This window comes from Nocardia abscessus, from assembly GCF_015477775.1.
Lineage (GTDB): Bacteria > Actinomycetota > Actinomycetes > Mycobacteriales > Mycobacteriaceae > Nocardia > Nocardia abscessus_A.
The window spans coordinates 1-57,671 of record NZ_JADLQO010000004.1; the positions used below are offsets into that span (position 1 = coordinate 1).

The following is a 57,671-nucleotide window of genomic DNA, read 5'->3' on the forward strand; positions in this document are numbered from 1 at the left end:
CGGTGTCGGCGGCTGCCCGGCGCGCGGCGGCGGCGGACTCGGCCGGGTCGGCGGGCACCGGATTGGCCGCGACCTCGCGGGCGATGGCGGCCACCGTGGCGCGGATGGCCGCGCCCAACTTCGAGCCTGGCAGCGGTGCGGCGTGCGGGTCGGGGCCCACGATGTCGAGCCAGCGTTGCCCGAGCTCGAGCATGGCGGCGGTGTCGGCGTCGGCGACGGTGTGGGCCTCGCGCCAGATCGCGCGCAGCTTGGCGAGGGTGTCGGTGCCGAGGATGGACTCGATCTCGAGCAGCAGCGCCGCGCATTCGGACTTTTCCAGCACCCCGGCGTCGACCCGGCCCAGCACGAGGGCGGCGTTGTGGGCGGTGGCGTAGATGGTGGGCGGTATCTGGGCTGCGGCGGTCTCGCCGCCGTTGTCGCCGATCACGATCTCGGTGGCGCTGGCGCGCAACCAATGCCGGTCGTCGGGGCGGCGGCGGAGCTGGGCGGCCTCGATGCGGGACTCCTCGAGCAACTTCGCCGCCGTGACGACCTCGGGGTGGGCCAGCAGCGGCGGCTGCCATACCGAGTGTTTGGCGTGCGCGCACTCGTGTACCAGCGCACCCCACACCGCCGGGTAGTTGTTGCGGTCGCTGTTGGTGGCCGGGTTGGCGTCGGCGGGGTCGATCTTGAGGCGGGAACCGTCGAGTTCGATGGCGGCGAGCCCCGGCACGAACACCGCCGGGTGCCCGAACGCGGCACCGGGGGCGATGCTCACGGTCAAATCGTCACGGTCGGCGATCGGCGGAACCTCGGCGGTCATGGCGGCGGACAGGGTGGCCCATCCCCCGGTGACGGGCACCGACGCCGGGGCGGGGATGGCAGGCGCGGCGGGGGCCACCCCGGCGGCGGCCGGGGCGGAAGCGGTACCGGTGCCCGGGGTAGCGGGCGCAGCGGGGATGGCGGGGGCGGGGGTGGTGATCACGTGGCCGGTCATGGCGGGCAATACCTTTCGTGTGCTCGCTGGAGTGGCGCGGGTTAGAGGCGGGGGCCGAGGGCGAGGGGGGTGTGGGTGGTGCCGCACACGGTCCGCACCACGGCGGCGACCACCTCGCGGTCCTCTTCCGGGGCGGCCCCGAGGAGGTTGGCCATGGCGGTGTCGGGGTCGGTGGCGGCGGCGATCTTGCGGAACGCCAACAGTTCGCGCAGCTGCGGGGCCCACCCGACCTCGCCCTTGGCCTGCCTGGCGGCCAGCTCGCGCGCCACCTTGACCGCGCGCCGTTCCACCCCGAGCTGGGTGGCCAGGTCGAGGTCGCTGACCACCCGCACCTGGAACGCGAACCGCGAACTCAGCGCGTCTGACAGGATGGCCCCGTGCACGCCGGGGTTGTGCCCGGCCACCACGAAGAACCCGGGCTCGGCCTTGACCACCTCGCCGGTAGCTTTGACCACCAGCTCTTTGCGCCCGTCCATCGCGGGATACACCGCCGCCAGCACGGTCGGGGAGATGAGGGTCGCGTCGTCGATGAACAGCACCCGGCCCTCTTTCATCGCCCGCACCAGCGGGCCGTCCATGAAAACGAAACGCCCGTCCGGGGTTTGGGTGTACTCGCCCACGAAATCGGCGACCGTGGTGTCCCCGTCGCCCTGCACCGTCAACAGGTCCCCGTAGGCGGCCTCGATGAGCGAGGTCTTGCCGGTGCCGGGCGGCCCGTACAGCAGCACCGGAACCTCGGCCGCCCGCATGGTCCGCAACACATCCACATCGGCACGCCCGGCGAGCTTGCGCACGTGGTAGTCCTGCCCGTTCGGCCGGGCCACCGTGTTACCCGTGCGCGCCGGAGCCCCCGGGGTGTTGGCAGGCGCGGCCGTGGCGGGGGTAGCGGCCGAGGTGGTGTTCTTCTTGGGGCGGCGGGCCGGTTTCGCCGCCTTACCGGCGGCCGGAGCTGCCGGGGTGGCAGGCGCGGCCGGTGCCGGGGCGGCAGCGGTCGGGGCGGCGGCGGTGGCCGTGGTGGCGGTGGCCCGGTAGCGGCGCGGGGCCGCCGAGGTGCGTTCGGCGTGCCCGGCGGCAGTCAGCGATTCCAGCGCATTGCCGACCGCGCCGGACGACCGGCCGAGCCCGTTGGCAATCTCACGCGGGGACTGTTCGCGGGCCGGGTCGGCGGCCAGCGCGGCGGCAACCATGCGGCGCAACTCCCCGTTAGGCAGACGACCGGCGGCCGGTGCAGCGCTAGCGGCGGTGGCGGTAGCGGGTGTGGTGGGCATTGCGACTCCTGCAATTCCGTTCCGAATTCGCGCCGGTTTCCGGCATACGTGCGGCGTGGCCGCCATTCGGATTTCTGCGAATTTCCCGGCGAATTCCGGGAACAGGGTCGACGCTAGCTCGACCTCGAACAGCCTCACAACCCCAATTCGCCGGAAATTCTCCAAATTTTCGGCGAAGCCAGCCTCGCCGACAAAACAAGCCGCGCATGAAATGCACACCACGCCACGAAATTTCGAACCAGCCCACCGCCGACCAGCCAAAAGAAAATGATTCAAAGAATAAGAACAGAGAGAAAAAGACGGGAACGGAAACACATTAAATGCGAGGCGAACCAGGGGGTCAGGTCAGCACGAGATGCGGCCATGACCGACGCCGCCGCATGTCTATACAGCTTTGTGTATAGACAATCCTGGATGACACCCGCCGACGGATGTGGCCATCTAGCTGGGCATATTCGAGGTAGCACCGGGGCCTTTTGAAGGCCCCCCACACAACCCCTCACGTTTCCCCCCACACTTCCCCACAGATTGCCAGCAATGAACTCGCAGGCCATCTGACGGCCGATCGAACCGAAAGCTCCACACCTTCAACGAATTGGTGAATGGCGGGGAGAAATTACCCAATGACAGCGGAAGCGTGCCGCATCGCCATGCAGATCGCCGAGTACACTGATTTCTAACAACGACTACAAATTCGTGTTGAATTCTATTTTACCAGCGGTTTCGGTTCGCGGCTTTCCGCCGGTTTTCGTCAGCTGCTGGGCGTGCCTGGATTGTGGTCTTCGCCCTGGCGGAGGTGTTCGAGGAGTTGGAGGGTTTCTCTGCTCGGGGTTTCGCCGATCTCGGCGAGTTTTCGGGTCAGGAGTGCGTAGGCGCGGTCGAGGGCCGGGTATTCACCCAGGCGTGCGTGCTGGCGCAGGATGTCGCGCCAGAGCGCTTCGTTGTAGGGGTCGGTTTGGGCGGTTGTCTCGAGGAGTTCGAGGGTGGCGCGGGGGTCGTGGTCGGCGTCGTGGGTGGCCAGCCAGCCCAGGGCGTTGTGGGTGTCGCGGCGCGCGGATTCGCGGATCGGTTCGGTCCAGGAGTCGGTGAGGTCAGGGGCGAGTTCTTCGGTGGCGATGGCGGTGATAGCCCGGCACGCGGCTGTCCGGTCGGTGTCGTTGCTGGCGCGGCGGCGTGCGGTGACTGCGGCGGTGAAGTCCCACCAGTCGACACTCACCGCGGTGCCGGAAAGCCGGTAGTGCACCCGGTCGTCGGCCAAGGGCTCATTGAACCGGCCGCCGGTCGCGGCACCGAGGGCGCTGCGTAGTCGGCTCAGGGTGTTGGTGAGCACGCCTGAGGCGCGATCGGCTGGGCGTTCTCCCCACAACAGCTCGGTCAGCTGACCTCGCGACAACCCGCCCGGATGCAGGGCCAGCACTGCCAGCAGCTCGCGCAAACGTGGTTGCAGCTGGCCTGTGATCTCCACGCTCTCCCCGGAATCGGGCACACGCCAGAAGACCCGGGTCGGCCCGAACACCCGCAACCGCAACGCCGGAACCTCCGCCGGTGCTGGGACAACCTCCGGTGCTGGATTCGGCGCGGAGTCGGCTGGCGCGGTGTGGGTGTCGAGGACGGGCTCGGGCGCCGCGGAGAGGTCGGTCTCGCGCGAGTGGCCGGCGGCCTCGCCGGTGTCGACGAGCGCAGACTCGCGGACCGGGGACGGCGTGCGTTCTGCGGCGTCCACCAGGACCGGCTCCGGCGGGATGGGTCGCGCAATAGGTGTCGGCACGGTGGCAGGGTCGATGCTGTAGATCCTGGGCCCGTCCTCGTCGCGGCGTCTGCGCCGGACTGGGCGGTCTTGGCGGGCAGGCTGCCCAGTGCGGGGTGGGTCGAACTGGCCGGAGCGTTCGTAGCGGCGCAGCTGGATCTCCACATCGATGATGGTGCCGCGAGCGGGCGGGATCAGGTTCTGGCGTGTGCGGCGGCCGGTCAGCAGGGCACGGGCACCGGCGCGGGAGGCAGGCAACTCTCCCACGACCGGAAAACCGATCGCGTCGATGTAGGCGCGGCTGCCGCCGATGACCACGATGCCCCGGGGGCGTCGACGCCGGGTGAGATCCAGGAGCCGCTCGGCGGCAGGCTCGGGATCGATGTGCTCGGCGCGCACCACGAACAGGGCGGCGTCGGCGGCGGCGATGACCGGATGCGCGGGCGAGCCCGGTTCGGGGACACCGCAATCGGCGAACACGGTCGCTCCGAGCCCGCGCCAGCCCCGGTTCGGATCGGTCAGCAGCGCAGCGGCCGGGACAGGACGGGCGGGGTCGTATTCGGGAGGCGCGGCCAGGAACGCCTCCCCGCCGGGCAGATGCTGCACGTGCTGGGCCAGCAGCTCAGGGGTGACGGGCAGGCCGAGGGCGCTTCGGCGGGCGAGGCTTGCCAAGCCGAGATGCGGGTCCGCGCCGACCATTTCGGCGAGCTGCCCGCCTGCGGGGTCGGCTTCCACGACGAGAGCTGTTTCGGGGCCGGGCCAGGTGTGGGCGAGCGCGACGGTGGTCGTGGTTGTCCCGGCTCGCGGGGTCAGTCCCGCGACGGCGATCAGATACGGCGCCTGCGGCCTCATCGATGGGTTCCTATCCCTGCTTCTGGACGTTGGAGATCACCAACGCGCCCCCGGTACCGGCGGGGCGGGTGTTGATCAGCTGGAGGTAGTCGATGCGCGTGCGGTCCGGGCGAATTTCGGCGATGTGGACGTTGGCGGTGGTCGGGGCGATCGGGGTGATCGCCACGCAGTGCCGGGTGCCGTGCGGGACGGAGGCGATGCCCGCGGCAAGGCCCTCGAAGGTGATCCCGCTCTCGGGCGCAAGCAACGGCATCGCCTTTCCGGCGTCGCGGTCGATGTAGTAGGCGGCCTCGAAGGAGGCGATCACCCCGGCCAGGGTGGCGGGGTCACCGGCACGCTCGGTCACCACCTCTCCGGCGAGCCCGGCGCACGGCCCCTGAGCCGTAGTGGTCGAGCTAGGTGGTGCTGCCATGGAGGACACCTGCGCGCCGGGGTCGCTGGTCTTGTCTGTCAGCACCAGCAGGAACCCGGCCAGGACAGCAATAATGGCCGCCAGCGCGGCCCACGCACCGCGCGGCAGCCGGTCCGCCAACACGGCCCCCCATCGGGGAACCCGGGCGGCGTCGGCCGCGCTGGGAGGCTTGCGTATCCGGTTGAACCAGAACTCCTCCGGCAGGATGGGCTTGTCGGGCTCGTCGAAGTCATGGCCGGAGCCGGTGTCGGCTACCAGCCGTAGGTCCGGAGGAGTCTGGGGCAGGTCGACCCATGCTTCGGCGTCGTCGTCTTCAGGTGGTTTACGCGGGTACCTCGCCATTCATCCCTCGCCTCGGTTCAGGTGTCTCCGGGGCCTGCCCGCACCCCGAGAGGGAAGGTGGGGGTCGCGGGGTGCGGGCAGGGTTCCCCCGGAGGGGTCAGGGGCGGCTCACGCGCTGGGCCGCACTTCGGCCTGGGTCTGTGCCGGGATCGGCTGGGACACGAGACCGTTGGCGATGTCCGCGGTGAGCCGGGCCAGGACATCGGAGACCGCCCAGTGCGCGGTGGAGCGGTGGTCGCCGTCGTATTCGCGCCAGTCCACCTTCGTGCCGCGCTGGCGGTAGGCGATCAGCGCCTTGCGTCCGAAGCGGACCGGCACGATCTGGTCGAGCTCGCCGTGGTAGAGATGCAGCGGCACATCGGATTTCACGTGCGCGAGTGACTCCAATGCGAGGACCCTTCTCCACCAGTGGTCGTTCCACGGGTCAGGCTCGCGGCACCAGTGCGCCAGCGGCTCGGGGAACCGTTGCAGCAGTTCGAGGACGGTGAGGTGGCGGGCCTCGGCGGCGGCGACGAGACCGTCCTCGTTGAGTACATGCCGCAGCGGGAGCTGGTGGTAGGCGTGGGACAGCCCGATCAGCCCGGCGAACGCCAGCCCGGCCAGGCCGGTGCGGGTGCCCCGACTGACCGGCGGAGCCAGGACCGCGAGGTCGGAGAAGACCGCTCCGGCGGCGACGCCGCGCAGGTCCATCTCGGGGGCGTACCAGGGCTGCAGCTCCCCCGCCACCGCCGCGACACGGCCACCGTCGGCATATCCCCACGCCACCACCGGCGCGACCGCGACCCCGAGGTCCGCGCCCCGATACACCGCTCGCGCGAGATCCAGCACGCTCCGGGCTCCGGCGCGGGCGGCGAGGAAAGTGTGCGGGCCGCCTCCGATGATGCCCAGGCCCTCCCCGTCCGGGATCGCCACCACCCAGCCTCGCGCGAGGGCGGCCTCGATACCGGTGGTGTCGGGTTCGGCACCGATCGCCAGCAGTTGCGACGGCGCGCACACTCCGCCCAGGCCGCGAAACTCCGGGCAGTACACCAGGATCGCGGTCGCGCCCGGGGCTGCGATGGTCTCGGGGATCAGCACGATCCCTGAGGCCGCTATGGTTTCGGAGCGGGCGTTGGCCGTGGCGTAGACGACCTGCCACGCCCCCCGCGCCTCGCTCAGCTGCGCGACGAACACCGGTCGTGTGCGCACGAGGTCTCCGGGGCGGTAGCCGTCGAGGGTCGTGACGTTGTAGAAGTCGTTGCTGCTGGTGGTCATGGGTGGCTCCCGGCGAGGTCGTGGGCGAGTGCGGTCAGCCACGCGATGCCGCTGGCGAGTTGCCCTGCGGCGGCGTAGCCGGTGTGGCGGCCGTGGATGTCGGCGTAGCGCAGCCACACCGCCGGATCGAGCAGGTCGGCGTTGTCGCCGACCAACTGCCCCCACGCAGCGGACAACTGCCCGGCCAGCTTCGGCAACTGCCCGACCGGGTCGGAGGCCACCACCCCGGTGATCTGCCCCCACCGCGCCGTCGCGGCAGCCGTCTCATCCGGACCGGGACGTGGAGTGCGGGGGTCGGAGGCGTCGGTGAGCCGGTCGGCCAGACTCGCCGCGGGGAGGTAATCGACGACGCCGGGCTCGATGCGGAAGTCGTTGTTCACCACGGTGGTCCAGGCGTCACCGAGCACGCCTGACAGCAGCGCCTGGATCGAGCCGAGCGCGGCCACCGGATCACGCAGATCCGCCTGGGCGGCGACCTGCGCGGCTACCCGCAACAGGGCGGCGCGATCGGGTGCCGAGCAACTCAAGTCACCGTCGACACAGATATCGGCCACGCGCCCGGTCAACGCCCCGTACTCGACACTCTCGCCGGTGGCGATGCCGCCGCCGGAGGCGGGCGCGGTGGTGATCGCCACTCCCGACACCGCGGCCCCCGTGGTGCCGGGGGCGGGGTCGGGGGTGAGTTGGCCGGGGCGGCCTGGGATCACCGGCGATCCCGGGGCGCGATCGGGATCGGAGTACAGGGCGATACCCGCCACCCGCTCGGCCGGGACGGGTCCCTCGCCCGCTCCGACACCGCGGGCGAATTCCGTCACCACTTGTGCGCCTTGGGAGTACCCGACCACGGCCAGGGCGGTGCCGGGGCAGTCGGCGGCGATACGGGCGGCAGTGGCCGTGAGCGCGGCCAAGCCCTCGTCCATCGAGGCCGCGTAGGAGTCGGTGCTGGCGCCGGTGCCCACCGCGCCACCAAACCCGGCGGGATACGGGATGTAGGTGCGCTGCACCAGATCCGGGACAGCGGCCACCACCGGGCCGAGCAAGAATCCGAGCATCCCGGTGTCGGCGGTCTCGGAAGCCCCCGGCGAGGACTCGCCGGTGCCCTGCACCCCGAGGACCCACAGCACGGGGCAGCCCGGCCCGCCGATCGCGGGTGGTTGCGCCGACCCGGAACCGGGCGTGCACAGCGCGCTCGTGCAGGCCGCCAGGACGGTGGCGGTGAGGAGACGGAGACCGGTCACGGCTGGCCCACCCCCACTCCGGCACCGAACCCCGCGCCTACCGTGCCACCGGCCAGCGCGCCGACCACGGCGGCGGGAACCCCGGCCACGATCGCGCCCGCGACAGCGCCCGCTGCCGCGCCCAGCGCGGTACCGGCCACACCGGAGGTGATCGTGCCGATGACCGGCACGGTCACCACGGTGCCCAGTGCGGCCCCGGCGATACCGCCGATCGTGCCCCCGGCAAGCCCGCCCGCGACCGCGCCCGCTGCCGCCGCCGGTGCACCCGCCAGTGCGCCTCCGATCGCACCACCGGCCCCCGCCCCGGCGATCGTGGCACCGGCCACCCGATCAGACCGTCCCGCCGGGATCCCGATCGAGTCCAGGAACGTCGCGGCCTGCGCCTCGGCATTCGCGGCGGTGGTGTTGACGCCGTCACGGACCTCCGGAGGAACCCAGTCCGGTGACGGCGTCTCCCACTGGCCGATTCGGATCGTGTTCGGCGGGGGCTGGATCGGCGCGACCGGAGGCACCGGTTCCGGTGAGTGCAGCTCGATCACCTGCACCGGTGGCGCGGGAGCGGGTGGAGGCGCCGGGCGCGGGACCGGGCCGTTGCGGACCTCGGGAGGCTGTTGCGGATACACAGCGGGTTCGGGCGGCGGCAGATCCGGCGGTGGGGGCGGGGCGGGGGCAGCGGTTCCGGGCTGGACTGGGGCGGTGACTCCGGGCTGGTCGGCGATCGGATCCAGCGTCACAGCACTGGCTTGCGGCGCGGCCAGCATCATCACCACTGGCACAGCGCCGACAGCCAACACACGGCCACCCCACAGCAGCCGACCCCCGTACGCGAGGGATGTATTCCCGTTTTCGGGCACGACAAATAACCCTTTCGATCGGATGAGAAAGGAGAGGAAAAGGATCAGAAAATGCGCGTGACAACGCGCGAGAAAGGCTGATACTCCCGGCTGCCCGACCACAGCCGGGAGACCTTCGGCGTATCCCTCGAATCAGAGGAATGGCCCGACGATCAGACGAACGACAGGACCAGGCTCAATGCCTGCGAGGCGACCGACAGGACATTCGAGACCAGCGAAGCGCCTGCGTCGAGCAGCGACAGGATGGTGTAAGGGTCCACAGTTATTCCTTTACCGGAGGAGGTGCAGTTGCCCCACCATCACAGCCCCGAAAACTCCTGCCGCGCCACCCCTTCGAGAGGTAAAGAATGTGCTACCACAACCATTACCCCTCCAGCCGCACATAGCGACCTGCGTCGATGCGAGAAAGGGGTAACGCGAGTATCAGTAGAGAAACTTCCCGAACGCGCGATCCCGGTGCGCGGGTACGGCAAATACGCCGCGCCCGTCGCGCGGCGGCCGAGGGCTATCTGTCGGCTAGCTCACGGAGAATAATATTTGCCGGGGATGATCTTTCTCTGGTAGGAACGAATCGAGTCGGGGGAAGTGAACCCTTCAACGTACCCCACGTGGAAGGAAGTACGAAAGACCGTAGTAGGAGGGGCTTTACGTGACCCGGACAACGAACCTGGCCCGCCATCCACGACGACGCCGCCAGCAGGACCGCACCTGCTCGTCTTGTTCGGAGATACCCGACCTCGGTGGCTGGGCACGCCGGATCCGCGAGCGCCACAAGCTCCCGCGCCCGCGCGCCGCCGACCGCCTCCACATCAGCGAACACATGCTCAAAAAGATCGAACACAACCAGGCGACGCCTTCGCCAGCGGTTTTGAGCCACCTCGTCACCGCCTACGACCTCGATCGCGCGCAGGAACGCTACATCCGCGACCTCGCCCGGCCCCCGGTCGCTCTGCCGCCGATCGCGGAACTACGCACCCGCACCGACACTCCCGAGCACCGGGCGACACTGATCAATCTCGACCGCCGCGAGGTTGCCGGCGCCTACCTCGATCCGCTGTGGAATGTGGTCCTCGCCAACGAACGGTTCACCGCGAGCTTGCCCGGCATCGAAGGATTCCGCGACAACGTCGCCTTGTGGTTCTTTCACCCCGGCTCCACCACGCCCACCGCCGAACCCGTCCTCGTGCACTGGGACAGCGCCGCCGCCTACCTGGTCGCGACCCTGCGAGGCGCCCTCGGACGCCACCGCGACACCCCGCACGCCCTCACCCTCATTCACGACCTTCGCGGCGCGGCCACCTTCCGCGAGAGGTGGGACACCAGCGACGCGGTCGCCTACGGCCGCCGCCCCGAGGAACCAATCCACCTGCGCGACCCCACCACCGGCGAGCCGTACTCCGCACACATTCACCTCGGCTACGCCTCGAGCTCCCACGACATCCGATTCTGCGTGTACTACCGCCAGCCCTACAGCGGACCAGCACTGCTCTGACCGACCACCGAACAGGAGTACCGAATGACAGGCAAACCCCCCACCCGCCACCACAACGCCGAGCAGGCACCTCGTCCTTCGCACGCCGGGGAAACCGCCCACGCGCTACCCCCGCACAGACGGGCAAGATGACATGCAGAAAGCCCCGGCACTCGACGGGATGCCCGACTTCCACGACTCACTGGAATGGCTGCGCCACCACCATCACCTCTCCCGCGAATCCACCGCCCGACACGCCGGTTTCAGCAGCTCCTACCTCAACCGACTCATCCAGCATCGGACCTACCCCGGCCCTGGTGTCTTCACCAAACTGGTCGACGCCTTCGACCTCGACCCCTCACAGCGACGACATCTGCGCGAACTGTGGCAACCCTCCCTCGAACTGCCACCCACCGAGCAGCTACGCCAGCACCTCACGGCCCTGGGCATCCACGCCCACCTCGACCACCTCGATACCCGCGACACCCTCGCCGTCTACCTCGATCCCCTCCGAACTGTGCTGCACGGCAACCGGATGTTTCACAGCATGGTCCCCGGCCTTGCCGAGTCCGACAACAACTACTTCCAGTGGATGTTCTCCCCCGCCGCCCGCGACCGCATTCACGACTGGGACAACGAAGCCCGCTACACCGTCACCATCCTGCGCGGAACACTCGGTCGATACCGCGACCTCCCCCGAGCACGAACCCTGTTCCGCAAACTGCGTGCCACCCCTGAATTCCCCCTGATGTGGGAATCCACCCCCATGCAAGTCACCTACGACCGCCCCCGCCCGAGACCAATCCATGTACGCACACCCGGCGCCGGCAAGCCCCTTCCACTCAGCCTTGAGATCAGCGACTACCCCGACTGCCCCCACGTCCTCCTCGCCTACGGCCTCTACGACACATCGGCCATCGCCCGCTAAGGCGGCCTCTTGCGACGGTGTGTCAACGACGCTCGCCGCCTGCTGCGATCGATTGAGTGGTCAGTCGGACTGTCGCCCCAGCAGGGCGCCCTGGCCGGGCGACGGACGAAATTTTCTCCAAGGCGGGTGTGGCCGGAAGCGAGGGGATTTGCCGGAGTTCACACGCTCGTCGGGGCGTTTGCAGACATCCGGCCGCCTATTCGGGCCACCCCGATTCGACGCCCGCCGTGGGTCGGAAAGGGACCGGGATGCGCGGTAGACAAAGCACGGCAGCCACTTCCGGCGCGCGAGCCCGAAAGCTCGTGTTCCGAATGACCTCGGTGTAGGTCCTGCACCTTTGAGCAAACTCGGACCGACTACTGTGGGCGATCGTTTGAGGTACGGGTCGATGTCTCCAGTTCGCGCTCATCGCTACGAACGACCGCGCCGTTCACGAGTTGAAGAATCGCGAACGAGCCAAAAGAGGCCGCCTCCAGGCGCTTCAGTTGAGCGCCGAGCTTGCCACTACGCCGGACAACCTCAACCGTGCGGGTGTCACGCCGCAACTCGCGCGCTGCCGAGAGTGCCTCGGCCACGGGGACGTCAGCTTCGACGAGGATCGCGAGGGCGTCGTGGCGAGCCTGCTGGCCGAGTAGGTTCACAATGCGTTCGAATCCGATGGAGAAGCCGCAGGCGGGTACGTCTTTACCGAGGGATCGGCCGATCAGCTGGTCGTAGCGTCCGCCACCAGCGACCGAGCTGGACGACTCGGGGTGGGCTATCTCGTAGATCTGGCCAGTGTAGTACCCCATGCCACGCACCAGGGTGGGGTCGAATTGCCAAACGAGCGAACGTTCTTCCGCGAGGAGGTCCAGGCTGGCGGTGGTGGCAGCGAAGTCGTCGAGGGACTCCTGGGGCACGCTTGGCAGCACGTCGGCTAACACGTCAAGGAGCTTGCCTATCGGGGTGTCCTGGAGCGCGGCTATCTTGTCCAGCGCTGCGGCCACGGCCTCTGCGGGCATCTCTGTCTTGGCGAGTTCGGCGCGGACGCCGTCCCAGCTGATCTTGTCGAGCTTATCCAAGACGATGAAGAACTTGTCCCAGCAGGCTTCGGGTAGGCCGGAGTCAGCGGCGACAGCGGTGAGGAATCGGCGGTCGGACAGCCGCACGGTCACGTTGTCGAGGCCAACGGCGGCCAGGGCGCTGGTGGTCGCTTCGATCAACTCGGCTTCGGCCAGCACACCGGGTTCGCCGATCATGTCGATGTCGCATTGGTAGAACTGGCGGTAGCGGCCCTTCTGGGGCCGTTCGGCGCGCCAGACGGGGCCGACCTGCAACGCGCGGAACGGGGTGGGCAGCTGAGCGTGATTGTTGCCGTAGAACCGGGTCAGCGGCACGGTGAGGTCGAACCGCAGCCCGAGGTCGACCAGATCGGCGACGATGCCGCGAGCTTCGACTTCGGGCGGCAGGCCGCGACGCAGGACCTGGTAGATCAGCTTCTCGTTCTCGCCGCCCTGGCCACCCTGCAAGCGGGTGATGTCCTCCAGGGCGGGAGTCTCGATGCGCTGATAGCCGTAGCTGCGGTAAACCCCGGTGATGGTCGACAGCACATGGTCCCGCATGGCGACCTCTGCGGGGAGCAGATCGCGCATTCCGCGGGCAGGACTGTTGTCGACTTTCACAGGGCATCCTTCGCTGCGTTGGGGCAGTAGCCCGGCTCACCAGAGTGGGGCCGGTGGCAGGTACATGGACAAGCAAGTACACGGACATGTTAGTCAGGCTGGGATCATGTCCGGTCGGCGACGTGTTCGGCGGCGGCATCGTGCTCAGGCACGCTGTTGGCCTGTGACTACGAGGTTGGCGCGGGAATCGCGCGCGGAACGGTCCGCCAGCCGTGACTAGAGGGTCTCGTAGGCATGGAGGCTTTGTTGTGCCTGGGAGAAGTCGACTCGGGCTTGGTCAGTAGCCGACCAGTCGTCGCCGTAGATCAGCTCCAGTTGATCGGGGATCGCGCCGTAGATGTCGCCGGGGCGGCTACGCGCCCCGAAATCGCCCAGTAGCCGACGTCGGCGTGGCGTTTGGCGGTCGAGGATATCGACGTCAGGAGTTATCCAGTAGTCGACGGGTCGGCAGAATAGTTGGCCGTAGCGCAGGACCACGCTGATGCGGGTGGTGTCGCTGGTGTTGGCTGCAACGCCATGACCGAGTGAGAGCGGGAACAACACCACGTCACCGGCATGCGCAAGGATCTGTCTGGTCTCAGCAACCTGTTCGAACGCGATCTTGCCTGGAAAGTTCGCGTGATGGGAGCCAGGAGCGACGGTGAAGTTGCCAGCGTCCGGTCTGGTGAGGTCGGTAAGAAAGAACTGGGCTTTGATCTGCACCTCCTTGACGCTCGGGGCGGCGTGGATGAGCGACGGGCCTTGGTCGGTATGGAAGGCCACGAGAGGCTCGGGCGCGGGATATCGAAAGAAGATCTCCGAGCCGAGCACCTGCACGTACGGGCCGATGAGCCCGAGAATCCGGCCGAACACCCCAGGGTGATCGAGCAGCAGATCTAGTTCCGGGCACCAGCGCAGCGCATTCGCGATGCTCAGGTCTCGATTGTTGCCAGCGTCGAAGACATCGGCAAAATCGACGGCAGCGTCACGGCTGTGCAGGTCGAGCAGCGCAGCGTGAAGCGTTTGTACTTCGGCAGGCGCGAGCGCGCCGCGGATGTGCAGATAGCCCTGTTCGGCCCATTGCCTGCGTTCGTCGTCGGTCATCAGCTGTTGGGTCATCGCTCGATGCCTCCATACAGCGTGGTGATCGAGATGCGGGATCCGCGTTGGACCGGCCGGACTGCATGCGCTCGTGTGGGTGCTAGCGGGAGAAGCAACGCGGAGTTGAATCGCGGTGCCAACTGCCGTGTTTCGGGTCGCAGGGTCCATTTCTTCAGGGAAAAGAACCAGTCCGAATCGTCGTATTCGACGACGTCTTCGACCAGACCGACGACGGTTTCCCCGCCGTCACCCGAAGTCCAGTCCGCCGTGAAATTGCACACGACCGAGAGCCGATACTCAGGTGCTGGACAATCATCGTGCGGGTCGACGTAGTCACCGACATCCATACGGTAGGGCGTCGTGGGCCGCAGCACCTCGAGAGGTTGCCCGAGCCATCGGCTCAGCTGGTCCAGCCACCACGGGCTGACGAACATGTCGAGGGCGTCAAGCGCAGTCATATCGGGCGCGGCGGCCGTTGCGATGGGACTGTCCGGCATGTCGCCCAGACGCCTTGCACGGCTTACACGTTTCGTGTCGCCGATTTCGTCGCGCTCGTAGTGGATTCCACAAGTCAGATGGTCGGCAAGGGAGGCAGCGTAGTCAGGGTCGAGCACGTCATCCACACGGATGGCGACAAGTTCATCGGCGATGACCACCGTGTCCTCGATGAAGCAGCGGCCTGCGGCGACCGGACGCGTCTCCAGTTCGAATTGCGGAATTCGCATTGTCTTTCTCCTCCGTTCAGCAGGCGCCGTTGAGCCGACCGAGGGCCTTCCCACGTGGCCGGATCCAACGTGAGGTGGATCGCTCCGCGTGGTCATAGGCGGCGGTCACGAGCACACTGATCTGCTCGACGTCACTCAGCCGGGAACCCATCGGCGGCTCACCTACTGCGATCCGGTGCAGGTCAGTGACCGGGCGCAGCATGGGCTCGGGTGCGATCATGGTCGGTGCTGGCGCGTCGAAAGTGCAGCCGCTCTCGTTCAGGAGGGCAGCTCCTTGGTCCGCTTCGAGGGCGATCTGCCAGTCTCCGCAGACAGCTCCTTCCTCCGCGTCGGCGAGCACCAGGCGCACCTCGACGGCCCCAGCACGAAAGCAGAGGTCGGCCTCGATATCTGCGCCACGGTCATTGCGGCCGAAGACCGCCGTGATCGTGTCGGACGTGGGGGCCGGATCATCGGCTGGCAGGAACATGGCAATGACATCCAATGCGTGGCTACCGTTGTCGATCAGTACACCGTGCCGGGGGCCGGCGGATGCCCTGTAGGTGGGTGCTGTGTGGGCGTACCTCGTTGCGTACGGTCCCGTCCAGCGTGCCTCGATTCGGCGCAGTGACCCGATAGCTCCCCGTGCGACCAGCTCGGCGCTCTCGCGGATGTGCGGCTGATAGCGTCGGTTGAACGGGGCGACCGAGCATGGGCGTGCGCTGGATAGATCTCGCAGCCGGGAGAGTTCGCCGGCGGTCGCAGCGACAGGCTTCTCGACAAGGCATGGCAGTGTGGCGGGAAGCGCCTCGAGTACATCGAACACCGCTCGCGGCGGCACCGCCACCACCGCGGCATCGAGCACGCCAGCGTGCACCATCGAATCGACATCGTGATACGCGGTGCTGCCGAAGTCCTCGGCTATTGCGGTCGCCGAACTGTAGCGAGCGGCGGCTACGCCAGCGAGGTCCATGGCTGGGTCGGTCACGATGTCGAGGGCATGCGAACGCGCCGCAAGTCCGGCACCGACGAGTCCGATTTTGAGGCTCATGCCGGTCTCCCGACGAGCGGAAGGTGTTTCTGCACCTGCTCAGCCGCCCGGTCCCATTGGCTGCGGATCGGTTCCAAGCGTCGCAGATTGGCGATATCGCGGAAGTCCGGGGAGCAGAACTCGTAGTAACAGCGGCTGACCCAGTCGCGAATGTCCCTGGCGGACATGGCGTCGTTGTGGCAGACGGGCATGTCGAGCCAACTGGTTGTTTCGTACCAGTACTTGTCGGGAATCGTGATGCCGTACCGTCCGGGGTTGGCGTACACGTCCGTGCCCGGGCGGGGCTCCATGACGTTGAACGTGGCGACCGTGGGATTCACGAGCCGGATGAAATCCATGGTAGCCGCGAGGGTTTCGGGGGTGTCCCCTGGCGCGCCGACAATGAATGAGGCGTGCAGCTCCAGCCCCGCCGCCACGATCCGCCCAGCCGTCTTGTACAGCCGCGCGGGCGAGGTTCCCTTTTTCACCAGTCGCAGCGTCTGCTCCTGAACGGACTCGAATCCGACGAACACCCGATATGCGCCCGCCTCGATCATCGCGTCGAGCACTTGCGGGCGCGCGTCCTGTGCCCGCATGTTGCTGGTCCACGGGATCGTCAGGCCACGCCGCGTGATCTCCTCGCAGATCTCAACTGCTCGGCGTGGGTCGCCGGAGAAGGTGTCGTCACCGAAGAAGATCGAGGAGAACCCCATCTCGGCGACGGTTTCCATCTCGTCTGCGACATGCGTCGGGCTGTTCCACCGGGCCGCGCGGCCAGCGATCGTCGTCGAGCAGAAGGTGCAGCGACTTGGGCATCCTCGTGCGGTCATGACGACGGTCTCGTAGTCGTAGTCGAGGTAGTTGCGCATGTCGAAGATGCCGCGGTCGGGTCGTCCGTATCGGTCGAGATCCATCTCTGGAGGCGCGGGCGCCGTCGTCCGGACGCCGGGTCCGTCTCGGAAGACCAGGCCCGGCACCTTCGCCAGCGCCGATGTGCTGCCGCCGGAACCAAGAGCGTCGGCGAGGTCGACGATGCTGTCCTCGGCGTCGAACAGCAGCACGAAGTCGACGCAGTCGTGGCGGGTGAGGCATTCGGTACCGATAAACGAGACATGGGGGCCACCGAACACAATCGGGGTCGTCGGCCGCCAGCTGCGGACAGCTCGCGCGATCTCGAGCGCGTGATAGTAGCTCTGGGCGACGGAGGTGACGCCGACCAGGTCCGGGTGGATGTCGTCGAGCCTTGCAATCAGCGCATCGGCGTTGTTGCCCTCGAACGGCAGGTCCACGTGCACCACCTCATGTCCGGCCCGGCGCAGCGAGCGCGCCATGTAGGCGTAGCCGAGAGGCGGATGCAGCAGCAACGTATGCGGGTCGTGTGTGTAGTGCGGATTGACGAACAGAATCCTCATCATTCGGCTCCTATACGTAGCCGAGGCAGGCCCACGAAAACCCCCGGCGCCCTTTGCGGGGCGGTCGCAGGGATGGTCTGCTGCGCGGTGTCGAGCCCGTGAGGGCCGGAATCAACGAATCGCTGTGCGCCGCAACGCTCGTCGTACTTGCCGTTGTAGTGGAACGCTTTGCAGCCGCCCATGCACGGCCCGAGCGCCGAGCAGGAGCCGCACGGCCCGGCCGGCGGTTCCCGACGGTCGGAGTAACGGTCGACCAGCCTTCGCCAGATGTCGGCGAACGGCTCGTCGCGCACGTTGCCGACGGCTTCTTCGATGAAGTTGCAGCCGGACACGTTGCCCACCGGGTCGATCGACACCATGCTTGTCCCTACATTGCACAGATTCGATCCGATGAACAATTCGCGGGCCGCCTGGTCGGTCAGCCGGTCGTCGATCAGCGTCAACATGAACGGGTCGTGCGTGTAGATGTCCAGCACGCCTTGGTGATCAAGGATCAACTGATACAACCGCTCGCACACTTGCTGGTAACGGGGCCACAGGGTGCGATCGAAGACGCTGTGCAGATTGTACCGGTTCTGCATGAAACTGATCGCGTCGACTCCGATGTCTAGTGCGAAGTCGACGATGCGGTCGACCTGCTCGTAGTTGTGGGAGTCGATGGTGGTCGAGAACCCTACCGTCGCCATGCCTTCCTGCTTGAGCATCCGCAGAGCCCGGACGGCGACGTCGAACGCCCCGGCTTTGCCGCGGACCCGATCGTGCACGGCGGGGTCGGTGCTGTCGATCGACACCATCGCGCGGCTGATCCCTGCTCCGATGAGCTTCTGCGCGTCCTCGGGCTGGCGGACGTAGAAGCCGTTGAGCATCAAGGTCTGGTAGAAATCCAGGTCTCGGAAGACCGCTGCCGCCTCGTGGAAATCCCGACGGATCATGTTTTCGCCGTGGGAGTACACCAAGCTTGCCGCGCCCTCGCTGTGCAGTTGCATTGCTAACCGGTCGATCTCGGCGAGCGTGAACTCATCCCGGTTGCGCCGGTACAGGGCGTAGCAGTGACTGCATTTCAGGTTGCATCGGTAGGTCAGACCCAGCTGGACCAGGATCGGGAGCGGATGCTCGGGAAGCTGGAAGTCGTCGGGCCTGACGAGCACGGCCTCATGCTGCATCGTCGCCCCGCTTCAGCAGCCCGGCATCGGTGAAGTCGGCGATGAAGGCGGTGACGTCGGCGGCGATCTCTTCGGGCGCCGCGTCGAATTCGAGGGTTAGCGCTTCGACGATTTCGCCGAATCCCTGGGGGCCTTCCGCCAGCAGACCGACGATGGCCGACGCGGATTCGTTCAGCTCGTACATCACGCCCTTGGCTCTGTCGAACAGCATTGTCAGGCCAGCGCTTGTCTTTCGCGCCACGGCGTGGGTGTGAAGAGAGATCTTGGTGCTTTCGAGTTTTGCGGACATGGCGGCCTCGCCTTCGAGCAGGAACAGCTTGTCTTTCTGGGTCGGTGCCCGCCTTCGACGACTCGGGCGGGCACCGACAGTCCGACCGGATCAGCAATGAGTCCGGACGTTGCGGGCGCGCCACTGCGGACGACGCCAGGGTCGCTTGACCTTGGCCATGGAGATCCTCCTTCCCCGCTGTTCAACTCGTTGTGACCGTTCGCCACAACGACTTTCAGGATCGCCACTTTCCATGTCCGACGTTGGCCGAATCGGGGCTGTCAGTGCGGACAAACATGCTTGTCCGCATGGCACCGGCCCCAGGGCTTCGATCTCGGTAGACACCTCGGAGGCACTTGAAGGAGACAAACGAGTAGCGGACACGCCGTCGCGATTGCGACAATCGACGTCGTGGGGCGGGCGCCGGATCATCTGCACGGACTATCCGCGAGCGGCGGTTTCGGAGCCGAGTTGCGACGACGACGGGAAGCCGGAGGCTATTCTCTCGCCAACCTGGGCCGACTCGTGCATGTCAGCGGCGACCTGATCGGCAAGATCGAGAAGGGGCAGCGGACGGCGAGCCATGACCTGATCCGGCGGCTGGATGACATCCTCGGCGCGGCGGGCGCTCTGGTTGAGTCAGTGCACCGCCCGCAGCCTCGGGCAGAAGATGTCGTGCTCACCACCAAATACGCTGCCGCAGCGATTCCATGGGCGCGAAAGACGCGACGTCCGTTGGGCCAGATCGCCATCGAAACCCCAGCTGGCCAACGCTTCACTGGTACATCCATCCCGGCCCTCGTTCTGCCTGCCGACAGTAAACAGGAGCGCATTCTTCTTGACGGCGGATCGCAGCGGGTTCGCGATCATGCCCGTATCCGGAGCGGGCTCGTGGTCGCTGCCGTGGAAACCAACGGGTCTTCGCGGTACTTCGGGCTCTCCGCCAGGGCCAGTCGACAACAGGAACTGGTGCTGCCGAGGGCATACGAGCTCGACGAGATCACGTTGGGAATGCTGTGGGCCGTCAGCAACCTCGATGAGGGCCTGCTCGACAACGATGCCGAACTCGCCGCGGCGGTTGCTGTACGTCATCTCTATGACGGCGCCACGGCTTCGGCGATCAGCCGGGACGACTCCCTTTCCCAGGTAGCTCAAATGTGGCTCGGTTCCGACTTCTGCGCCCGCCACATTCTCCGCCATGCCGACCGGCTCGGCCAGACACCGCTGTACTGGACGTCAGAACGAACCGGAGAAGAGGCAAGTGGCTGGCTGCTGTTCGCACACAAACTCGAATATCTCCAAGAGACAGCCGCGCGCCATGCAGCTGGCACTCCATCGATTCGCGCCTTCCACGTCTCGCCGGATCCATCCGGATCAATACTGCCGGAGCGGATTCTGCTGCTCCTTGCCGCAGCGTTGATGGAATCGTTCCGCATTCGCGTCGTGGTGTGCCCGCACCCTCTATTCGATGACACGCCCGGATTTGTCTTGGACCCTGGCGCGACAGCCATACTCGCCAACTGGGTGCGGAGCGACGACGTCTGGTTGGTGGACATCACCGACAAACGAACGACCGTCCGTCAGTTCGCCGACGTCATTGGGCACGCCACGGCGCACTCGGCGATCGACGCGCCGGAACCCCTTCAGCGCCTGCACCGCCTCGCCCAGTACCTCGATATCGACTGGAACTGGGTCACCCGCAGATGCCGCGGGCTGGCCGGTACAGGCATAGCCGGACTGGTCCGGCCGAGGAGTCGCCTACTGTCCCTGGCTGGACTCGAACGGGCCTGCGCCTTCCTGGGCATGGCGGCGGTAGCGGGCGGATAGTCTGGCTGGCGTGTCGAACCCTGAAAGCTTCAGCCGAGTCGTCGTGTTCGGACTCGGTGGAACGATCGCCATGACGCCGACCGGCTCGGGGGGAGTCGCGCCCAGCCTCACAGCCGAACAGCTCGTCGCCGCCGTGCCGGGCCTGAACGATGCTGGGGTGAAACTAGACGTAGTGCAGTTCCGGCAGATCCCCGGGGCCTCGCTGAACTTCGCCGACATCGCCGCGCTCCACGAGGCCGTCGCCGCAGAACTACCGCACGCCGCGGGCGTCGTCGTGACCCAGGGAACCGACACCATCGAGGAGACCAGCTACCTCCTCGACCTCCTGCACAATCGGCCTGAGCCCGTGGTCGTGACCGGCGCGATGCGCAACCCGAGCATGGCTGGAGCTGACGGTCCGGCCAACCTCCTCGCCGCAGTCCAGGTAGCCGCCTCCCCACAGGCGCGGAAACTGGGCTGTGTGGTCGTCTTCGCCGACGAAATCCACGCCGCACGCCGCGTCCGCAAAACCCACACCACCCGCTGCGCCGCATTCGAATCGCCGAACGGCGGGCCGCTCGGCTGGGTGTCAGAAGGTCACGTGCACTTGGCTAACCGCCTATCCTTCCGAACCTTTCTGCCCGCACCGCCGACCGACGATGTCCGCGTAGCCCTGGTGCCCACCCCGCTCGGCGACGACGGCACCGTCCTCGACGCTGTCGCCGACCATGTCGACGGGATCGTCGTGGCCGCCGTGGGAGCCGGACATGTACCTGCCCACCTTGCTCCGCGCCTCGGCGCGATCGCCGAACACAAACCGGTAATTCTCGCGTCCCGCACGTGCGGCGGAACGGTGCTGGCCGAGACCTACGGATTCCCAGGCTCCGAACGCGACCTGCTCGCTCGCGGCCTGATTTCCGCTGGGTTCCTCGACCCGGTCAAGGCCCGCCTGCTGCTGCAAACCCTGATCTGCAACCAAGCCGACCGCGACACCATCGCGTCGGCCTTCGCCGTAGCCAGCGGCCACGCCGATCCGGCCTTGTGGCCCTGGGCCGTACAGATGGTGGGTGCGGACAATGCGTAGCACCGAAGTCGCCATCGGCAGAACGTTTTTGGTCGTGTTCGACCACGGCGACGACTTCTTCCCTGCGCTGCAAGACTTCTGCCGCTCCAACAACGTCAAGCAGGGATTCATCCCATCCTTCATCGCCGGATTCTCCGAAGTCTCCATCGTCGGCACCTGCGAGAAACTCGAAAACCCCGCAGCCCCGGTCTGGTCCAAGGTCCAGCTTGCCAATGTCGAGGCGTACGGCGGCGGCACCCTCGCCTACGATCCGGACCACGACATCATCCGACCGCACATCCACGTTGCAGTCGGCCTCAAGGAGTACAGTGCCGCCGGCCACACCAGCCATCTCCTCGACGCCTCAGTCCAGTTCCTGACCGAAATGATGCTTATAGAAGTGACCTCCCCCGACCTGAGACGTATCCCACGCCCGGACCTATTCGACGTTCCGCTTCTCCGGTTCGATCGGCAAGCAGACCACGAGTGAACCTCCGTTGTCCCAGCCGCCCAGACAATTGGGCTGGCTTCAGCACCGACGAGTGTGACCTTCAGAAGATCCATTATTGATGGCCCCTGCAAGCCTCTGTCTCACGGCCGCAGAGATCCTTGAGATACCAGTCCCAGGGGACCGCGCTCATCGACGGCATAGTGACTGAAGTGGAATCCGCACCGGGACGCGGCGGCCGCGGGGCTCGGTTGCACGATCGCGCAGGCGACAGCGGCGTTCGCGGCTGGCCCCAACACCCAGGAACTGTTCTAGCGCTAGACTTTTGGTGTCCTCACCTGGACTCCGGATTAGCGGAGCCAGGCAGCGTTGACTACGCGGTCGGCGCATCGAGGCGTGCGGATCAGTGGGACATCAGGAATGGTCCCTAGCTGTTGCGGGGTCGTGACGTCGGTGACGCGGGAGATCCGGTTTTCGCCGCCAAGTGCCGCTCCACCGATGCCACCTTGCCGGTCAGAGCGTCGGTGACGCCCGGCCGAATATCACCCTTCAGCACGATGCTGCATCGGGGTGCGACAGCCATGACCGCGCCAATCGCCTGCTTGATCACCGCCATGACTTCGTCCCATTCCCCCTCGATCGTGGTGAAGAGGGCGTTCGTTTCGTTCGGCAGTCCGCTTGCTCGAATCACGCGGACAGCCTCGGCAACTCCTTCGCCGACGCTCTCGCCGGTCCCCATCGGCGTGACTGAGAAAGCGATGATCACGGCAGCTCCTATCGGTAAGGGCCTGAGGTCATGAGGCGTGGAGCAGATCGGCGATTTCGCGCCGAAGGTTCTGGGCGCCAGCGGAAGATGTCAGATGATCAGCGCTGGCGGCACGGTACACCAGCTTCAGGCCATCGAGGACGCGCGCCGAGCTAGTGCCGCCAGCGCTTTCGACCGCCTGGATTCCAAGCGCCAAGCCTTCATCGCCATCCCCGTGGCGCAACTCCAGGGCAGCCAGCCGGATCAGGCTGAGCTGACGTGACCGGGCATGCTCATCGGACAAGTGGAGCGCTGTCCGGAGCCTGGCGGTCGCGCTCCGCACTTCGGCATTTTGGTGGTACGCGAGGTCAAACAGTCCTTGCGCCGTGTCCCCCTGAAGCAGCGACTCGGTGTAGTAGGACTTGAAGCCTTCCTGGTCGGTATCCGGATGGTCCTGCGCCTGCGCTTCGGCAAAGAACTGCTCGGCCTGGTCGACAGCCCGCATACACTCGACCGCATTACCGAGCTTGCCGAATGCTCGTGCCTGCACCGCCGCGATGTCGGCGCGGCGCAGCAGCGACAGCCGGTCGGATCGAACCGATGCCAGCCCAAGCAGCGTCAGCGCGTTGTCGGCATTCCCGAGATAAATATCCTGACGGGCCAAGCATGTCAGGACTGCCGCGCGCAGCCACCACTCGTCAGCTTGCTCGGCGCAGTGCCACCCCGCGCGAAAGCTGGTGCGGGCTGCCTCATGGTCGCCGCGGTCGTACTGTGCCCAACCGACAACCCGAAAGAACGTCCCCACCGCGGTGTGCATGGCGCTGCGTACCGGCTCCGACATATCCGCCCGTAGGTAGTCCACTGCCACCCGGAGCTGCGCGACCATGCCGTCCCCCATGTGCAGGCCAGCGTCGTCCGCGGCACGGAACAAGGAGGCCCAGTCACGGACGCGGTTGACGTGATCCATACCCACGCGGGCGGGTGCGTGGTCGATTGAGCGGGTGGCCATCGCGACCACATCGTCGGTTACAGCCGTGGCAGATACGGCTACCAGACCGCGAAGAAACTCAGCGCGACGCACATCATCCACCTGATGTTGTGGGGGCCATGCCTCCCCATCATAGGGTGCGCGAACGGCAGGTCCGGCGAACGAACGGCGACCACGATTGTGCCGCTCACGCCACACCGCCTCCCCCTCAGCCACGATCTGCTCGAAGCGGTCACGGTCCTCAGGTGTCGCCCGCTGCTGGTAGGTCGTATCCAGGATGGCTTGGGTACCAGATCGCGGCGTGACCGCGCTCAGCCCGCTGCGCCAGTTCGTGATCGTGGTGGTCTCGACACCTAGCAGTGCGGCGAACTCACGGATCGACTTGCGCATGGCTTCTTGGAGTGCGGCGGCTTCGAAGCCGGTCCACTGTCGCGCTCGTACCATCGCCTTTGCCTATGTTTTCTGAGCCTGACCTGGGCAAATACCTACGCTACGCCCACACTACCCCATCACCGCGCGGTGACGTCCGAAACCGCCTGTGCGCCAGGGTCAAAAGCGGTACCCGGTACCGGGCCGACGCCGCAAACCCCTCACGCGGCGCACCGGCGGCCAGGGTGGCGGGCCGGTGGCGAAAGCCCCCGGTGCCGGGTACCACCCGAACTTTTGCCGCCTTGGACCCGGAAAGAAGCACTGCGCGATGCCCACCAGTTCCCTCGCTATCTATCAACTGATCGCCATGACCGGACAGGCGACGCATCAAGCGCCCCTAGTGCCGTTCACGATCTCGCAAACGCACACCGTAATGCGCTACCGCGCTGCCTGCCGGGCGAGGCGCTGCCCGCGCAAGGCCGCCGCCCTCGACACGCTCGTCCAAGCCGGCCGGGTGGTGCCCTCCGAGACGAAGCCGCGGTGAGCCACGATGACCACACTGCCCAGTAGCGGCTCCCCGGACGACCACCTGCCCGATATCAGCAGCAGTGATCCGGCTGGAGTGACGCCGGAATGGGCGCCGGTCGAGCCGCTGCCGTCGAGCGAGATGCTGCTGGCGGCACTCGCTGGACCGATGCCAGTTACAGCCACGGACAGCCTTGATCCGGCGAGCGACTTGGTGATCTGCCAGGAGCGAAATCGGTTGGCGATCAGCGTGTTGGCGAGTGGCGCCGTCGCGGGCGAACGGGTGCAATCTGTTGCGACGGCTCTGGATTCGGCGCGAGAAGAACTCGACCTACTAGTGACGATCGTCGACGACGTTGTGGGCAATCGACTACTGCGCCGTCGGCGGGATGGGAGGCACCTTGCGGGCACGGATGGGGATGCCCGGCCTGTGTCGGTACATACGGAGTCGATCGGGGAGATCGCGGCTCGGATGGCCGCGCTGTGGGTCGTGCGCTTCCTACCTGGTCGGACGCTGTCGCAGGAGCAAGCGCGAGCCGCGCTGCGAGTGGCAGGGGAGCTAGACGCGCTGCGGGGGTACGCGGCTGTGCTGGGTTTGACGGTGCTCGAACTCGTCGGGTTAGCCATGATGGACTGCTCCGGGCAACGGGCGGAATCGTACGGTGATGCCGCGCAGGCCCTCTCGCGATCGGGGCGAGCGCAGTGACCGGCGAGCAGGCCGCCGCCTCGGCTGCGGCGGTCGCGGCGTTCAGCGCGGGAGCCGCACGAGGCCATCAGGTCGCCGCCCTCGAACTGGCAGAACTCGATGCCGCTCTGGACGCGGCGGCATGGCGCGTGTTCGAGGTTCGGGCGGTAGTGCGGTGATGTTCGAGAGATGTCACAGCGCGCGGGAGGTCGCCGAGGTGTACCGGCGGCGCGGGTTCATCGTGTCGTGCGCGTTCGATCGCGTGTTCCTGGTCGCGTCGCTGAGGTTGGGCGCGGTGACGATGCCCGCGCCGCTGGGTAGGCGGGTGCGGAAGGCACTGCTCGACACGAACAAGTTCGAGTCGGTGCCGGTCCTGACCCATGCCCGCCCGGATCGGGAGTGGGTGTTCGTGGTCGGTCCGGCCTGGGGTGCCGGAATGTCGACGCCGACCGTGGCGAGCCTGGAGGCGCAGGGGGTGCGAGTCCTCGACGCTCGGCAACGGATCTGGTTGCCGATGACCGATCACCCGACCGGTTGGCATTGGATCTCCGAGCCGGTCGACGCCACATCGATCCCGTCGCGCACCACCGTGGCGTGCCGCGCCCGCGACCTCCTCAGCCCCACGCGGGCGTCCCGGGCGCGGAGGTGAGTGATGGCCTCCACCCCAGACGAGGTTGTGCGGATTCTGCCGTCGGGGGAATCGCTGCTCTCAGCTATCCGTGGCCATCACGCCGACGCGCACCGGCTGACACGGTTCGCCGCCGAGTTCGGGAGGCTGTACCAGCGCTCCTCGGCGTGGTTGGGGTGCGGGTGTCAGTGCGGCAGGGACGAACTCGTTCTCGCTGTTGATACGTGGGCGGCCATGCATCTGCCGGTTCCGCGTTCGGGTGCGCGGTTGCACACCGAGACTCTCGGCGCGGTCATCGACCGCCTCGCGCGTAGCCAGGTGCGCGCCTACCACCTGTTGATGACTGTGGATGATGTGGCAGATCCGCAGGTACACGCGGCCTGGTATCGGCTGGCGGAGCTGGTGGATGGCTACACCGATCTTGCCGACGCGCTGACTCAGCGGTCGGTGCGGTTGCCCGCGCTCGGAGACGGTGGCTGATGAGACCTGTGCTGCCGGGCAAGCACGAACTGCTGATGGCCTGCCGGGGCTTCCCGCTGCCCGCCGACGACCCGGTGCTGAGCGCGGCTGCCGAACTGGCCGTGCTGCATCAGCGGCGTGAACAGACAGCGTGGGAAGCCCTGGCGGTGATCGACGCGCACCGTTCCCGGTTGATGGACACCATCGACACCTGGGTTCAGGCGGTGATCCCGCAACCGGTCCCCGGCGCGCGGGTACACACCCAGACGATGGGCCAGGTCATCGACCGCCTCGCCCAGTTGACCGCCCACACCTACACCGCGCTGGCGGGCGCCTCCGAAGAGGTGTTCTGGCAATCAGCGGAAGTGGTAGACGACCTCGCCATCGCCTACACCGACCTGGTCGAAGAACTCCTCGCCGGTACCCGCCGCTTACCGACGACCACGACCTCGGCGTAGCCCGCCGCTCGGCTTCTCACCTTCCCCTTACCTGCACGCGGCTTCGGTTCCACGTCGCCCGTGCAGCTACCACCACTACCACCCATTTTGATGAAGGGAGCAACCCCGTGTCCGCGAATCCTGATCTTCGTGACCGCCCCGATCCGCTGCCGAGTATGGATCGGCTACTGCGGGTGTGGGACGGGGTGGAGAAATCGACGTCACCGCTGGAGCACGCCACCCGCGTGTTCCTTACGGTGTGGATTCTCCAGTTCGAGGGGATCGACCTGCGCACGGTCGAGGACTGGAGCTTCACCGACCATCAGGCGGCCGTGCGCGAGAAGGCCGTGGCGCTCGCGCGGGCCATCGATGACGAGGTGACCTGGCATCTGGGAAATCGCCCGGAGCTGGTCACGCTGGTCGATGACGATGCCGACGCGCCCACCGTGGGCGAGCTGCTCGGCCACATCACGATGTATGCGGCCCTGTTCGACAAATGGCCTCCCGGCCACGACCAGATCCCGTTCGCTCCCACGTTCATGATGCTCGGCCGCCTCTACGACGCGCTGGTCACGAACGTGGTGACCGGCAGCGCCCGCCAGCCTCGCCGCCGCTCCCACGGTGCGCCCCCGATCCCCGAACCCCGCCGCGTCGACCTGATCGCCGCGCCGCCGCATGGACGGTGGCGACCGTGATCCGGTTCCCGCTGGCCGGTGACCTGCGCCGCACCGTCACCATCCGGCCCTATGCGCCACCCCAGCCCTCACAGCACAACCTGTTTGACCCCGATGAAGGAGAGCCGAACATGCCCGACCATGTCCTCTCGACCGACCTGTGGACTACCCAACCCGAACCCGCGACTGGTGGACTGGTGATGCTGTCGACCGACATCGCCTATGACCCGGACGATTTCGTGGCGTTGGTGCTCGCGGCGCGGCTGGTGCCACCGAGCCAGCTGGTGGTGGTGACCGCGGACGAGGTCGGCGGCCTGCGCGCGCAGTTCGCCCGCCGCGTGCTGGACTCGCTCGACCGCAGCGAGGTACCCGTCGTCGAAGGTATCGACCTCGGCGGCAAGCGCCGGTTCCTGCCCGATCCCGGCCAACAGATCCCCACCTACAGACGCCCGACACCCGAGGAACGCGAGAACCGTCACCACGCGATGATCGATGCCGTCACCGACATGATCGCCTCGGCTGACGGCCCGGTGCGGTGGGTGGGGTGCGGTCCGATGGCCGAGTTGGCCGCTGTGCTCACCGCCGCACCGGAGTACGCCGAGCAAGTGGTCGTCACCCAGATGGGCGGGTGGCTCGACCACTACCGCGACCTCGAACGCGCTTCCCACAACTTCCACACCGACATGAGTTCGGCCGGCCTCGCCCTGCGAGTGCTGTCCCGCCCCAGACTGGTCATGTCCGAGCACACCAACCATCCCGCCATCCGGGTGACCGAGGACTGGACACTCATCGACGCCCTCAACGCCGATTCCGCCCCGGAATGGGCGCGATGGCTGTCCACACATTTCCACCGCTGGTCCGCTATCAAGGACGGCTCCTGGATGCACGACCCCCTCACCCTGTCCGCCGCCCTCGGCTATCCGTTCGTGACGTTCACCAGCGAACGGATCCGCATCGGCCACGACGCACGCCTGTACCGCAACCCGTACGGACGCCCCGTGCAGGTATCGGCCGAGGTCGACTACGAAGGGTTCCGGGACTGGATGCAGTCGGTGGTGACGTACTGGTGATGTCCCCCACCTGCGGCCAGACAACCCAACTGGCCTGTGACCCGGACACGATCCGGGCGCGTGAGCGCGCGGTCAACGCCGAGCTGTCGGGGCCGACACACGCTCGCGTCCTCGATGCTCTGCTACCCGCCGACCTCGACCGCCCTTACGACCCCGACCAGATATCCGGCAAGGACAACTTCGCCTGCGACCGCGACATGACCGCCCTGTTGGACCGTCGCGCGCCGGGATTCCGGGCCAGCGTCCACGCCGGGCACATGTTCTTACTGCGCGCGGTAGCGGAGCTGGCGCGGGCGGGGGTCTCACAGTTCGCTGTCATCGGGTGCGGGTTCCCGCGCAAACGCAACGTGCACACCGTTGCCCGCGAGATCAATCCGGCCGCCCACGTGCTCTACCTCGATGACAGCGCGTTAGTAGCGGCACACGGACGCGCCTTGCTCATGGCCGAATCCCGGTTCACCCGGGCCGATCCGGGTGACCCGGCCGCGATCCTGGACGCCATCGGCCACTCACACGGGCACACAGGCTGGCTGGACCCCCGCGAACCGATCGCGCTGGTTTTCGGGTCGCTGGTCCTGGAACAACTCGACGCACCCGGACAGGTAATCGCCGAGTTGGTCGCCGCACTGGCCAGCGGATACGTGGCAGTGACCCACATCTGCACCGACACCGACGTCGCCCGGCGCGCAGCCGCCGTCTACACCGCCCACAACCTCACACTGCGGCCCCGCACAACCCGCGACGTCACGACCATGCTGACAGGTGTGGAATTGCTCGGCCCCGGCCTGACGGTCGCCCAGGACTGGACCCCCGACCACACCGCCAGCCCCGGCACGAGCGAGGCGAGCTGGCGCTGCTGCTGGGCCGCACTCGGAACCTGGGGAGCGACCCGATGACACCCGAGGACCTACCGGGGCGCGGCGGCCGTGACGCAGCCCGGATCGCCCACCGCACCACAGTGCCCGCGATCCAGGACACCAACGTCGCCCACAGCGATTGCGCGGTCGATCCCGGCGACCTCAGTCCCGACGACGCGATACGCACCCTCAGCGTCCACCACCACTGCCCATCGCCCTGTCGCCCACGTGAACGGGTGCTGTCAGTACTGGGTACCGAATACAGTGCGGGCGCAACACCGGGCACGCGGCGGCCCGCGCGTGCACTGGACGAACTGGACCGACGGCTGGCCGAACTGATCCGCGAATACCTACGCCAAGTCGCAGAACGCGCCAACCAGTAGCCACAGCCAGGACAGAACGAGCCCGGACGGTACCACCGTCCGGGCTCGTCTCATCACTGCCCGCAGTCCACATGTCGAATCTCATCGCAAAGACCACCCCACCCACCTGCGGCCCGGTGCATAACCGGGGCACCAGCAGAAAAGACCAACACCCGCCACTAGAGGTGGTAATCCGCGCCGATCACCAACCGTCCGCCCGAAATCCGCAGGTCATCCCCCTTCCCATGTTCGACACGCCCCGCCCAAGGGAGATCTAAAACTGGGCGGTCTCATAGCACTGGACCGGGCCGCCGACGGACGCCATGCTAGGCAGCCCGACCGAGGCCCTCACCTACCTCAACCGCCCGACATGACGGCGTCGACTACCTCGCCAAGCTTCGAAGCAGATCCGGGGGCACAGGCACAGTGGCAGCGGGGGACATCTTTTGGTGATTCTGTCGGCTGGCTCGCCTATTGTCGCCAGTGTGGGAGGACATCGCGCTGCGCCTGACGTTGTGGCGCAACAGATTCAGTTCGCGTTGAGTAAAATGAGCGCCCGGAACGCACATCACGAGTTCGAGCAGTTATGTGAATACTTCGCACGCGAGCGGATAGATCAGAACGTCTTGCCTGCTACAGGACCGGTTTCGGCAGGTGGCGATCAGGGGCGCGACTTCGAGACCTTCCGAGGTGTCAGCGGTCGCCGGACCATGGTCGGCGCATGCACGCTGCAGAAGGCGAACCTTCCTCAGAAGATCAAGAGTGACGTCGCGGCGATCGTCGACGGACGTCCCGTCGACGACATCTATATCTTTTGCGCGGACGACCTTCCGGTTGCGCACCGACACACGTTGGAGCGATGGGCCCAGGAGACCCACAACGTTCACCTCGAGATCATCGATGGCCATGGGCTCTCAACCCAACTGGCAACGCCCGCACTATACGAGCATGCGAGGAAGTTCCTCCGCCTGCCCAGCTGGGAAATGCTCAGCGATACTGCTGTCCCTGAGGGGAAGCACTCGACCGAGTGCATGCCGAACGAGCCCCCACGCTTCCAACCTGCATTGCCGCAGCCGCTGCACCTAGCCCAGGTACGCGACGCCATTGTTCCCCGTAATGGACTGCGTGGACGCGAAAAAGAGTTGGCCGAGCTCGGCCAGTTCTGCCGTGGCGAGGAATCGTACCTCTGGCTTCAAGCCGACCCCTGGGCAGGCAAATCAGCGCTGCTGTCATCATTCGCGGTAGCTCCACCCGCAGATCTGACCGTGTTCTGCTGCTTCATCACTGGTAGCCTTCCCCAGCAGAATGACCACTTCGCCTTCACCGAGGCGGTTCTCGATCAGGTCGCAGCCTACCTGCCACACTATCGGCCGACAATCGATGCCACCACGACGAACCGCGATGGGCTTCGCCGCCAACTGCTCGATGCCGCGGCCGAAACAGCTGAGACCCAAGGCCGTAGATTGGTCCTGATCGTGGACGGGCTCGACGAAGATAACGGCGTACCACCTGTGAGCACATTGCTCCCGGCCAACCCTCACCCGAATCTGCGGATTATCGTGGCCAGCCGCTACGGCCCGCCACTTACCATCCCGCGTGGGCACCCACTCGAATCCTGCGAGCGTCGACGACTCGCCCCGTCCCCCCACGCGGAGAATCTCAAGCAGCAAGCGTTCAAGGAGTTGGACGAGGCCTTGCGATTCTCAGCCGCATCTTTGCATGTGCTCAGATTGATAACGGTCGCCAGAGGCTTGTCAACCGCGGAACTCGAAGAGCTAACGGAGCTGCCGCCATTCGAGATTCACCGAGTAACCTTCGAAATTGCAGGACGCAGCTTGCGTGCCAGTAAGACCTTGAACGACGACGCGGTATTTGCGCTCGCCCACGAGACGTTGCAGTGCGAGGCTGAACGCCACCTCGGCCGACGATTGCTGAAGGCCAGCCTCGAGGAACTGAACTGCTGGGCTGAGCGGTATCAAGAGAAGCACTGGCCGGAAGACACGCCAGATTTCCTGCTGGAGCGTTACTTCGCCGCGCTGTCCTCCTGCAAGGACTTGACACACATGACAGTCCTGGCCCTCGACACTACCCGCCACGATCGCCTGTTCACGACAACCGGCACGGACGCTGCGGCCGTGTACGAAATCCGGACTACTCAGCAGCACATCGTCGATAGCGGAAATGAGGATCTCCTCGCGATGGGTAGGTTGGCGATCCGTCGCGATCGTCTCAAACAACGAGCCAGCCGGATCCCTGACCAATTGCCTCTGGCGTGGGCTGCTATCGGCGAGTTCGACCGTGCCGAGACCCTCAGCCGCATGTTGGCCAACTCGTCAGACGAGGCCAGCGCACTGCTGCTGCTGGTTCCTATACTGATCGCCCAGGGCGAACACAATCGGAGCCGACGACTCATCGAAGCCGCCGAAGCAATGCCGGACTCTGGTGCATCGCCTGACGCCCGCTTGCGAACTCTGGTCAGCATTGCTGAGTTATGGGCAGCCGCAGGAGATCACGATCGCGCTATCCGAGCAGCACACAGCAGCGAGGTCTTCGCTATGGGAGACCCTCAGGATCTACGCATGGGTTCCTGTGGCGGAGCACGAACTCGGTCCCCAGGCAGCGAGTGATCACGGGACCTCCTTCCCCCTGGATCCTCGCCCGCACAGAGTTTTTGAGGAATCACAGATGATGACGATGCTCTGTCGACTCGTCAAAGTGCATGCGAGAGCGGGTAATCGCGCTCATGCCCGCGAGATCGCCTCGATGATTGCAAAACTCGCGGACGGAAGTAGAGGGTCAGAACACCTAATCGGACTTCTCAAACTCGCGCAAGCCTGCGTAGCCGTTGGCGACCCCACCCTCATTCGCCAGCTCATCGGCGAGGCGCAAGCACTGGCCGACACGATGGTCAACGACTATTCCGCTCATTTGGATGCCTTGGTTCGCCTCGCTGAAACCTGTGCAGTCGTTGGCGAACACGATCACGCTCGCAATCTCGTCGACCAGATCGAGTCGATTGCAAGCCTCGAAGACCTTCGAGTCGAAGCTCGCGATTCCGCATACGAACGTCTTGCACAAGCGTCGGTTTTACTGGGCACGTTCGATCATGCCGAAGATGTCGCCGGAAGGATCAGCGATCATCGCGTCCGCGTGCGGGTACTCGAAGGGCTCATCACGGCACGGCTACGAGCTGACGACGTCGATGATGCGCGGGCGACGCTCAGACGGTTGGAGGCGGTCGTCAGTGAATGCGGCCCCAATGGCCGATTGGCCTCATTCACCCACCTCGCCATGGCGTTGGTCGCAACCGGCGATTACGAACGCGCAGAACTGATCGGCAAGACCCACCTCATCACCTTCAACCCGCGCTTCGGACCGCTCGGGCTGATTTGGCTGGTTCGCAATCTTGCTGAGGCAGGGGAAAGCCGTCGCGCTCGAAGTCTCATGGACCTGGCCGAGTCCCTTACCTACCGCAACAGCCCGCCCACGCTCGAGATGAACGAGCTCGAACAGTTAGTTACCGGGCTCGCCGCGGCGGGTGACACAGCGATGGCCGGCCAGCTGGTCGACCACGCCGAACGCTCTATCCGCGGTCTTGACAATCCCGACAAAGCGCTTGAGCGGCTCGTCCCGCTCTGGGTTCGTGCCAGTCATGTCGATCGAGCGGAGGCGCTTGCCCGCTCGTTCGCCAACCCTGCCCAGCAAGAATCGGCCCTGACCTCGTTGGCGCGACAGCTGGCCGCCACCGGGGATCAAACCCGTGCCGAGCGTATAGCTTCCGACGCCAGGATCCCCGCCTCCGATATCCGGCCGAATCCGAGTGGCGAATCGACAAGCACATGCATGATCAAGCAACTGATGGCAACCGGGGACTACGCCCAGGCCGAGAAACTGATCCCGCACCTACGCCATTGGGACCAGCGCACAGCACAGATCGAAGTCGCTAAGGCATGGGCATGCTCTGGCGGTCTCGAACGCGCTGAATCATTCGCGAATTCTCTATCGCATCCGGACACCCGAGCACGCGCGCTAACTGAAATTGCGAAAGAAGCACCTCGTGAAGCAGCGCGGCGTCTGATCATCAACGCGTGGTTTGCCGGACGGTGGTCAACACCCTTGAGTGCGCTAGCGAACATCGACCCGCCGACGTTGCGCGCAATCGCACACGATACCCTCGCCATGAATATCCGCCCGTAGCGTCCCGAATCACTCATCAACCGACTACGCGAGCCTAACTCTGCAAAGATGCGATCCACAATAGAGGAGGAGTTAGTTTACTTATTTCTATATTGTAACTTATTTCTATATTGTAAATCTCATGCCCCTCGCGTATGACATAATTGGCATGGACTTTAGCCCCGGCCCCATAATACTTCGCACCCTGAATGAAATCAGCTTTCGCTATCCCACCGAGAAGCCAGAGCTGGTTGCGGGGAACTTCGTAGGAGGCGAAAAAGAAGTGGTCGACGGGTTCTTCTGCATGCTTGGCGGTAATTTGAGCCGTATAGCCTTCTCGAATTGGAACGTTTCTCTTTACGGTTTTCATCCCAATTGAGACATCGCCAATCAGAAAGTCCGCATTACCTGCAACTTCCTCCAGTATCCATTTCACCGGGAGGGTCGTGTTCCTCTGCGCCCATCCATAGAAGCAGAGCTCGCCGACCTCACCCACCCACCTGAGGTCGCTACGCTCCTCCCTGTAGATGTTTCCGTACCGCTTGTCTCGCTCCTCTCGTATACGTATCGCTTCGTCTATGAATTCTTGGGATACATCACCAATTACGAAACTCATGCACGCCACCTAGTTATAGCTCGACAAGTTGTCCATTAGAGGCTGGAGAGATACACTCCCGCCACCCTGGAAGCTCTCCGGCATGCCGATTACCTAGCCTGCTGTCCTATTCATATGGCCCCAGGAAGCGCTTCCCATTGAAATGAATAAGATGGGTCGGATCTTCGGAGCACCAAACCTCGGTTTCCCAAGCAATTTCGTGCAGATACTTTCGCATCTCTCTACGGTCAGGGAAGCAGGACACGTACACGAGGCCGGGTGTTGCCGATTTGAATAGGGCTGCCAGTTCGCCGTGACGCTTCGAATCCACCGGCCCGTGCGAGTTGGCAGCCTCCATGAGGACGAGCCAGTTCTTGTCCTTTATATAGACGACCAAGTCCGGCATTTTACCGTGCACGTCGAACGTTACGCCGAGTTGAGCGAAGCGATCCTTTTCGAAGACAACATGCTTGTCACCGGCATCTCCCACATACAGCAGCTCGGCGCCAGGTGTAAATCGCGAGCAGAAGTCCTCCGCCATCTGCTTGATGAGCGGATTCTGGCCACCTGGAGAGAGGGTGAATTCCTTGCCGTCGGTGCCGACGACCGGGATACGGTTCATCTCTCGGGCCGCGGCGTATCGCGCCTTCAATCCCGGCACCTCCGCGAGATAGGCGGCGAGGACTGCGTCGAAGTCCGGCGTGCCGAAGCAGTGAATGACCTTCAACGCCGCGATGTCGACCTGATAGTTCCATTTTGGCGAGTTCGTCGGCCGGTCGGGCTGGTCGGGATTCTCCTGCACCAGCATGGCCTGCACAAACTGGTGGAGCGTCTGGCGCCGTATGGTTTCACGGGAGTTGGCCGCGTATAGGCGGTCGTACTCGTCGCGCATCCAGTCCATGATCGCCCGGGTACCGAGCATGGGGTTGGAAGCCGCACTCCACGGGTCCGATGGGCGAAGGTGTAGCAGGGCAAGCAGAGTCAGCGCCGACCGTTCGTTGGAGCGCTCGGCGTCCATGCCGAGCGCCTCCAACAGTGACTTTGCTTCGCTAACCCTCTCGGAGATGCCGCTCACGCAGCTCTGTCTACCACATCGAGGACCTTCTCGACGAGTGCATCGACCTCTTCCTGCACTGGAAGTCGTTGCGGTGCAAGTGAACCCAACTCGAGCAACGAGTCCCGATCCGGAAACCGTAGGGTTCGCAGGTCAGTCGCGTTCACCTGTGTGTGTCCGGAAAACGTGCGGAAGAACTTGTCGACGAGGGAGGAATTGAGCCACATGGACAGCCCGAATGCGGTGTCTCGGTCGAGACCTCCGCCATCTACGTGGAAGACATTGACATGGTTCTCGAACGCGACAGGGCCTGGAGACTGTTCCGGTGACCACACGGCCGCCACGATGCGGCGACGCTCCTCCTTGGAGGAAAACCGCTTGACGACGCAATACCACCCCTCCGGGACCAGTAGCTTGTCATCCTTGTCAGTCACCGGGGAGAACCATTGTGGTTTCCGGATCTCCCGCGGCCAGCTGACCATGCCTTCACGTATGTTGCCTGGATAGATCAGAGGAGCCGCGTTCTCGGATGGTTCGGTCAGCAAGCATTCCTTCGACCGGAAGTCGACGACACGTCCGGTCGAAACGGTGATTCCCAGACTTGCCAAGGTGTTAGGGAATGACAGCATTCGCTCAGCGACTTCAGTGTCGTCGTCGTTCGCCGCGATTCGAACGAACCGGTGAGGGTCATCTGGGTGCACGACGTCGGAGTAAGCGACGTCGCGATGTGCAGCGTCGTCCTCATGTCCGTTGCTCGTCGACAGCATTACGCGGTCGCGACTGCCACCCCTGGTACCGGAGAAGATCACGTTCTCTTGCAGCACTCCGGTATCAGCGAAAACTGTTGAGCGAGACTCGAAAACATGCACTCTGTCCAGTGCGATCTCGTCGAGCAGATGACTGCGAAACGCACCAAAGTACGGACCATTACAGAACGATCGTGGAGTGATGGCGACAAGCTGGCCACCCGGATCGAGGGCGATGGTCGCGAGCGCCAGGAACGCTGCATACAGGTTGGGTGCGTCCACACCGACACTCCGAACAGCAGCGCGTGCCGACGAAGAGGCGGCCAGCTTCGCGTATGGCGGGTTCTGGATGACTAGATCAAATCCAGTGAGCCGTTCGTCTGCCTTGAGCCCGGTTACTACCGCAATGAAGTCGGCAGCGACGACCTCGGTGGTCACACGGCCCTCACCAGCGTGCACACATGCTTCGAGGGTGTCCTCCAGGAAAGGTACCACCGAAGAGTCGCACTCGACGGCGACAATATGGACCGACAATCCAGGACATTCTTGGAGAACCCGGGATACGAGCGCGGCGGTCAGCATCCCAGAGCCTGCGCCGGGGTCGAGGACCCGGATATGGCCGCTTGCCGGTAGACGAGGCATCCTCGCGATCAACGATGCAGCCCGTTTCGGGGTGAAGAACTGCCCTAACGCCTCCTGACTCTTCGGTTCCAACCCGCAGAGGGCGGCTACGCGGTTCTGCTCAGCCAGGGTCAGGACGTCGCGCTGCATTCGGCCATCATGCCGGAGCCTCGACAGCGATCCAAGCGCGGGCGACTGTGTCGCCCGCATGGACCCGGAGACATCGCATACAATCGGGCCGCGGACTGGGCCCCTCCGGCGCTAGCTGCGGCTGACCCGGGTCAAGCTACAGCCCCGAGCTCCGTGGTGCCGCCTCTTTACGTCAGCGTCTACAGGCGGCTAGCCCGGTCGGCGTGCACCAGTGCGTTCGGAGGGGTCAGCCAGCGCGCCGTGGAACCGCCGGCCGCCCACATCGACCAGACACCGGCGAAGATCGGCCTGTGAGGGGATCTGCGCGACTGTTCACTTACAGGCCGGGGCCGCGAGACGCTGCCGCCTAGCCACTACATGTTGGTTGTCAGCGGGCCTGCCTGGCCATCCAGTCCCTGTGGTTGCCGCGCCATACAGCGAGCAAGAGTGCACCGTCTTCGGGAGCTCGTCTAGCAGGGCAGACGTCGAAGTGGGTGATCCTACATTCATCCGTGGGGTTGGCACCGCCCAGATTGACCGCTGTGCCGTCCCCAGCGACGCGCCAGCGTTTACCTGGTGGAATCTTCGAAGTGGGGTAGCCGCCGGGTTCAAGCAGCAGCCAGCGCCCGTGCACCGTTCGATGCCAGGAGCACTCGGTCTCGCAATATTTGCAGGAGCTTGGTGTGCCTTCTCGGATATCAGCTGCTGGTGCCACACGGAGCTGGTCGGCCGTTAGCTCGATGTCGATCTTCTCAGGTTCACGGTCGGGGAAATTTACCGCCTCGTCCCAACACTTATCGCAGGCAACGGTCCGGAGAGGAACAGGTCGTTCCTGCGCTCCCTCACTCGCCCCACAGACCATGCACGCCAGGATGCTCACAACGAAGATGCTCTCACGATGGTGTTGTTAGGCAACAGCTTTCCTCTAGAACGCATCTCCTCGCCATCTGGCGGCCGTCCCCACGCCGAGTCGGTGGGAGCGCCGTGAAAGCTGTCGCGGTAGGAGCCCGGCAACTGACCGGAGGTGAGTGCCACCTTCGGCATCGGACCAGACGTCCGCCCCGAGAACATGTAGGCGCAGGTGCCGATGAGAACGCTTTAGGCATTCGCTGTAGGCGTATCTGGGCAGAGTGCCGCGTAGGGCCAGGCGTGCTCCACTACCTCAGTGGCAACCGCTAGGGCTTGCTCTGCTGTCTCGACATCAGGTTCCCACCCGGCGTGGACCGCCTTGTTCCTGACATCAGCTAGCTTGGTCGTGATGGAATTCCGACTGGCGGTCACACCTCCGATCCTGGTGAGGACCTTCGTGACCTCGGCGATCCCCTTGCACTGCTCGAGCAGTTGGTCAACGACAACGGGATCTGCTTTGGCTTGCCGTCGAACCTGATCTGAAAGGGAAATCTCTGCGCCGGTGCACGCGTCGATGACAGCACGTCGTGTCTGACCGGCCTTCAGCCACGACCGCGCTTCCCGCAAGTACAACCACCCTTGCGGTGGCAACGAGCCGCTGCCAGCGAGATGCAGACATCGCGCAAGGACGGCGGAATCCGGAATGTTCACCGCTCGCTGGCGTCGCATCGACTGTGACCGCCGACTCCACTTGAGCCGCTTTGCGGTATCACCGGGGTGGTCACCAATATGGGCAGTCAGAGCGTTTCCCCGCGTTGACGGTCCGCCGGTTCCGCGTCGACGGCCGAGCAGATCGAGGTCGGTGTAGATATCCAACCACGCTTCCAAACTGAGCCACCAATCCTTCGACCCGGATTCGATTTCCCGGCAGACATTTTCCACGTCCGACCCCGACCCCGCCACCTCGAATCGGTAGGCGAGACAACAAATCTGAGCGGTACGGCAACCCTGCCCGTCAGTGGTGCTGACTACCCCCCAGATCCGGCCGCCTGCTTGAACCGGGTACTCATATTGCGTGTCCGGAGCAGTGAGCATCGGCATTATGCCGAGGAGCAGATCCTCGCCGATCCTCGGCAACAGAATCGTCACCTTTTGGCCAGCGATCGTTGTTCGGTACTGTCCACCAACGCAATCCGCCTGCACGTATAGGTCTGGGCAGTAGGCGAAGGTACCTTCGACCACTGTGGCGGGTGCGTGAGACGGCAGCGCATCTGCCTCCTGTGCGGTCATGAGCTCCAGGATGTCAGAGGCGCCCGACGTCCTCAGTTCGATTCCGCTCACCCACCTGCCCATCGCCTTCGTCTCGTCGTCAGTTCAGTATCATCTCGTCGCCCACCCACGAAATGCGACACCCGCCGAGCGCTCCACGTTCCAGCACTGCCCGTCCGACGCGCGGGGCGCACACGACGGATCAACGCTTCTCGAACTGCCTGTCTGCCACCTGCCGCCTGCGATCCCCCCCCCCCCCCCGGCGTAAGCTGCTGCACAAGGCATCTCCCTCATCCAAGGGCAAAATCCGCTTCTATCACCAGCTGACCGGAACAGATCCCCAGGTCACTCGCGTTCCCTTCTTAGATGTACCCCCAGCCGGGGGCACATCGAAGAAGGGGACAGATACCGATCTCTACTGGCGGTCTGCGGGTATCAGATCGAACAAGAATCCGCGATGACCAGGCGTTTCCCGGTTGCCCATGTTTGTGTGTCCTGCCGAGCGCCGGTACCGGCAACTTTCGCTGAAACGTGCGGTGCATTCAGAGGCAACCTACCTGCCGCTGGTCGAGGGCAGCTGATATGCGATGTCTCCTCTCCTCGTCGCTATTCCATGGCCGGGATCGGTAGTCTTCACTGGAGCGCTGTGCTTCCGGCTGGGCGCATGGTGGAAGACAACGGAGCTGCACGGGCGACACGCAGTAGGGGCTGCGCCGAGGTGGGGTGATCCGTGGGAGTCCGATGAGAATAGGCTCGCTGACGACATCGACGAGTGCATCACCACCAGCAAGACCGCGGCGGTGGCGGAGCAATGATGACGACACCGAGGTGATGCGGTGATCAACGACGCTGCCTGTAGCTGACCAGTAGGGACAGCACCACCAACGGTAGCCCGTTCGGTTTTCAGGAGCAGGTTCTTGATGTTGCAGAAGCTTTTAGCGCCCTTTGGCGCGGCCGATTTGACTGTACAGTCAGCTCTCCTGATACCGCGCCAGCACCTGCTTCACGGCATCAGTGACCGGTGGTTCCTCGACCAGGCTGGTCCAGGTGTACGCGTCGTGTTCGGTCAGCTGCACAGGCTCGGCATGACCGACCTCGACGGTGAAGTTGAACTGTCGGTTCCTCTTGCCACTGCGGGACTGGTAGTCGAATTCGCCGAGGTAGTTCGTGATGGCGGTGACCTCAAGGCCGGTCTCTTCCTTGACTTCCCGGATCAGAGCCTGGTCGATGGCTTCGCCGGGATCGACTTTGCCGCTGGGAAGTTCCCAGATTCCACCCATGAAATCATCGGCGGAGCGTTGCAGCAGAAGGACTTTGCCACCGTGGTGCACGACGGCACCGACGACGAGTTGTTGCACCTCGTCCCGGTCGGCTACCCGCGCCAACTTCTCCAACAGTGTGATCTCGATCATCTAGTTCTATCCTTTCAGGTCGGCGTGGTGGGTGATGGCTTGGTAGAGCGCTTCGATGTAGCGGTCGACGGGCGGCAGGCCCTCGTCTCGATGCCAAACAGGAAGCTTGAGCGTGGCATGGTGCAGCGGTTCGGCCCGCGGGTAGTCGCGCAGAGCGTAGGCCAGCTTGCCAGTGAAGGCCGGAAACAAAGGACCTGGCTCCTAGAACAGCGGCAGCGGGTTGAGGGGGCAGGTTGATCCGGGCCGGTCGAACAATCATGCCCAATTGCGAAGTTGGTCTGCGCACCGGTATGAGTATCGAACTATCGGATCAGCCGAGTTAACCGGCGCCGGTCTGCAATTGCCCTCGCCGCAGCAGTGCCCGTCCTGCGGCGAGGGTGCTGTGGATCTGTTGTGCGCTGATTGGGATCGAGTCCTCGCCGCTACGGCGGACAATGCTGATATAGGCGCCTTCAACTCGTCCGCCGACGATTGCGCCGTGAACGAGAAAAGGTTTCAACTCTTCATCCTGAGGTTCGATGCCGGCGGCGATCACCCAATCGCCGCCACCACAACGGTTCCACGCACCTCGACCAGGAAATTCTTGGCTACCTTCCAAGACACCTCCCACAGAATGGACATCACCGCGATGCATTGATGCGTGACGGGCCTCCGGCTTCCGCTTGCCCGCGGTTCGGCGCACCCAGCCCGCTGCAAGCGCAGGTGAGCGGCGCGGAGCAACCTCGACAGGAGTGTCAAGGTTTGCGTCCTTTTGGCTCGTACCTCCTGGCGAGGGGTTGCGCCTACGATCCGCTCCCATCCAGCGGCCACCGGTAGCCCAGTTTGCACAGCTGTGTGGCCAGGCGTGAGGATGCCTGTTCTCGTCGTCGTTCGAGTTGCTCAAGTGACGTCTTGTACTGCTCACCCCACGCTAGGTACACGTCGATTAGTTGATTACGTTCGTTAGCCGCAAGGTTTTTCGCGCGGGCAAAGAGGTCCGCTCCAATCCTGTCGAAAATGAGTGCGTTCACTCCGGCAGTGGACGAGTCAGAGCCTCTGATTGTCCTGCGCAGTTGGCTGATGTCCTCCTGATTAGTTGTCCACCAGTCTACGAATAGTCCCGCTATCTGTTCATTGTTCAGAATCGTCCAGGCGTTCAGCGCTCGATGGAACGTCTCAGCGAAGTATTCGCGTCCTGCGACGAGTGGTCGTTCGGTGAGCACGCTCTGCTCCTTCTGAAATAGCTGAAACCAGTCTTCAACAGCAGAGGTGAATGCTGTCTCGGAGCTTGCGCTCAGAGCAGGGATGGCTGTGGCAGTGGTCTCATACCCGCGCGGGGGAAAGTTGAGGTATCCGGGCTTGCCGGATACAAACACATCATTCAGTTCGATGCCGAATGCGGCGAACCGGTCACGCTGAGAGTCGACCTCGGCGATGGGTACTCCACCGGCGAGTAGGGCGCTGACGCTCGGCCGCTTCCGGGTTGGAGGTTCCGGATCGAAGTAGTCCCCTACATTGAGACTGTATTCTTTGGCCGCGATCTCTCCCGGGGGGACCAGTCGTGAGAAATGGCTGATCTCAGCTTGCTTGAGGTAAGTGGTGGCTATCTTTTCCACATGACGAGGAGCGAGATGGTTCTTCGAACGTTTTACCTCTACTTCGTGTTCGGCATTGATGAACAGCACCCCTCGCTCACGGGCATGGGCAGCATTTTTCCCGCAGAGTACAAGAAGGCAGGCCGGTATGGAGGTGCGGGGAAATAGATTTTGCCCGAGCCTAATAACAGCAGCGATTCGTCCGTCCTCGATCATTCTGCGGCGAATCCGCCCTTCGGCTCCGCCCCTGAATAACACTCCGTACGGGGCAGCCACTACACCTACGCCCTCGGGGGCTAGTGATGCTAAAACATGCTGGACGAACATCAGATCCGCGGACCGGCTATGGCCATACGGTGTTTGTTGTGGGATATTAAGTATCTCGTTCTGGTACTTGAGACTAAAAGGGGGATTGCTCAACACTCGGTCGAAGTGCTTCAGATCACCAGCACCATTGAGGTGCTTCGGATCGACAAGCGTGTCGCCAGTCAAAATGTTTGATGCGTCATCGCTTCCATGTAGCGTCAGGTTGAGTCGCGCGATTGCACACGCCTGCAAGCTAACATCCTGCCCGAAAAGAATTGGTGCGCTTTTCTTCTCAGTATGCTCTTCGACGTAGTTCCGAGCTTCGATAAGTAGGCCGCCGGTCCCTACGCATGGGTCATAGACCGTATGACCCGGCTGTGGATCAGCGAGCCGAACCATGAGCTGGCTGACCGAGCGTGGCGTGCGGATATCGGCGCGATTGTCCGCATCCGCGAAACCGGCGAGGACTTGCTCATAGAGCGGACCAGCCGCATCATCCAGTTCGCGATCTCCTCCCCCCAGGGGGATCTCGTCGAACACTGAGATCAATTGCCGGGCCTCGACGTCGCTCAATTGTTTGTCGCGTACCACGCGCAGGAAGGAGTCATCTAGGATGTCTGGATTGCTGAAAATCAACGCCGTCGCAGCCCTTTCGAGAGCATCGCGTGGTGAGCTGGTCGCGGCCGCGACCAGCTCATCCCACCGCGCTTCCTGCGGGACAGCCAACCTGCCGGGGTGGTCGGTCGCCCACTTGAGAACGAGCATGACCGACATGACACGTACGTAGTCCGTCGCGTCCATCGCGCCCCGGAGGATATGGGCAGCCTTGAACACCCTCTTCGCAAGATCCGCGGTGCGCATAACCTACCCCTTGTCCATGAAATCATCGAGCAGTGCTTGTTTGAGGACATCGAGGCGATCCACAGTTTCTCGATGGACGAGGGCTAGCTCGTCGATATCGGCGATAACTGCCACCACGTCATGCTGCCGGTTCAGTGGAGGGACCACGACCGGAAGGTCGCTCAGAATTGCGGTGTTGAGTGACCGGACAGTGCCGGAAAGTGCGCGTCGGAGCATCTCCTCCTGCATCGCAGGCGATGAGAGATACAGACATAGGTACTCGGGCAGTATCCGATTGTCATGGCTGCGTACCCGAGCACAAGACGAGTTGTAGAGCGCCCCTTCCAACTGTGTGCCGATAAGCGCCAACCGGCCGAGCGATCCCTGGCGGACAAGTACGATGTCGCCCTGCCGAAGGGTGAATCGGTCCAGCCGATCCGCCTCGCCACGTGGCAACTTGCGTAGCTTCCGCGTTTCCACTCGGTTCCAATCGGTTATGTCCGAGGGACTGACGACCGGTACGCCGTCGGGTTCGTCACCAAGTCTCTCCAGCAGCGAGCCAGATGGGCCCGGCGCAATCTCTGCCAGTTCCCCGAGCGTGACCTGCTCGTCTTCAACCACAATTCCTGCCCTCCTTCCCCAGCGTAAGTCGGGGGTATGGCGATCATCGCCATACCCCCGTCCGGTTATTCGGTGTGCGGCTTGCCCTGAAAACTCAGCTTGATCATCTCGGTCACCAGAGTGGTGACCACTGCCGTGACAAGCGCAACGAGCACCGCCTCCCGGTACGCGGATCCGGAACCGAGCACCAAGATCAACACAACCACAACCACACCGCACCAGACGGCACGCCTGTCACGTCTCGGCCAGTACCATGAACTGTTGAAGTGGGCAATCACGCGCCTACCTTCTTCCTGCTTGCCTTGAGCGAAGCGGGTTGGGCCGCACCGCCCCGCGCTGACTGCAATCTCCCCGGGGTGGTGCGGCGATATCTCGTAGCAAGTACAACCGTAACACGAATCTGCGAAGGAGGCTTCGCAGAGGTCGTCTTGCTGAGGTTGGCGCCCAACGGTTTTGGCGTTCGACGCCCGTGTAGCTACCAAATGGCGACCCAGCAAATTCGATGCCTCGACCAGGTAGTGCGATGGAGTACGTCACGGGCAATCGCGCAACATGACGGCAATACAACCGATCAAGCCGGATGCATGATCGCAGTTCACAACGCTCAGGCGCAGCAGTGCGGCAATGCGCTGAGCGCGTTCAGCGCTCGCGAGCTCCACCCCAGCCGCTACCTCGAGGACCAGCGGCGGTGGATGCAGCTGCGCCACCAACTCAACGGTTTGCTCGTCACCTGCGATACCGGATCAACGACGACGGCCGACTGGCCACTGGCGCAAAGGCCAGCACCCTGCCCGAGACCGCGCGCCAGGCCAGGCCACCGGTCGCGCTTGCCGACAAACAGGGCGGGCCGAATCTCTGCATCGAGGATCACTCGTACTACACCACCAAGGTGACGCTCAATCTACCTATCGTGCGCTGGTCATCTGTGCCCATTGCCGTTCTTGCTCGGCCGACCGGCTACCCCGCCTTGGTTCATACCTGCGCGTCTGGTTGCCATGGTGATTCCACCTTCGGTCGTTCGGGGTGTCGAGCCAGTTCGATCAACGCCCACACCTGCTCGAAGGTGAAGGTTGATTTTTGGATGACGAACTCGCGGTTACCGCCGGCATACTTGGCGCCCGCCAATCGGAGAAGATCGAAGACCTGGTCGAAATCTTCTACGTGTGAAACCTGAATGTTGAAGCGCTGGCTGGATTGCGGCGAGGACTGTCTTGCCGTGTGCTTCTTGGTCGACGGGTCGGGCGGTGCCCCACCCTCCCATCGGATGTCGCAGTCCCTGCCCAGGACCTGTTGCACCGCCGCGCTGACCGCCCCCGCGTACTTCGGGCTTGTCAGGTACCGCGCCAACACAGCGTGCTGATGGGCGAATACGACCGTGGTGCCGTTAACTCGAACCACCGACACCCCTGCCAGCAGCGCATCGACACCGGCTCCGCCCAACTCCCGCGCCTTCTCACAGATGACCGGCCACGCCGCTTCGATCGCCGCAACATCGCTGCTAGAGGCCGTGGGCGCCTGCGACGGTCCTGCTGGCGCGCTCGATTGCTGGCGTATCCGCTTGCGTGCATCCTCGGCGGCCTGCATATGTCGACGCTCCTGCTCCAACTGTTCGGCCAGTTGTTTGGTCAACGTCGCAGGGATCGCAACACCGTGCGGCGTCAAAGTGATTTCAGGTAGTGATAGTTCGTAGGGAACGAGGCCGTCTCCGATGCACGGTGGCAGATGCTGGACGCGGTGGTGTACATCGTCGACAGTTGCGGCGGGTTGCCGTTGATGCGGGGCACCGACCATCAGTGTGACGGAGCCCTTCCAGGGATCGAGCATCCATATCTGCTGGGGGTGCTCGGTGCCGCTGAGGATCATCCATGGGATTGGGCTCTGCGGGCGCCACAGCCACACATCGACGACGCCAGTGCTTCGGTAGTCGCGGTGTCGATCGCGCCAGTCGGCATCGGTCAGTCGATAGCTCTGGACTTCGAGTGCGACCTCGCTGCCGTCAGCGAAGACGACACGGACATCGCAGCGTCGCTTCCTGTTCGGTAGCCACACTTCGCTGCGAACGTCGACGACATTTGGTTGTGTTCGAGCCCATGTCGCGACAGCTTCCTTGCTGGCCAGGTGCCACTCGGACTCCGGGTCATGCTGTCCTCCGGCGAGCCCCTGGCCCGATGGATGCGCGAAATGGGGTCGCCGAACCCCGCCGATGGGGCCTTTCACCACCAGCGGCACTTCGGTGCCCGGCGCAGCGTCGATGCCCGCATAGCACAGCGCACATACTAAAGTCCGGTCGCCGCCGTAGCTCCTCGCCCGCAGATCGTCCATGCGCGGATCGGCGGGATCGGTTGGTGCGTAGTCGTACTGCTGGCGTAGGAGGTCCAACGCGACTGTGAGTTTGTTCGAGGTACCCACCTCAGAACACCCCTCTTCTCGAATGGGCGGTGGCCTTCCAGCAGCGGCAGCTGCAGGAAGCCTTGGCAAGGCCGCGCTATTCGAAGTGGGATGTGTTTAGAAGTCCTGCTCGAAGTCGAGTCTGAGCGCATGTGATGCGGTAGCAGAAATGTCCGTTATGTTGAGCACGCCGGAAAGTTCGAGATGCACGATTTTCAATGACTTTTGATTGCGGCCTGTCTTGATCGTACGACGGCCTGGCCGCGATGTCACGACGATCTCGGCGAGCATGGATGCACAAACCCAGCACTCTCGCCCGCCCGCTGGTGTCAGCAGGACGTTATCGGCCCCAACGGGCGCGGAAGTCGGTCGACCGGTCCTCAGTGGAGCCCGTCGCGGTGCGCGAAGGCCCACAGCTGTGTCACCGCTAGGTTCTGTCTCCCAATCGACCGAACAGGGTGTTCGGAGTGCCTCGGTGGTGCATCATGTCCGCTGTGTCGAGGCTGGCGGTTGATCGGTATCAGGTGTTGACGGACAAGTAGTGGGAGTTGCTGGAGCTGTTGTTGCCGAAATCCGAAGGGCGAGTGTATCGTAACTTCGCCAATAATCGGCTGGTGGTGGAGGGGATGCTGTACCGGTTGCGCCAAGTTCGCCGCGGCGGGACCTACCTCGGGAGTTCGGGCCGTGGCAGACGGTATGGAAGCGGCACCGCCGCTACGCCGCGGACGGCACATGGGATCGAGTGCTGGCCGCGCTGCTCGCGCTGGCCGACACCACTGGTGATCTGGACTGGGTGACCTCGATCGACTCCACGATCGTGCGGGTGCACCAGCACGGCGCGGGCGCCAGACACGACTCGGTGTCAGGGTTATGAACCCGCTGACCATGCTATCGGGCGCTCACGCGGTGGTTTGACCACCAAAGTGCATGTGGTCGCCGATGGCCATGGCCGCGGCCTGGCGGTGCTGCTCACACCCGGCCAGGCCGGCGATGCACCGATACTCGCGCCGTTGATGGAGGCGGTCGCGGTGCCCCGCCTCGACGGCGGCCCACCACGGCGCAACCCGCAGGTCGTGATCGCCGACAAGGCGTACTCCTCGACCGCCAACCGCGCCTTGCTGCGACGCAAACGTATCCGCACCGTCATTCCCGAACGATCCGACCAACTCGCCAACCGCAAACGCAGAGGTCGCCGCGGTGGGCGGGCACCCCACTTCGATCGAGAAACCTACAAACGGCGCAACGTCATCGAACGTGCCTTCAACAAGGCCAAGCACTGGCGTGCGGTGGCCACCCGCTATGACAAGTTGGCCATCACCTACCGCGCCGGAGTCGTCCTGGCCCTGATAGTCGAATGGCTCAAGTCATTGGGAGACACAACCTAGTCGGCTCGTACTTGGCAAGAACGAGTACTTCCGTAAGCTGTCCAGGGTGTTTTCATTGGTGCCGAGAAACAATTACCAAGAGTTCATTCAGGCATGCCGCGCGTTCAAGCCGAGTGAGCTTATTCCAGCGCTGGCACGGCTGTCGGCCAGCCTTGGCGAGCCGCCGTACTCGAACCAAGTAAAGCGTCAACTGCCGCCTTGGGGTTTGGCTGCCGCAGCCCGCGAATCGCTGTTGCACGGAAACGAGCACCGAAACGAGGGCGTGTCCGATAAAGCTCTCGACAATCTCATGCGAAAGTTCTTCAACTCCGAATCTAAACCCCACGTCAAGCCGGGTGATCCGACTTTCCTGCTGTCACTGGTGACTCCGATCCTGTATGAGCAATTCCCATGGCAGGAATCGATGTACGAAGAGATCGCCCGATCGCACGCGATGCTGCTGGAAGGCCTCGGGCAAGTGAACACCTCGGTAGTCACTGCGGATTCCTTGGCGGAAATCTTGGGAGGGATGTCACTCAGCGAGGGTGTCGGTGCAGCATTTGTGCTTCAGGTTGGCGCTCAAATGAACGGGGGAGTATTCGATCCAGCCTGGCTCAGCCAGTCGAACTTCGAAGATGTGCTGAAAGTCTTCCCGCGCAGCAATATTGAGACATTACTTAAACGCTTGACGGCTACCCGTGAAGAGTTCAAGCAAGACTTCACGAAGAACTCCCTTTATGAGAGGCGACTTGCGCGTTACGACTACAATCCGCTCGTCCGAACACCCTTCATCGAGTTTGACCAGAGTCGACCAATTACACCCGCACCACGACTTATAATGCGCACAGTCACACCCGGTGGGCTCTATCACTCAGGAGTTTCGCGGTACGGCAACGTATTCGCAAATGACCTAGGGAAGCTGTTCGAACATTACATTGGCCGGAATCTCCGCTTGATTGAGGGCGCGGAGGTGCACCCCGAAATTGTCTACGGTAAGAATCAAGAGAAGAGTGTCGACTGGCTTGTGGTCATGCCAGATCTGGTTCTCCTCGTGGAGTGCAAGTTGAAGCGGCTCGCACTGGCAGCGCGAGCAGGTGATCCGAAGCTGTTCGAGGACTTGAAAGACTCGCTCAGCAAGGCACGAGGGCAATTAGCGAGGACAGTTGAGAATCTCGCAAGTCGCAGATCGGAGTTTGGCCATATTCCGACGGACCGCCCAATGTTAGGACTGATCGTATCGGCGGAGCCGATCTACTCGGCGGCGGCGTACCTCCTTGATCACGATACCGCGCTGATTCCGGGTGGGACACTTCCTGATGTGCCAGTCGCAGCGGCAAGTTCTCGTGAGATTGAAGCGCTTGTCACTCATGGGGCGGACACGCAGGACGTCCTTCTGGCACTCATGCGGGATCAGAACGGCGGCGCGATTTCACTTCGTGGTGTACGTGCCCAGATTGACCGCAAAAACCCGATTTTGGAAAAAGCCTGGCGTTCTTACGGTTTTCCGCACAGCGACCGTCTCCAGTCAGTGGACCATTGATGCCTTGAGGGATACTGCGCGAGGCTACTCAACCTGGATCCACGGGTGCTGGGCTGGTCTGGATTTCCTGGTTTTGGGTGCGCGGTGGGTTGCGGCCGAGCCGGTGTATGAGCCGGGACTCGTTGTACAAGGCCACATGGCCGTGCTCGACGTTGAGGAGCGGCCGGCGGCCAGCCCACGTGAGGTCATCCACCGTGCCGCTTGCGAGTCCCACACGACTGCTACTCGATCGCGGATAGCACCTCGGAATACTTGTCGTTGACTACGTCGGTTGCGCGGATCAGCGTGCCTTCTTCTCGGCGGTAAATGCGCTCTGGTCCGCCGCGAAAGGACAACCAGCCGAAGCTGCTGTTGATCCAGCTGTCGTCGAAGATGAAACACGGAGGACGCGGATCTTCGAGCCGGATCACGGTGAGGTTCGAGAAGCGCTCGCCGAGCTTGCTGAGGCGATTGATGGCCTTCTTGCCATGCTCCCGGTCAAATTGGCTTGAACCGTAAGCAATGTGCGCCACAAACCTGCGGCGTCGGAGCAGGGTCTCCAGCTGGCTACAGAACTCGGTGTCGATAACGGCGTCGTGAATATGTGGCGTGACCAGCAGGAGGCGGCGGCGTGTCTCGCGTAGCGCGTGCGCGAGGAACTCGCGGTGCTCGAAGACGGGGACCGCGCGCACGGTGAGTGCGGACAATTCGGCACGAGCCGTCGCGCTGTCGCTCGCAGGTGCGTCCGCGGACAGAGCGCTGCCTCCGGGGACGGTGTTGTCTGCCCTTCTTTGTAGTCCCCGCACGGTGTTGTAGGGAGCACGCTGCGCCACGAGTTCCGCAGGCAGTTCCGGCTCGCCGACGGGGTCGACGACGATGATGCCCAAGTTGTCGGTGCCGCCGGCCTTCAGCAGGGCTTGGCCGTGTTGCTCGCTGACCAGGTCGTCGACGACGACGCTCAGCCGTACTTCCTGGAAGTCGATCGCGGAGAACACCAGCAGCACTGCCGGGAGGTAGCGGCGCGGCTGGCGAGTGACGGCCTCGACCGCCAGTATCTCCAGCAGAGCCGAGGCACGTGTATTCCGGGCCGGAGCGACGGCTCGTTCGCGGTCTATCTCGCTGTCGGTGATCAGGGTGTTAAGAGTGCGCGGTGATACGTCCTGCGCGGTCACCTCGCGAGTGTGGCTGGTCGGCAGCAACACCGCGCCAGCGGTCTGGGCTTCGTCGCGTGTGATGACGTCGGCTTTGGTGTGCTCCGTGGGGATCCATCGCAAGCGGTCGAAGGCGTAATGCTGCTCGACTCGTTGCGGCGTGGTGGTTCCCAGCTCTACCACAGATTTTTCACCGGCTGCGGTGAGACGAATTGTAGGCACGCCTCTGCGTTGTAGCTGGTGAACCAGGCTGTAGTCGAGAGTCTCAGCAGAAAGTTGCCCGGCGACGGCGTTCCGGACGACATCGTCCTCGATACCCAACACGGCGGCAATATCGGGGATGGTGTTCACGCCCTGCTGGCACAGACGCAGGACGAACTCGTCGACCACTGGTAGTGGTTTGCGTTCCAAGGCCACCAAGTCGAGTGTGAGCCAGGAGATAGGGATCGCGGCCTCAACCGCGGCCACGAGATGAAAGCCAGAGTGCAGTTCGCTGTAACGCCGTGCGGCGGTGACGGTGGGGTCAGTCATGTGTGGCCGTCCTGATCCTGCAGCTGTCGGGATGGCGACGCATGTAGGTCACCACCTCGTTCAAGGGGCCAGGGCGGGTTTCGCAAAAGGGCACATCGCCGACGATGACGAGGCCGTACCGGGCGCGCGAAAGGGCCACGTTGATCCGCCGCCAGTGCCGTGGGCCCAGGAAACCGAGTTCACCTTGAGAATTGCTGCGCACGATGGAGTAGAAGGTAACGTCGCTTTCCCGTCCCTGGACGGCATCGATGGTGTTGACTTCTATCTCCAATTGTGGTGTGGACAGCCCGGCCGCAGCGTGGCGCAGCTCCTCCATCTGCTTGCGGTACCCGGTCAGAACCAGCACGCGCAGGCGGTTGCCGTCCTCGGTGTGCACAGTGCCGTCGGCCACGGCGCTTTTCAGTTCGGTCAGCGCGTGTTTGATGACCTGGACCTCGTGGCGGTTAAGCACGCTGGTGCCGCTCGGGGATTCCCACCGTCTACTGGAGCGGGCGGTGTCGAGCCAGGTGACCGGTTTGTAGAGACGGTCCCAACCGGGCAGTTCCGGGGCGGTCACCGACTGCAGTGCATTCTTGTAGAAACAGGCGGAGATCAGATCGCCGATGCCGGGGTGCATCCGGTACTGGTGGGTGAGTTGGTGATGCGCAATTTCGGGAGCCTGGTCAAGCAGGTCACCGAACAGGCTCCGTTCCACGTCAGCCCGGTCCAGCTCGTGGCGCTCCATAAGGTCCTCGTCGTCCAAGACTTCTTCCTGCATCGGTGGAAGCTGGTTCGGATCCCCGACCAGTACCCAGCGACGGGACCGAGAAAGAGGCACGAGCGTCTCGGTGGCTGTGGCCTTGGACGCCTCGTCGAGGATGCAAAGATCGAACTCCAACTCCCGCACTGCGGGGTGGGACAGGAACCCGACGCACGTTCCGGCCACGACCCGGGCTCGTCGCAGCAGGACAGCTTCCAGATCGTGGCTGGATTCGATCCGTTGCAGCCACTCCGCTTGAAGCTGGAGGATGCCCACCAGCTTCTCCAGTCGGGGATTCTCGCCTACGACTGCCGTGAAGGCAGCCCTCACAGCCGTGCCCGTGAGGGAGATCTCCGGTGCGACCAACTCGTTCATCCGGGCCTCACCGAAAAGTTCGGCGGCGCGGCGGCGCAGGCTGTCGACTCGGTCGGCGGTTCGGTCGATCAACTCGGTCAGCGCTGTCATCTCCGAGACGATCTCCTCCTCGTCGGGAGGGATCGACTCCGCGGCGGGTGCGGTGTCCTTCGGAGCGCGGAGGTTCGTCCGGCGGACTGTTCCGCCGAGTGACTGGAGCCTGGCCTCCGCCGCAGCTTGGTCGGTCAACGCGGCGATGCACTCCAGCAGGGTCACTGCCCCTTGAACGTGGGCCAGCTCCACCGCTTGATCTTCGGCTAGCTGACGCAGGTGGCCCTCCGCACGTTGACGGATCTCGCCGACCCAGGCCGGCATCCGCTCTTCCAGCAGGTGACGGCGGGCCTGGGTGGCAATCCGATCGTCGTCTGCACGACCGAGCCGGACCAGGTTCTCCAGGCCCGCGTCGGCGAGCCGGACGAGGGCGTTGTCCACGGCGACGTGGGTCTGGCTGACCAGCAGAATCCGGGCGGTGGGGTTGCGGTGGAGTTCCTGGCGGACCAGTTCGGTGATGAAGCTGGTCTTGCCGGTTCCGGGCGGGCCCTCCAGCAGAAAGAAATCCTGAGTGCCCAGCGCCCGGCCGAGCGCGGTCCGTTTGTCGGTATCCAACCGCTGGTCAAACCATTCCGCCGTTGCAGGAACGGCGTGCTGGCCGATGCGGGTCGGGTCCAGCAACAGTTCGCGTAACAGCGGCCGAACGGCAATCCCCGAACGGATCTTGATTACGGCATCGCGCTGCCGCGCGAGCGCCGTCTTTGCCGGTCCGATATCCAGGACCAATTCGCCTTCAGATGGCAGATTCTTCGGTTTCCGCGGGTAGCTGAGGGTGAGAACGGTGTCCTCTTGCGCGATCACCACTCCGGTGCCGCCAACGATGCGGTCCCGGCCGACCCCGTCGGTGACCGTAACGCGGCAAACGCGTTCCTCGCCGAGAACATCCGTATCCGGCACCGCAGTCAGGCGGAAACGCGCTCGCTTGCCGTTAACCTCGACCGAGGTGTATCGCAGGACACCGGAGCGGGTGCGCTCCAGGTCTTCCTTGGCGGCGAGCAGGTCCATCCACTTGTCGAACATGCGGTTCTCGTCGCGCTGCCGCTTCTCGTCGTTGAGGCGCAGGTAGTGCTCGTCCAGGGCGGCGAGCACCATGTCCATTGTTTGTCGGGCGGTTGCCGGCGGCTGTTGCTTGCTCGTCCAGATGATCTCCTCGGCCACCGGCCATCCAACGCGCCGCATTGTGTCCAGCGCGCCATCGCTGTCGTCGTTCACCCGGGACACGACGAAGCTCGGCTGGTTCGGCAAAACGACCAGGCGCATGCGGCGCTGGTCGCCTACCAGGTCCAGCGTGTCCGGCATCGCCTGACCGCTACCCGGATCGATCATCCGAAGCAAATGGGTGCCTCGAGCGACCTCGGCGTTCAGCGCTCGCTCGACGGCCTCCAGATCACGGTCGTGAGGCGGAGCGACCAAACCTCGGGTGGCCGAATCCCGGAAGTCCAGCTGGGCCATGCGCGGCTGCTGCCACTTCCGGTTGCGACGAGTCTGGATCTCGCGGAGACGCTCGCGCAGTGCCATCGCATCCCGCGGCCGGGCTGCTGGATCGCCGCTGGTGCATTGCCTCAGCAGCGCCTCGACCTCGGGTGGCACATCGATCTCGTCGAGGGCCTCGTCAAGTTGCGGGTAGTCGGTGAGCATGCGGCCAGTCAGACATGCCACTGTGGTCGCGGCGAAGCCCCAGACGTCTCTGCTGGCACTACCCATCCCGTCCAACTCGGGTGGGGCATAGGGGCGCGAGACGAACTCGGCGACGGTCGCCTCGGTGAGGTGGCTCCGGATTTTGCTGATGCCGAAGTCTGCCAGCAGCGGCGTCTGATCTTCACTGACGAGGATATTGGCGGGTTTGACGTCGCGGTGCACCACGTCGCGCTCGTGTGCGTAGGCCAACGCATCGGCCAAAGGTAGACCGTAGGAGTTGGCGAAGTCGTCCCAGCCGAAATCCTCCGGCGGGGGCAGGACGTCCCGCAGACGCTGCTGCACCCAGGGGAAAACCAGGTAGAAGGCGTCCTCGGCTGCGTCCTCACCATGGTTGAGCAGCGAGACGATGTTGGGGTGGTTCAGCCGTTGTAGTGCTTCGACCTCACGTTGGAAGAACACCCGGTGCGTTTCGTCCGTATCGGCTCGCGGGATCAATTTCACCGCCACCACCGTGGCCGTCTGCTGGTCGATGCTCTTGACGACCCGGGAGGCACCGTCGCCACGCTGCTGCTCATTCGGCATCACCACGTATCGGTCCGCCACAACTCGCATCACGGCCACCCTTTCGCAGTTTGACTACAGAACGTTACAACCCACCGGTTTCAGCTGCTGCTCCAGCAACGGATCCAGGCGGTACCGAACCGCGCGGTGTCAATCTCAGCGCCATCCAGGAGAAGCAGGCAGCAATCATCTCGCTAGCGGTGCCCTGAGCAGCGAAGCAAGGCGGCGGGGGCGCAGCGCGTAGGAAGGCACGAGTTGACTGGTGAGTTGGGCGGGCAGCCGTCGGTGTAGGGAAACGAGTAGGACCGATTGGCATTTAGCCCCGGCGAAGGTTGGGAGTGGGGTGAGGCGACTAGCCTGGGCGGAGTCCGGTGCTGCCCATGCCTGCCGTAACGCGGTGGTGATCGCCGACGGCGGCTACCAGGGCACCGGGGTGATCATCCCGCACGGCCGGGCGCCCGGGGTCGAGCTGCCGGAATGGAAACAGGCTCAGAACAAATCCCACCGCAGGGTCCGTGCTCGTGTCGAGCATGCCTTCGCCCAGGTGAGGAGCTGGAGATCCTGCGGGACTGCCGGTTACGCGGTGACGGGGTCGCTGTCGCGATGGCCAGGGCTCTGGCCAACCTCGCCCACGCCCACTGAGCCGGTGACCGACAGGTAGCAAGCCTGGCTATCCCAGACATACGGGACAGCCCTTAGTGATCCGCCCGTGGTGGTAGGACGATGTCGAGCCAGCGAGAGTCGGCACCGATACTCTCGAATTCGGGCCGGAACTGGATTGTCCTGGGGTTGTGAGAGAACCGGAGCTGTAGGATCGCGTCACCTGTTCGCGGTCCGAGTTCTATCCAACAGGTGCACGATTGCATGGTTTGCAGACTGTCGCAGTAGCAGTCAATGTCTTTCGTGGCGAGGGGGATCCCGAGGCCGCTATCGGTGAGACAGTCGATGAACTGCCGATGGTACGAGCCGATGCCCGCAGTCGAGTTCAGTTCCAACTTGAATCGTCCATTGCAGCACCAGCCCTTCGTGTAAAACGCACGCGATGCGCTTCGGAACAGATGCAGGCGACGCAGCAGAGCAGAGCCGAGCCACGCGAACTGCGGGAATGCGTCGATCTGCCAGCCGATAAAACGCCGCTCGGACGCGCCCACTGTGCACCCGGTATCCCACAGCGGGCGATGGTCGCTGGCTTCTAGGTCGGTGCGGACGGTATCGATCGCTGCGCGCCAGCTCGCATGCGGCGCGCACCGCAGCACAACCACACCCGAAGTGCCCGCCATCCGCAATTCTATGTTCCGTCCGGAGTGCCGCCCGAGCCGCAGGCCGGCCACTCCTGCGACGAAAGAGCCGTTCTCGTCCGCATAGGGCACCAAGCGATACAGCACATCGGTTGCGGCATCGTACGTCCTGCCGAAAGCCGCGACACGCTCGTCGACCCAAAGAACGATCCCGTCGCGCTGTGGTCGCACGCGGGAGATTGCGAATGGATGCACTGTCCAGTTCCTGGAGTCGATCAGTGCTACAAGGATTTCGGCTTCCAGGAGCATCTGGTCGCCGACCGCTGCAGGTATCGATGTACGGTGGGCGGGAGGGCGGATCTGGCGCGCCGCTTGGGCAGATTCACCCGTATAGGAACGATAGGCGCGGATTTCGTCGGTGATACGACCACGTGCAGCCATCAAGGTCCAATCGGAGCACTGCCGCCCTGAGTGCCCACCATGGTCGGCAGGTCAGATTGTGTGACCTGCGGGCGCGGATGGGTGCTAATGAAACGTGCCGGGTGGAGCGAACCGCTTCTTCATCCCTTGAGTCGGCGCTGCAAAGGGGCGGCGCGGCGCCGGAGAAGGGCCTCCCGAAGGCCCGCCCCCATACTGGCGGTCGCTTCTGATCCGGTCAAACACCCACCCTGCTCCAGCGTGTCCCAGACCGGCTGAGCGCTGGCCCGACCAACTGCACCGTCTGGCTGCATGTCCGTGTACGGAACGGTCGGAACCACCGAGAAGGAGGAAGTGACGGTAACGGCTACCCCATATTGCAGCGGATGCCCTTAATCTTGGTTAGGTTCCTATTGAGTTAAGCTTCGAAGGTAATCCCTCGCTGCATTGCAGCGGCTTCGAAATCTTCCATCGACACCATCCGTCGACTCATAAGCCGACGGCGCGCACGAGCTTCATCGCTGGAGCTGTCGGTAACGTCGAAACACTCGGCTACCAGAGAAACATCATGCTGGAGCATCTCGCCCCAATGATGATCCCCGTTGATTTCGTGACGCGGATGTCGGACCAGTGGCAGAGCCGAAGCGAACTCTGTCAGGTCACGGGTTTCGGTCGGGGCGATTGCGCACCAACGGCTTACATCGATCCAGCCCTCCTCGAGAAGCATCTGTTGTCCATGTCCGACCAGATGCCATGCCAATGGCGGGAAGAACACCGATGCCCACGTCATCAAGACGCGAGGGCCACCATCAGGCGCTCGTCTGGTCGACTGCGGTCCATTGAGGTAGCCGCCCGCGCTCGTGCCCGAAACCCACGCGGTCTTTCCCTTGGTCATGGCTAGGCACAACTTCCAGTCAGGCGGGAGTTCTATCGCCGATGCGGGATCGAGCAAACGCGCTACGTCAGCCCATTCCTGGCGAAGCATCATCGTTGTCGCACACATGCCAGCAAGCAGAGATCGAACTACTGCGCCAGGGTTGAAAGCCACCGACGGAATCGGCATCGGCGCGGACGACTGCCGTGTCAGCGAGGCAAGCCAGAGAGGCCGCAACGCCGCGGCGAGTTCGCCGTACGCCTGATCGAACCGCCGCCCTGCGGCGGAGTTGCACGACCGACACTGTCCAAGGAACCAGATCCCACCTTCGTCGGCGCGGCCGAGAGACACAGTGCTGCCGTTGCGCATCCAGGCCCCCCGTGTCACCGCGCCTTCATTGCCCGCGCATTGCGGTGGCACGTGTGCCTTGCTCATCTTCGCAACCGTGCCGCATACGCCACACTCATAGCGGCCTCTTCTAGTTCGGTACCCCATTGCCAGCCGGACCTACGACGGCCCGCACGAGTCGCTCGAGAGCCAGACGCACGGCCTTCTCGCGAACCTCAGGCGGGTAGCGCTTCGACATGATGATGACCATCTTCCACTAGGAAGAAGCGGCCCCCAACCCGTGACGGTTCATGTGCGCAACATGTTTGAGTCGAGGCTGCGGCAACTGAACGAGCGCGCATGACTCGCGTACGAGCGCCCACGAATCACCCCGTTGGCAGCCAGGACGCGCGCGGGTGTCGAAGTGTTGGGATAGGGCTTGAATAGCAAAAGACCCCAGAGCTTTCGCTCTGGGGTCTTTGCGCCGGACG

Annotated in this window: 51 protein-coding genes and 3 pseudogenes; 20 read left to right on the plus strand and 34 right to left on the minus strand. The window is 64.3% G+C overall.

Features of this window, described 5'->3' with window-relative positions:
• The 7 genes and pseudogenes from IU450_RS12935 to IU450_RS12965 all read right to left on the minus strand — a co-directional run.
• A pseudogene (locus tag IU450_RS12935) lies at positions 1-976 on the minus strand (hypothetical protein); the annotation flags it as partial.
• A gap of 41 nt (positions 977-1,017) precedes the next feature.
• Positions 1,018-2,244: an AAA family ATPase gene (locus IU450_RS40560; protein ID WP_195150056.1), complete on the minus strand. Its 1,227-nt coding sequence runs from the start codon at positions 2,242-2,244 to the stop codon at positions 1,018-1,020.
• Positions 2,245-2,995: 751 nt separating this feature from the next.
• A complete protein-coding gene (locus IU450_RS12945; RefSeq protein ID WP_195150057.1) occupies positions 2,996-4,843 on the minus strand; it encodes an AfsR/SARP family transcriptional regulator in 1,848 nt (615 codons plus the stop codon).
• A gap of 10 nt (positions 4,844-4,853) precedes the next feature.
• The gene (locus IU450_RS12950; protein WP_195150058.1) at positions 4,854-5,597 is read right to left on the minus strand and encodes a hypothetical protein; all 744 of its coding nucleotides are present in this window, start codon (positions 5,595-5,597) and stop codon (positions 4,854-4,856) included.
• A gap of 108 nt (positions 5,598-5,705) precedes the next feature.
• Positions 5,706-6,851 carry a lipase family protein gene (locus IU450_RS12955; protein ID WP_195150059.1) on the minus strand — a complete coding sequence of 382 codons (1,146 nt, stop codon included), beginning with the start codon at positions 6,849-6,851 and terminating at the stop codon, positions 5,706-5,708.
• Entirely contained in the window at positions 6,848-8,089 is a 1,242-nt protein-coding gene (locus tag IU450_RS12960; protein ID WP_195150060.1) for a cutinase family protein, read from the minus strand. Before IU450_RS12960 ends, IU450_RS12955 begins: the two co-directional genes overlap by 4 nt.
• Positions 8,086-8,880: a hypothetical protein gene (locus IU450_RS12965; protein ID WP_195150061.1), complete on the minus strand. Its 795-nt coding sequence runs from the start codon at positions 8,878-8,880 to the stop codon at positions 8,086-8,088. Before IU450_RS12965 ends, IU450_RS12960 begins: the two co-directional genes overlap by 4 nt.
• 712 nt (positions 8,881-9,592) lie before the next feature.
• On the opposite strand from IU450_RS12965, the gene IU450_RS12970 reads away from it, so the two are divergent.
• Positions 9,593-10,435, plus strand: coding sequence for a helix-turn-helix domain-containing protein (locus tag IU450_RS12970; protein WP_195150062.1), 843 nt, complete (start codon positions 9,593-9,595; stop codon positions 10,433-10,435).
• 133 nt (positions 10,436-10,568) lie between these two features.
• Positions 10,569-11,342 (plus strand): helix-turn-helix domain-containing protein, encoded by a 774-nt coding sequence (locus tag IU450_RS12975; RefSeq protein WP_195150063.1) that lies wholly within the window; start codon positions 10,569-10,571, stop codon positions 11,340-11,342.
• A gap of 356 nt (positions 11,343-11,698) precedes the next feature.
• On the opposite strand, the gene hisS is transcribed toward IU450_RS12975, so the two are convergent.
• From hisS to IU450_RS13010, 7 genes are all read right to left on the minus strand, one after another.
• Entirely contained in the window at positions 11,699-13,003 is a 1,305-nt protein-coding gene (gene hisS / locus IU450_RS12980; protein WP_195150064.1) for a histidine--tRNA ligase, read from the minus strand.
• A 216-nt stretch (positions 13,004-13,219) separates the two neighbouring features.
• Entirely contained in the window at positions 13,220-14,101 is an 882-nt protein-coding gene (locus tag IU450_RS12985) for a phytanoyl-CoA dioxygenase family protein (protein WP_195150065.1), read from the minus strand.
• Complete coding sequence (locus IU450_RS12990) at positions 14,098-14,808, minus strand: 2OG-Fe(II) oxygenase (protein ID WP_195150066.1); 711 nt, start codon at positions 14,806-14,808, stop codon at positions 14,098-14,100. Before IU450_RS12990 ends, IU450_RS12985 begins: the two co-directional genes overlap by 4 nt.
• A gap of 16 nt (positions 14,809-14,824) precedes the next feature.
• Positions 14,825-15,838 carry a Gfo/Idh/MocA family protein gene (locus IU450_RS12995; RefSeq protein WP_195150067.1) on the minus strand — a complete coding sequence of 338 codons (1,014 nt, stop codon included), beginning with the start codon at positions 15,836-15,838 and terminating at the stop codon, positions 14,825-14,827.
• Positions 15,835-17,229 (minus strand): B12-binding domain-containing radical SAM protein, encoded by a 1,395-nt coding sequence (locus tag IU450_RS13000; RefSeq protein ID WP_195150068.1) that lies wholly within the window; start codon positions 17,227-17,229, stop codon positions 15,835-15,837. The genes IU450_RS12995 and IU450_RS13000 overlap by 4 nt, the downstream gene beginning before the upstream one ends.
• Complete coding sequence (locus IU450_RS13005; RefSeq protein WP_195150069.1) at positions 17,229-18,377, minus strand: radical SAM/SPASM domain-containing protein; 1,149 nt, start codon at positions 18,375-18,377, stop codon at positions 17,229-17,231. Before IU450_RS13005 ends, IU450_RS13000 begins: the two co-directional genes overlap by 1 nt.
• Positions 18,378-18,381: 4 nt before the next feature.
• Complete coding sequence (locus IU450_RS13010; RefSeq protein ID WP_195150070.1) at positions 18,382-18,681, minus strand: PqqD family protein; 300 nt, start codon at positions 18,679-18,681, stop codon at positions 18,382-18,384.
• Positions 18,682-19,071: 390 nt separating this feature from the next.
• Here IU450_RS13010 and IU450_RS13015 point away from each other — a divergent pair, with 390 nt between their 5' ends.
• From IU450_RS13015 to IU450_RS13025, 3 genes are read left to right on the plus strand one after another with little or no spacing between them, the layout of a single operon-like run.
• Positions 19,072-20,487 carry a helix-turn-helix domain-containing protein gene (locus tag IU450_RS13015; protein ID WP_195150071.1) on the plus strand — a complete coding sequence of 472 codons (1,416 nt, stop codon included), beginning with the start codon at positions 19,072-19,074 and terminating at the stop codon, positions 20,485-20,487.
• A gap of 10 nt (positions 20,488-20,497) precedes the next feature.
• Positions 20,498-21,550, plus strand: a complete 1,053-nt coding sequence (locus IU450_RS13020) for an asparaginase (RefSeq protein WP_324197654.1) — start codon at positions 20,498-20,500, stop codon at positions 21,548-21,550.
• On the plus strand, positions 21,543-22,019 hold the full coding sequence (locus IU450_RS13025; RefSeq protein WP_195150072.1) for a PPC domain-containing DNA-binding protein: 477 nt from the start codon (positions 21,543-21,545) through the stop codon (positions 22,017-22,019). Before IU450_RS13020 ends, IU450_RS13025 begins: the two co-directional genes overlap by 8 nt.
• 385 nt (positions 22,020-22,404) lie before the next feature.
• Here IU450_RS13025 and IU450_RS13030 read toward each other — a convergent pair whose 3' ends face one another.
• Positions 22,405-22,743 carry an MTH1187 family thiamine-binding protein gene (locus tag IU450_RS13030; protein ID WP_195150073.1) on the minus strand — a complete coding sequence of 113 codons (339 nt, stop codon included), beginning with the start codon at positions 22,741-22,743 and terminating at the stop codon, positions 22,405-22,407.
• Between the two features lie 28 nt (positions 22,744-22,771).
• A complete protein-coding gene (locus tag IU450_RS13035) occupies positions 22,772-24,100 on the minus strand; it encodes a hypothetical protein (RefSeq protein ID WP_195150074.1) in 1,329 nt (442 codons plus the stop codon).
• A gap of 307 nt (positions 24,101-24,407) precedes the next feature.
• On the opposite strand from IU450_RS13035, the gene IU450_RS13040 reads away from it, so the two are divergent.
• The 12 genes from IU450_RS13040 (at position 24,408) to IU450_RS13095 (ending at position 33,973) form a co-directional block, all read left to right on the plus strand.
• The gene (locus IU450_RS13040; RefSeq protein WP_195150075.1) at positions 24,408-24,623 is read left to right on the plus strand and encodes a hypothetical protein; all 216 of its coding nucleotides are present in this window, start codon (positions 24,408-24,410) and stop codon (positions 24,621-24,623) included.
• A 6-nt stretch (positions 24,624-24,629) separates the two neighbouring features.
• Positions 24,630-25,310: a hypothetical protein gene (locus IU450_RS13045; protein ID WP_195150076.1), complete on the plus strand. Its 681-nt coding sequence runs from the start codon at positions 24,630-24,632 to the stop codon at positions 25,308-25,310.
• Positions 25,307-25,468 (plus strand): hypothetical protein, encoded by a 162-nt coding sequence (locus IU450_RS13050; RefSeq protein WP_195150077.1) that lies wholly within the window; start codon positions 25,307-25,309, stop codon positions 25,466-25,468. Before IU450_RS13045 ends, IU450_RS13050 begins: the two co-directional genes overlap by 4 nt.
• Positions 25,468-25,938 (plus strand): hypothetical protein, encoded by a 471-nt coding sequence (locus IU450_RS13055; protein ID WP_195150078.1) that lies wholly within the window; start codon positions 25,468-25,470, stop codon positions 25,936-25,938. Before IU450_RS13050 ends, IU450_RS13055 begins: the two co-directional genes overlap by 1 nt.
• 3 nt (positions 25,939-25,941) lie before the next feature.
• The gene (locus tag IU450_RS13060) at positions 25,942-26,397 is read left to right on the plus strand and encodes a DUF4254 domain-containing protein (RefSeq protein ID WP_195150079.1); all 456 of its coding nucleotides are present in this window, start codon (positions 25,942-25,944) and stop codon (positions 26,395-26,397) included.
• Complete coding sequence (locus IU450_RS13065) at positions 26,397-26,834, plus strand: DUF4254 domain-containing protein (RefSeq protein ID WP_195150080.1); 438 nt, start codon at positions 26,397-26,399, stop codon at positions 26,832-26,834. The genes IU450_RS13060 and IU450_RS13065 overlap by 1 nt, the downstream gene beginning before the upstream one ends.
• Positions 26,835-26,941: 107 nt before the next feature.
• Positions 26,942-27,508 carry a hypothetical protein gene (locus IU450_RS13070; protein WP_195150081.1) on the plus strand — a complete coding sequence of 189 codons (567 nt, stop codon included), beginning with the start codon at positions 26,942-26,944 and terminating at the stop codon, positions 27,506-27,508.
• The gene (locus IU450_RS13075; RefSeq protein ID WP_195150082.1) at positions 27,505-28,557 is read left to right on the plus strand and encodes a nucleoside hydrolase; all 1,053 of its coding nucleotides are present in this window, start codon (positions 27,505-27,507) and stop codon (positions 28,555-28,557) included. Before IU450_RS13070 ends, IU450_RS13075 begins: the two co-directional genes overlap by 4 nt.
• Entirely contained in the window at positions 28,557-29,453 is an 897-nt protein-coding gene (locus IU450_RS13080) for an SAM-dependent methyltransferase (protein WP_228834561.1), read from the plus strand. Before IU450_RS13075 ends, IU450_RS13080 begins: the two co-directional genes overlap by 1 nt.
• Positions 29,450-29,797: a hypothetical protein gene (locus IU450_RS13085; protein WP_195150084.1), complete on the plus strand. Its 348-nt coding sequence runs from the start codon at positions 29,450-29,452 to the stop codon at positions 29,795-29,797. The genes IU450_RS13080 and IU450_RS13085 overlap by 4 nt, the downstream gene beginning before the upstream one ends.
• A 464-nt stretch (positions 29,798-30,261) precedes the next feature.
• Positions 30,262-32,403: a hypothetical protein gene (locus IU450_RS13090; RefSeq protein WP_195150085.1), complete on the plus strand. Its 2,142-nt coding sequence runs from the start codon at positions 30,262-30,264 to the stop codon at positions 32,401-32,403.
• A gap of 58 nt (positions 32,404-32,461) precedes the next feature.
• Positions 32,462-33,973 (plus strand): hypothetical protein, encoded by a 1,512-nt coding sequence (locus IU450_RS13095; RefSeq protein ID WP_195150086.1) that lies wholly within the window; start codon positions 32,462-32,464, stop codon positions 33,971-33,973.
• A gap of 34 nt (positions 33,974-34,007) precedes the next feature.
• On the opposite strand, the gene IU450_RS13100 is transcribed toward IU450_RS13095, so the two are convergent.
• The 14 genes from IU450_RS13100 to IU450_RS13160 form a co-directional block, all read right to left on the minus strand.
• Complete coding sequence (locus tag IU450_RS13100) at positions 34,008-34,568, minus strand: hypothetical protein (protein WP_195150087.1); 561 nt, start codon at positions 34,566-34,568, stop codon at positions 34,008-34,010.
• Between the two features lie 106 nt (positions 34,569-34,674).
• Positions 34,675-35,622, minus strand: a complete 948-nt coding sequence (locus IU450_RS40900) for a BsuBI/PstI family type II restriction endonuclease (protein ID WP_324197655.1) — start codon at positions 35,620-35,622, stop codon at positions 34,675-34,677.
• On the minus strand, positions 35,619-37,118 hold the full coding sequence (locus tag IU450_RS13110; RefSeq protein ID WP_195150088.1) for an Eco57I restriction-modification methylase domain-containing protein: 1,500 nt from the start codon (positions 37,116-37,118) through the stop codon (positions 35,619-35,621). The genes IU450_RS40900 and IU450_RS13110 overlap by 4 nt, the downstream gene beginning before the upstream one ends.
• 367 nt (positions 37,119-37,485) lie before the next feature.
• Positions 37,486-37,959, minus strand: coding sequence for a DUF6083 domain-containing protein (locus IU450_RS41300; protein WP_416382871.1), 474 nt, complete (start codon positions 37,957-37,959; stop codon positions 37,486-37,488).
• A 236-nt stretch (positions 37,960-38,195) separates the two neighbouring features.
• Positions 38,196-39,236 (minus strand): hypothetical protein, encoded by a 1,041-nt coding sequence (locus IU450_RS13115; protein WP_195150089.1) that lies wholly within the window; start codon positions 39,234-39,236, stop codon positions 38,196-38,198.
• Between the two features lie 950 nt (positions 39,237-40,186).
• Positions 40,187-40,627, minus strand: a complete 441-nt coding sequence (locus IU450_RS13120) for an NUDIX hydrolase (RefSeq protein ID WP_195150090.1) — start codon at positions 40,625-40,627, stop codon at positions 40,187-40,189.
• A 6-nt stretch (positions 40,628-40,633) separates the two neighbouring features.
• Positions 40,634-40,816 carry a hypothetical protein gene (locus tag IU450_RS13125; RefSeq protein WP_181724058.1) on the minus strand — a complete coding sequence of 61 codons (183 nt, stop codon included), beginning with the start codon at positions 40,814-40,816 and terminating at the stop codon, positions 40,634-40,636.
• A gap of 130 nt (positions 40,817-40,946) precedes the next feature.
• On the minus strand, positions 40,947-41,225 hold the full coding sequence (locus IU450_RS13130; protein WP_195150091.1) for a hypothetical protein: 279 nt from the start codon (positions 41,223-41,225) through the stop codon (positions 40,947-40,949).
• Between the two features lie 184 nt (positions 41,226-41,409).
• Complete coding sequence (locus IU450_RS13135) at positions 41,410-43,368, minus strand: HsdM family class I SAM-dependent methyltransferase (RefSeq protein ID WP_195150092.1); 1,959 nt, start codon at positions 43,366-43,368, stop codon at positions 41,410-41,412.
• Between the two features lie 3 nt (positions 43,369-43,371).
• Positions 43,372-43,968 (minus strand): restriction endonuclease subunit S, encoded by a 597-nt coding sequence (locus IU450_RS13140; protein ID WP_195150093.1) that lies wholly within the window; start codon positions 43,966-43,968, stop codon positions 43,372-43,374.
• A gap of 65 nt (positions 43,969-44,033) precedes the next feature.
• Positions 44,034-44,174: a hypothetical protein gene (locus IU450_RS13145; RefSeq protein ID WP_195150094.1), complete on the minus strand. Its 141-nt coding sequence runs from the start codon at positions 44,172-44,174 to the stop codon at positions 44,034-44,036.
• 327 nt (positions 44,175-44,501) lie between these two features.
• Complete coding sequence (locus IU450_RS13150) at positions 44,502-44,675, minus strand: hypothetical protein (protein ID WP_195150095.1); 174 nt, start codon at positions 44,673-44,675, stop codon at positions 44,502-44,504.
• 265 nt (positions 44,676-44,940) lie between these two features.
• Positions 44,941-46,377, minus strand: a complete 1,437-nt coding sequence (locus IU450_RS13155; protein ID WP_195150096.1) for a competence protein CoiA family protein — start codon at positions 46,375-46,377, stop codon at positions 44,941-44,943.
• A 96-nt stretch (positions 46,378-46,473) separates the two neighbouring features.
• The gene (locus IU450_RS13160) at positions 46,474-46,647 is read right to left on the minus strand and encodes a hypothetical protein (protein ID WP_195150097.1); all 174 of its coding nucleotides are present in this window, start codon (positions 46,645-46,647) and stop codon (positions 46,474-46,476) included.
• A 257-nt stretch (positions 46,648-46,904) separates the two neighbouring features.
• Here IU450_RS13160 and IU450_RS13165 point away from each other — a divergent pair.
• Both IU450_RS13165 and IU450_RS13170 read left to right on the plus strand, forming a co-directional pair.
• Positions 46,905-47,741, plus strand: a pseudogene (locus IU450_RS13165) (IS5 family transposase).
• Positions 47,742-47,787: 46 nt separating this feature from the next.
• Positions 47,788-49,260 carry a hypothetical protein gene (locus tag IU450_RS13170; RefSeq protein ID WP_195150098.1) on the plus strand — a complete coding sequence of 491 codons (1,473 nt, stop codon included), beginning with the start codon at positions 47,788-47,790 and terminating at the stop codon, positions 49,258-49,260.
• A gap of 221 nt (positions 49,261-49,481) precedes the next feature.
• Here IU450_RS13170 and IU450_RS13175 read toward each other — a convergent pair whose 3' ends face one another.
• Together IU450_RS13175 and IU450_RS13180 are read right to left on the minus strand one after the other, a co-directional pair.
• Positions 49,482-50,921, minus strand: coding sequence for a hypothetical protein (locus IU450_RS13175; RefSeq protein WP_195150099.1), 1,440 nt, complete (start codon positions 50,919-50,921; stop codon positions 49,482-49,484).
• Positions 50,914-54,375 carry an AAA domain-containing protein gene (locus IU450_RS13180; RefSeq protein WP_228834564.1) on the minus strand — a complete coding sequence of 1,154 codons (3,462 nt, stop codon included), beginning with the start codon at positions 54,373-54,375 and terminating at the stop codon, positions 50,914-50,916. Before IU450_RS13180 ends, IU450_RS13175 begins: the two co-directional genes overlap by 8 nt.
• A gap of 304 nt (positions 54,376-54,679) precedes the next feature.
• Between IU450_RS13180 and IU450_RS13185 the strand changes: the two are divergent.
• Positions 54,680-54,966: pseudogene (locus tag IU450_RS13185) on the plus strand (transposase family protein); the annotation flags it as partial.
• A 53-nt stretch (positions 54,967-55,019) separates the two neighbouring features.
• On the opposite strand, the gene IU450_RS13190 reads toward IU450_RS13185, so the two are convergent.
• Positions 55,020-56,006 (minus strand): hypothetical protein, encoded by a 987-nt coding sequence (locus tag IU450_RS13190; RefSeq protein ID WP_195150101.1) that lies wholly within the window; start codon positions 56,004-56,006, stop codon positions 55,020-55,022.
• A gap of 391 nt (positions 56,007-56,397) precedes the next feature.
• On the minus strand, positions 56,398-57,288 hold the full coding sequence (locus IU450_RS13195; RefSeq protein ID WP_195150102.1) for a hypothetical protein: 891 nt from the start codon (positions 57,286-57,288) through the stop codon (positions 56,398-56,400).
• Between the last annotated feature and the right edge of the window lie 383 nt (positions 57,289-57,671).

Excerpts from the sequence above, each read along its gene's own strand:
- IU450_RS13010 (WP_195150070.1), bottom strand. The coding sequence starts at position 18,681 with ATGTCCGCAAAACTCGAAAGCACCAAGATCTCTCTTCACACCCACGCC.
- IU450_RS13160 (WP_195150097.1), bottom strand. The coding sequence starts at position 46,647 with ATGCTCGCCGAGATCGTCGTGACATCGCGGCCAGGCCGTCGTACGATC.
- IU450_RS13180 (WP_228834564.1), bottom strand. The coding sequence starts at position 54,375 with ATGCGAGTTGTGGCGGACCGATACGTGGTGATGCCGAATGAGCAGCAG.
- IU450_RS13120 (WP_195150090.1), bottom strand. The coding sequence starts at position 40,627 with ATGATCGAGATCACACTGTTGGAGAAGTTGGCGCGGGTAGCCGACCGG.
- IU450_RS12945 (WP_195150057.1), bottom strand. The coding sequence starts at position 4,843 with ATGAGGCCGCAGGCGCCGTATCTGATCGCCGTCGCGGGACTGACCCCG.
- IU450_RS13115 (WP_195150089.1), bottom strand. The coding sequence starts at position 39,236 with ATGACCGCACAGGAGGCAGATGCGCTGCCGTCTCACGCACCCGCCACA.
- IU450_RS13025 (WP_195150072.1), top strand. The coding sequence starts at position 21,543 with ATGCGTAGCACCGAAGTCGCCATCGGCAGAACGTTTTTGGTCGTGTTC.
- IU450_RS13045 (WP_195150076.1), top strand. The coding sequence starts at position 24,630 with ATGACCACACTGCCCAGTAGCGGCTCCCCGGACGACCACCTGCCCGAT.
- IU450_RS13110 (WP_195150088.1), bottom strand. The coding sequence starts at position 37,118 with ATGCAGCGCGACGTCCTGACCCTGGCTGAGCAGAACCGCGTAGCCGCC.
- IU450_RS13195 (WP_195150102.1), bottom strand. The coding sequence starts at position 57,288 with ATGAGCAAGGCACACGTGCCACCGCAATGCGCGGGCAATGAAGGCGCG.
- IU450_RS13000 (WP_195150068.1), bottom strand. The coding sequence starts at position 17,229 with ATGAGGATTCTGTTCGTCAATCCGCACTACACACACGACCCGCATACG.
- IU450_RS12995 (WP_195150067.1), bottom strand. The coding sequence starts at position 15,838 with ATGAGCCTCAAAATCGGACTCGTCGGTGCCGGACTTGCGGCGCGTTCG.
- IU450_RS13055 (WP_195150078.1), top strand. The coding sequence starts at position 25,468 with ATGTTCGAGAGATGTCACAGCGCGCGGGAGGTCGCCGAGGTGTACCGG.
- IU450_RS13095 (WP_195150086.1), top strand. The coding sequence starts at position 32,462 with ATGATGACGATGCTCTGTCGACTCGTCAAAGTGCATGCGAGAGCGGGT.
- IU450_RS12985 (WP_195150065.1), bottom strand. The coding sequence starts at position 14,101 with ATGACCCAACAGCTGATGACCGACGACGAACGCAGGCAATGGGCCGAA.
- IU450_RS13080 (WP_228834561.1), top strand. The coding sequence starts at position 28,557 with ATGTCCCCCACCTGCGGCCAGACAACCCAACTGGCCTGTGACCCGGAC.
- IU450_RS13085 (WP_195150084.1), top strand. The coding sequence starts at position 29,450 with ATGACACCCGAGGACCTACCGGGGCGCGGCGGCCGTGACGCAGCCCGG.
- IU450_RS12990 (WP_195150066.1), bottom strand. The coding sequence starts at position 14,808 with ATGCGAATTCCGCAATTCGAACTGGAGACGCGTCCGGTCGCCGCAGGC.
- IU450_RS13100 (WP_195150087.1), bottom strand. The coding sequence starts at position 34,568 with ATGAGTTTCGTAATTGGTGATGTATCCCAAGAATTCATAGACGAAGCG.
- IU450_RS40560 (WP_195150056.1), bottom strand. The coding sequence starts at position 2,244 with ATGCCCACCACACCCGCTACCGCCACCGCCGCTAGCGCTGCACCGGCC.
- IU450_RS13175 (WP_195150099.1), bottom strand. The coding sequence starts at position 50,921 with ATGACTGACCCCACCGTCACCGCCGCACGGCGTTACAGCGAACTGCAC.
- IU450_RS13035 (WP_195150074.1), bottom strand. The coding sequence starts at position 24,100 with ATGCGCAAGTCGATCCGTGAGTTCGCCGCACTGCTAGGTGTCGAGACC.
- IU450_RS12950 (WP_195150058.1), bottom strand. The coding sequence starts at position 5,597 with ATGGCGAGGTACCCGCGTAAACCACCTGAAGACGACGACGCCGAAGCA.
- IU450_RS13135 (WP_195150092.1), bottom strand. The coding sequence starts at position 43,368 with ATGCGCACCGCGGATCTTGCGAAGAGGGTGTTCAAGGCTGCCCATATC.
- IU450_RS13065 (WP_195150080.1), top strand. The coding sequence starts at position 26,397 with ATGAGACCTGTGCTGCCGGGCAAGCACGAACTGCTGATGGCCTGCCGG.
- IU450_RS13040 (WP_195150075.1), top strand. The coding sequence starts at position 24,408 with ATGCCCACCAGTTCCCTCGCTATCTATCAACTGATCGCCATGACCGGA.
- IU450_RS41300 (WP_416382871.1), bottom strand. The coding sequence starts at position 37,959 with ATGGTCTGTGGGGCGAGTGAGGGAGCGCAGGAACGACCTGTTCCTCTC.
- IU450_RS13060 (WP_195150079.1), top strand. The coding sequence starts at position 25,942 with ATGGCCTCCACCCCAGACGAGGTTGTGCGGATTCTGCCGTCGGGGGAA.
- IU450_RS12975 (WP_195150063.1), top strand. The coding sequence starts at position 10,569 with ATGCAGAAAGCCCCGGCACTCGACGGGATGCCCGACTTCCACGACTCA.
- IU450_RS12955 (WP_195150059.1), bottom strand. The coding sequence starts at position 6,851 with ATGACCACCAGCAGCAACGACTTCTACAACGTCACGACCCTCGACGGC.